Raw genomic sequence first — 54,800 nt, 5'->3', positions numbered from 1 at the left:
AGCACCACCCGCTGTTCCCGGAAGGCGTCAATGTCGGCTTCGCCCACATCGCCGCGCGTGATCATATCCAGCTGAAGGTCTGGGAGCGCGGGGCGGGCCTCACCGCCGCCTGCGGCACCGGCGCCTGCGCCGCCCAGGTCGCCGCCGTGCGGCGCGGCCTGACCGATCGCCGGGCCAAGGTCGAGTTCGAGCGCGGCGCCCTCACCATCGAATGGCGCGAAAGCGACGGCCACGTGATCATGACCGGTCCGGTCAGCATGGACTTCGTCGGCAAGCTGCCCGAGGCCTTGGCGGCCTAGCTCATGGCCTCCTACACCGTCATCAAGGCCACGCCGAAGCCCAGGCCCGAAGCCGGCGAGGAGGGCGGACCGGCGACCACGCTGTCCGGTCCGGACGGCGTCGACGTCGTCACTTTCGGCTGCCGGCTGAACGCCTATGAGAGCGAGGCCATGCGCGCCCGCGCCGCCGCCGACGGCCTGTCGGACGCGGTGGTGTTCAACACCTGCGCCGTGACCAACGAAGCCGTGCGCCAGGCGCGCCAAGCGATCCGCAAGGCCCGCCGCGAACGGCCGGGCGCGCGGATCATCGTCACCGGCTGCGCCGCCCAGGTCGATCCCGCCGCCTTCGCCGCCATGCCCGAGGTCGACCTGGTGCTGGGCAACGCCGAGAAGGCCGCGCCGGGCGCCCTGATCGAGACGACCGCCCGCGTGCGGGTCAATGACATCATGTCGGTCAAGGAAACCGCCGGCCATCTGATCGACGGCCTGAAGGACCGCGCCCGGGCCTATGTCGAGGTCCAGAACGGCTGCGACCACCGCTGCACCTTCTGCATCATTCCCTATGGCCGGGGAAACTCGCGTTCGGCCCCGGCCGGCGAGGTGGTCGAGCAGGTGCGCAAGCTGGCCGCCGAGGGCTATCGCGAGGTGGTGCTGACCGGCGTCGATGTCACCTCCTGGGGCGCGGACCTGCCGGGCCAGCCGACCCTGGGCCAGCTGGTCGGGCGGATCCTGCGCATGGTCCCCGACCTGCCGCGTCTGCGCCTGTCGTCGATCGACGCGGCCGAGATCGATCCCGATCTCTTCAGGCTGCTGGAGACCGAGTCGCGCCTGATGCCGTACCTGCACCTGTCCCTTCAGGCCGGCGACAATCTGATTCTGAAGCGGATGAAGCGTCGTCACAGCCGCGAGGACGCCCTGAAGCTGGTGGCCGAAGTCCGCCGCGTGCGCCCCGACACCGCCTTCGGCGCCGACCTGATCGCCGGCTTTCCGACCGAGAGCGACGAGGCCTTCGAGAACACCCTGCGGCTGGTCGAGGAGGCCGGCCTGGCCTTCCTGCATGTCTTTCCCTACAGCGCCCGTCCCGGCACGCCCGCCGCGCGGATGCCGCCGGTGAAGGGACCGCTGATCAAGGAGCGCGCCCGCCGCCTGCGCGAGGCCGGCCAGGCCGGTCTCGAGCGTCATCTCCAGCGCCAGATCGGCCGGGTCCTGTCGGGCCTGGTGGAGCGCGAGGGCGTCGCCCGGGCCGAGGACTTCACCGAGATCCGCTTCACGGGCGACGCGCCGTTGGGCGAGATCGTCGCCTTCACGGTCACCGGCCACGACGGCGCGCGCGTGCTGGCGGAACTGGCGCCGTGACTCTGTCCGGCGGCTGCCAGTGCGGCGCGGTGCGGTTCCGGGTCGAGGGCGAACCCCAGCGCGCGTCGATCTGTTGGTGCCGCATGTGTCAGAAGGCGTTCGGCGGCCCGTTCGGGGCGCTCGTGACGGTCGAGGTCGCCGCCCTGACCTGGACGCGCGGACAACGCGCGACTTTCCAGAGTTCCGACAAGATCCGGCGCGGATTCTGCGCCGCGTGCGGCACGCCCGTGACCTTCGAGTGGAGCGATGACCGGATCGACCTGGCGGTGTTCGCCTTCGACGATCCGTCCGCCGTCGAGCCCGTCGTCCAGCTGGTCGTCGAGCGTCGTCCAGCCTGGATGGAGCATCTGGCCGACCTTCCCGTCCGTCCGCCGCTGGGGCCGACGGAGACGGTGATCAGCCGACAGCACCCGGATCGAGACGTCTGATCCGAGGCGGATTGTTCCAGATTTGGGAACGTGCTAGGCTTTCGCCGTGAATGTCGTCACCAAGCGAGCCCTGCAAGCCTTCTGGACGGCGCATCCGAACGCCAGAAGCCCGCTCGTCGCTTGGTACGACCATGTCAGGGCCGCTGAATGGCTGACGCCGCAGGACATCAAGAACGATTTCCGTATCGCCGATTTCATGGGCGACAACCGGGTCATCTTCGATATCGGCGGCAACAACTATCGCTTGGTTGTGCGGGTCTCCTACACCTTCAAGCAGGTTTTGGTGAAGTTCGTCGGAACGCACGCCGACTATGACAAGATCGATCCGGAGACGGTGTAATGGCGATCGACATCAAGATCATTCGCGACGAGGCCGGCTATCAATCGGCCCTGGCGGAATTCGAAACCTTCTTCGACAAGGAACCTGAAGCGGGCAGCGACGAGGGTGATCGCTTCGAGCTTCTGGGCCTGCTGCTCGCCAAGTACGAGGAGGAGCGTTTTCCGATGCCGACCGCCGCGCCGGCGGAAGCGATTCGCTTCGCCATGGATCGTCTTGGCTTGGGTCAGTCGGATCTGGCCGAGCTCTTGGGATCGCGATCGCGGGCGTCGGAAATCCTGAGAGGGCGTCGTGGCCCAACGCTGCCGCAGATCCGGCTTTTGTCGAAGGCCTGGAACATTCCGGTGCGGGCTTTGATCGGCGAGGTCGCCGCGGCCTGACGCCCGCTATTCGGCCTCGTCCTCGCCCGCGAAGCCCGGCAGGCTCCAGCCGAATTTGAGCGCGGCGGCGCGCAGGCCGAACGCGGCGACGAAGCCGGCGAGGCCGGCGGGCCAGAAGGCGACGCCCAGAAGCTTCAGCACCGCGAACACCGACGCGCCCAGCAGCGCGGCGGTGATGTAGATTTCCCGGCGCAGCAGCAGGTTCGGCTCCTCGGCCAGGACGTCCCGGATCACGCCGCCGAAGGCGGTGGTCAGGACGCCCATGACCACGGCGCTGAACGGGTGGACGCCCAGCCCCAGGGCCTTGGCGGTGCCGACCACGGCGTAGGCGGCCATCCCCAGGGCGTCCAGCCAAAGCAACGCCCGGAAACGCCACCCGCGCTTGCCCAGCAACCAGACCAGGGCCGCCGCCGCCAGGCAGGCCAGGATGTAGCCGGGGCGCTGCACCCAGAAGACCGGCGCGCCGATCAGCAGGTCGCGAAGCGTCCCGCCGCCCACGCCGGTGATCGCGGCGAAGAATCCGAAGGTGATGATGTCGTGCTTGCGTCGCGCGGCCGCGAGGGCGCCCGTTGCCCCGAAAACGGCCACGGCGGCGTAGTCGAGCCAGAAAAGGGCCGTTCCCAAAGGGTCAAGCTGCACGTCCATGCCCCTTCATGACACGCCGGTCCGCCACGCGCTAACCATCCGCCGTTAAATCCCGATTTACACTTTCGCCCGTTCGACTAAAGGGGCGCGGATGAGCGACAAGCCCGAGCAGAAAAAAGGCTGGTTCCAGCGCCTGACGTCGGGCCTGGCCCGGTCGTCCCAGCAGATGACCGACCAGGTTACGGGGGTCTTCACCAAGAAGCCTCTCGACCAGGAACAGTTGGACGCCCTCGAGGAGATGCTGATCGAGGCCGATCTGGGCCCCGACATCGCCGGCCGCATCGCCGAGGCGTTCGGCAAGGCGCGCTTTGGCAAGTCGTCCACCGACGCCGAGGTCAAGGAGGCCCTGGCCGAGCTGATCGCCGCCGAGCTGGCCGACCGCCAGGGCAGCTTCGATCCACTGGGCGGCCCGCGCCCCTATGTCGTGCTGTTCATCGGCGTCAACGGCTCGGGCAAGACCACCACCCTGGGCAAGATCGCCGCCGACCTGACCGAGAAGGGCGCGCGCGTGCTGATCGCCGCCGGCGACACTTTCCGCGCGGCCGCCGTCGAGCAGTTGAAGGTCTGGGCCGACCGAGCCGGCGCCGACTTCATGTCCAAGCCGACCGGCTCGGACGCCGCCGCCCTGGCCTATGAGGCCGTCGAGCGCGCCAAGGCCGAGCATTACGACGTCGTGCTGATCGACACCGCCGGCCGCCTGCAGAACAAGCAGGGCCTGATGGACGAACTGCTCAAGGTCATCCGTGTGGTGAAGAAGGTCGATCCGGACTATCCGCACGAAACCCTGCTAGTCCTTGACGCCACCGTGGGCCGCAACGCCCTGGCCCAGGAGAAGATCTTCGGCAACCAGGTCGGCGTCTCCGGGATTGTCATGACCAAGCTGGACGGCACCGCGCGCGGCGGGGTGCTGGTGCCCGTGGCGCGCGCCTCCGACAGCCCGATCAAGCTGATCGGCGTCGGCGAGGGCGTGGAAGACCTGCAACCGTTCGACGCGCGCGCGTTCTCGCGCTCCCTCGTCGGCCTGAAGGACTGATCCGTGAGCGAAGCGGCTGAGACGGCTTCCAAGAACAACAACGGCTGGGTCCGGACGGTCGTCGACTATGGCGCGGCCCTGGCCTTCGGCGCGGCCTATTTCATCACCAAGGATTTCCAGAAGGCGACCTGGGTGCTGGTGGCCGCCTCCGCCGCCGCCCTGATCATCGGCTTCGCGGTCGAGCGCCGCCTGGCGCTGATGCCGCTGTTCTTCGGGGCGATGGCCCTGGTGTTCGGGACCCTGGGCCTGATCTTCCACTCCGACGTGTTCGTGAAAATCAAGGTGACGGTGATCAACCTGGCCCTGGCCGCCTTCCTGTTCGGCGGCGTGCTGACCGGTCGCCAGCCGCTGAAGCTGGTGATGGGCGAGGCCTTGCGCATGGACGAGGCGGCCTGGAAGACCCTGACCCTCCGCTACGGGATCTATTTCGCGGTGGTCGCGGCGTTGAACGAGATCGTCCGGAATACGCAGGACACCGACACCTGGGTGAAGTTCCGCCTGGGCCTGCTGCCGCTGGCCCTGGTGTTCGTCGCCACCCAGGTGCCCTTCATCATGAAGCACATGGCCAAGGCCGACGAGACGGCCGCGGTCGAGCCGCCGGATGCGGGTTTCTAGGCCGTCCACGGACCGTCTGTCGTCAAATCGACGTGTATCGGTGCTAGGATTCGTCCGTCGGCCGAGCACGGCCGTGCGAACAGGGGGCGCGAGGCATGGCCAAGACCAAGGGTGAAAAGGCGACCGGGGGCGCGCTGGAGCGCTCGCCCAGCCACCTGCTGCACCGGGTCCTGCAGCTCGCGCTCGACATCTACGCCGAAGAGTGCGGTGAGGCGGGGGTCACCCAGCGCCAGTTCGCCGTGCTGGCCGCGGTGGCCGAGAACGAAGGGGTCACACAGACGGCCCTGGTTCGCGCCACCGGCATCGACCGCTCGACCCTGGCCGACATGGTCGCCCGGATGATCACCAAGGGCCATCTGGAGCGTCAGCGCTCCAGCGAGGACGCTCGCGCCAACAGCGTGCGCCTGACCGAGGCCGGTCGTGAAGCGCTCGAAGCCATCCGTCCGATGGTGGCGATGGCTGACGCCCGCATCCTGGCCCTGCTGAAGCCGGGCAAGCGCGAGGGCTTCCTCGACCTTCTGTCCGACATGGCCGGCTCCGACCTGCACCCGGTCGAGCCGGAGCCCAAGCCCAAGAAGCTGAAGGCGCCGAAGGCCGAGAAGCCGAAGAAGGACAAGAAGCCCAAGAAGGACAAGGCCGCCAAGAAGGCCGCCTAGAGCCTCGCGCGTCAAAACGGTATCGTTTTGACACGATAACGAGGCTCTAAATCAAATACTTAGAGCATGACGCGCGCCGAAACCGGTTCCCACTTTCGGCGTCACGCTCTAGTCGTCTTCCGCTCGCGGGGGCGGGAAGGGCTTAAACCAGGATATTCAGCAAGGATCCCGGCCGCAGGATCTTCTGCGGCTGCGCGTCCGGCTGGACGAAGGGCTTCGGCGGCGCCTGTCGCTGCTGGGGCTGGGCCATGGTCTGCATCTGCACCGTCGAGGGCGCGGCGGCCGGCCGGGCCGAGGTCGCGTCGCCCAGCGCCGCCTGAAAGAAGGCCGCGCGCGTCTGAGCGCCGGCGCCGCTGGCGGGCGCGGTCGCGGGCTTGGACGGGACGGACGGCCAACCGGCGGGACGGACGTTGCTCATGACTTGACGTCTAACATGGTTAACGAAGGGTCGGCGAGTATGGTCAACGCCGCGTTAACGCGATAGCTCCGCGACCGGTGAGCGCACCCTTTGTTTGGAGTTCCCGTGAGCAGGCAAAAGATCGTCTTCCTGGCCGTGCTGGTTATCGTCGGCCTGTTCATCGCCTCGATCGTGGCCTCGATGTTCCCGGCCAAGCGGAGCCTGCCCAACGGCTACCAGATGCTGGTGGCGGACAAGGGCGAGACTTGGCTGCGGTCGCCGGACCGCCAGACGCTGCTGACGGACGTGACGTCGGTGTGGTCCTCGGCGGATCGGATGGTGGTCGAGAGCCGGACGCTTAACGGCGTGTCGCATCAGTATGGCCCATGCGACTATCAGGTTGTGGTGGGGCGAGGGTCCCCGCACGCCGCTTCGAAGGACGAGGCCTTGGCCATGATCCCCGGCATGAAGCGCGAAGCTGTGTCGCCCCACACCTGCGTTCGCTAGAGCGCGTTAGGTTTAGGTGTGAGCGGCTAAGCCGCTCAAGCGCGTTCTAAATACTTGAATTTAGAGCCTGTTTATCCGCTTCGAATGATTCCATTTGAAGCGGACTGGCTCAAGGTGGCGTCAGCGCGCCTTCCTCAGCAGGTCCTCGGCCGCGTCGGGCGTCAGCGGGCCTGTATGCTTGGCTATGATCACGCCGTCCGAGCCGACCAGATAGGTCTCGGGAACGCCGGTGACGCCGAACTCCAGCCCCGCGCGGCCGTCGCGGTCGACGAGGCGCGCCGCGAAGGGGTCGCCCAGGCGGCCGATGAAGGCCTGGGTGTTGGCCGGGGCGTCCTTGTAGGCGATGCCGACGATCTTCACGCCCTGGGCCTTCAGCGCCATCAGCTGAGGATGCTCGACCTCGCACGGGGCGCACCAGGAGGCGAAGAAATTGACCAGGATCGGCCCGTCCGAGGGCGCGCGGATCGGGGTCGCCGTCCCGGTCGCCAACTCGGGCAGCGACAGGGCCGGCATCGGCTTGCCGACCAGGGCGTGCGGCTGGACATGCGGATCGCGCCGCAGCGCATAGCCGGCGAACAGGATCGCGAGGGCGATCAGGATCAGCAGCGGAGCGAAGGCCAGCCAGCGCTTCATGGGACTTGCGCGTCCAGTTCGGCCTGGCGGCGCTCGGCTTCCTTCCGCCAACGCCGGGAGAAGGCCAGGCTGTCGAGGATCAGCCAGGCGAAGCCGACAGCCGAGATGGCGAAGGCCGGCCAGAGATAGATCGCGTACTTGCCGGCGTCGAAATCGAAGCTCATCGCGGGCGCTCCGCCAGTTTCAGGGCCAGACCCCGAGCCTTGCGCCGCCAGACGAGAGCCCGGATGCGCACCAGCCAAAGCGCGCCGAACGCGCCCAGATAGGCGAGGCCCATCAAGAGCGCTGGCCAGGCATAGACCGCCGGCAGGCCATTGCCCTGCTTGGCCATGAAGGTCGAGGAGCCCTGGTGCAGGGTGTTCCACCACTCGACCGAGAACTTGACGATCGGCAGGTTGATCAGACCAACCAGGGCCAGGATGGCGGAGGCGCGTCCGGCCTTCTGCTCGTCCTCGAGCGCGCCGCGCAGGGCCATGTAGCCAAGATAGAACAGCAGCAGCACCAGCACCGAGGTCAGGCGCGCGTCCCACACCCACCAGGTTCCCCACATCGGCTTGCCCCACAGCGAGCCGGTGATAAGAGCCAGGGCGGTATAGACCGCGCCGATGGGGGCGCAGGCCTGGGCGGCGAGATCGGCCAGGGCCTGGCGGAAGACCAGGGCGAGGAAGCTGGCCACGCCCAGGCAAAGATAGATGAACAGCGAGATGGAGGCGGCCGGAATGTGGATGAACATCATCCGCACGGTGTCGCCCTGCTGGTAATCCTCGGGCACGAGGAAGGTCAGGGCCAGGCCCACGACGCCGGCGATGCTGGCCAAGGCGCCCAGCAGCGGCGCGGCCCATCGCGAGAAGGCCATGAACCGCTCGGGATTGATCAGGAAATCGAACGTGTGACGCGCGTCCATGACCGCTGATTAGAGCGGTGAAACGGCGGCGGCAATGGCCGTATGGCTACGGAGGCGAAGAAGGAGCGGCGCGTGCAGGCGCGCCGCTCCATCCCGCTCGGTCGAGGTCAGCCGACCTTGCGTTGCGGAGGGGCCTTGTCGCCGCCGTGGAACAAGGGCGCGCCGCGGGTCTCGAAACGACGGATGATGACGTGGTCGCCCATCCCGCCTTCCAGATCGAGCGCGTCGAAAGCCTTTTGCTGGCTCGGCGAGAGGGCGTTGTAGAAGGCGCGCGTGGCGGCGATGCGCTTCTCCATGGCCTCGGCCATCTTGCTCATGCGGTCCAGGCGATCCAGCGTGGTCGGCGGCTTGCGATCGGCTGGCTCGATCTTGCCGCCGGCATCGGGGCCGTCCTCCTTGCGGACGTGCTCGAACTTCGGCGTGGTCGCGTCGACATAGGCCTTGAGCGCGCCGTCCTGGTCGGCGCGCAGCTGCAGAACATCGCGCAGGCGCTGAGCGCGCTTTTCGGGATCGGGGGCGTGATGGTGCATGAGGCCCATGCCGGGGCCCCCGGCCATCATGGCCTCCATCGGGGGCAGGGGCGGCGGCGGGACGGGCGGCGCCGGAGGGGCGGGAACCTGGGCCAGGGCGACGCCGCCGGCCAGGACAGTGACGGCGGCGCCCGCGAGCGCCAGACGGGAAAGCGTTTTACGCATGGTCGTGAGCTCCGTGTTGGTGCGGGGAAGAGCTTGGCCACGCCGATATGGCGCGAAAATGTCCGCGTTCATGAACAATGTTACAGGTTTGCTCTGGCGGCGAGACAGGCGCGGGGTTGCGTCGTCTGCGCCGGGCGTTATGTCAGCTTCCAGTTCCGGGACAGACCAAGGTCCAAACGCCGCGCGGTCCGCCGCGGGGTGACCCGGCCGAATGATTCAACGGCGCGGGGCCTGAATGAAATCGATCGCCTTTCTCGCCCTGGCCGTGGCGGGCGTCTGCTGGGGGCTGGGCTTTCCCACCGGCAAGCTGATCCTGACCGAGACCGACGCGGCCCACATGGTGCTGTTGCGGTTCATCGTCGCCGCGCTCGCCGCCGCGCCGTTCGCCCTGCGCTCGCCAGAGGTCCGCGCCCTGTTCAAGTCTCCGGTCGTGCTGCTGTCCGGGGTGCTCTACGGCGTCGCCTTCATGGTCCAGTTCGAGGGGCTGGCCCATGTCAGCGTCACGGTCGCTGCCCTGCTGGTCGGGGCGATGCCGGCCTTGATCGCCGTCAGCGCCAAGGTGTTGGGCGAGAAGGTCACGCCGGCTTCCTGGGCCGGGGTTGCCGCGGCCACCTTGGGCGCCGCCCTGATCGCCGGCAAGCCGGACGGCGCCAGCAGCCCGCTGGGCGTGGCCCTGTCGATCGGCGCCCTCTTCCTGTTCCTGGCTTGGCTGTTGGTTCTGCGAAAGGCGCCCAAGGCGCCGAACGCCATGGCCATTCCGGCGGTGTCGATCATCGTGGCCGCCGCCGCCGTCCTGCCGATCGCCTTCCTGATGCACGGCCCGCCGAAGTTGAACCTCAGCGCGCCGGTCTGGGCCGGAATCCTGGCCCAGGGCGTGCTGGCCACCTTGCTGGCCACGGCGGCCTGGCAGTTCGGCGCGGCGCGGGTCGGCGCGGCCAGCGCCGGAGTGTTCATCAACATCGAGCCGTTGATCGGCGCGGCCTGCGGCGTGCTGCTGTTCGGCGATCGTCTGACGCCGTTCTTGCTGGCCGGCGGCTGTCTGATCATCGGCGGCAGCCTGGCGGTCGTGCTGGGCGAGAAGCACGCCGCGCCGGGCGAGCTCCAGGCGACCGTCGCCCCGACGCCGTAGAGCTCGCCGGACCCTAATCCAACGCGTTGCGACAGGCCGCCGCCATGGCCAGCGGCGACAACGCCACCGCGCCGACGCAATAGGCCAGCAGCAGCAGCAGGCCGCCGGTCCACGGCAGGCCGGCGCCGTAGCCGTCCAGCGCCCCGGCGCCGAAGATCACTGGCGGGGCGAACAACGGCAGGACGATCACCGCCACCAGCAGGCCGCCGCGTTTGCTGCCCAGGGCCAGAGCCGCGCCCAGCCCGCCGAGGAAGGCGAAGGCGAGACCGCCGGCCAGGGCGCATAGCACCAGCAGCGGCATGACCTTCGGCTCGGCGCCCAGCATCATGGCCGCGATGGGCGCCGCCAGGGCCAAGGGCGCGCCGCTCGCCAGCCATTGCGCCAGGCACTTGGCCACCGCGACGGCCTCGAGCGGCGCTGGACCCAGGGCCAGCAGGTCCAAGGTTCCGTCCTCGTAATCGCGCTCGAACAGGCGCTCGAGCGACAGAAGAGCGGCCAAGGCCAGGGCCAGCCAGGCGATGCCCGGCGCGATGGCGGCCAGGCGCTCGGGCGCGCGGCCGGACGCCATCGGCAGCAGCACGACGACGCAGGCGTAGAAAGTCAGGGCCAGCAGCGGGCCGCCGCCCCGGCCCCAGGCCAGGGCCAGTTCGCGCCGGAGAAGAACGCCGAACGCCTTCATTGGCCGATCTCCACGGAACTTGCGGGGATCGGCAAGGGATCGTGCACCGAGGCCAGGATCATCCCGCCAGCGGCCAGATGCTCGGCCATCACCGCGCCGAACGCCTTGCGCTGAGCTGCGTCCAGCGGGGCCATGGGCTCGTCCAGCAACCACAGCGATCGGGGGCTGGCGGCCAGTCGCGCCAGGGCGAGGCGCCGCCGCTGCCCGGCCGACAGCCGGCGGACCTCCAGGTCCAGCAGGCGCGGCAGATCGAAGCGCTGGGCGGCCGCGCGGGCGGACTCCTCGGTCCCGCCGGTCCATAGGGTCTGGAAGCGCAGTTCCTCCCAGGCCGTGCGGCTGGACTTCAGACCGTCCTGGTGGCCCAGCATGTGCAACTGCTCGGCGCGCGCCGTGTCGGCCTCGATCGGCCCCTCGGCGGTCTCGAAGGCGATCGAGCCCTCGGCCGGGCGCAGCAGGCCGGCGACCGCGCGCAGCAGGCTGGTCTTGCCGGCGCCGTTGCGTCCGACCAGGACCGCCGCCTCGCCCGCCCGCAAGGTCAGATTCAGGCCCGAGAACAGCCGCCGCTCGCCGCGCGAAATGGCCAGTTCCTGAATGAGAACAGCTCTCAACACGCCAAGACCCCGCGCGCGACATGGACGTTGCTTTCCAGCGGCGCTAAGAAGCGCGCGGTCGTCCCCCTCCAGTCGTTTTGGGTGGTACGCGGCGCGGAGGCGGAACCTGTGTGTCCCCTTCGATCAGCGCGTGATCCCGGGAGTGGTTTTCGGGCGACCGTGGACAGAGAAGGAATCCCCATAATGGCGTCTGTGGACAGCCTCAAAGCCCGCCGCGAGCTTTCGGTCGGCGGCAAGTCGTACGTCTATTACAGCCTTCGCGCCGCCGAGGAAGCCGGTCTGGCCGGAACTTCGTCGTTGCCGGTCTCGATGAAGGTGCTTCTGGAGAACCTGCTGCGCAACGAGGACGGCGTCTCGGTTAACGAGGACGACCTCAAGGCCGTGGCGGCCTGGCTGCAGAACAAGGGCAGCGTCGAGCACGAAATCAGCTTCCGCCCGGCGCGGGTGCTGATGCAGGATTTCACCGGCGTTCCCGCCGTCGTCGACCTGGCCGCCATGCGCGACGCCATGGTCGCCCTGGGCGCCAACCCGGCCAAGATCAACCCGCTGAACCCGGTCGACCTCGTCATCGACCACTCGGTGATGGTCGACAACTTCGGTAATCCCAAGGCCTATGACGACAACGTCAAGCGCGAGTACGAGCGCAACATCGAGCGCTATCGCTTCCTGCGCTGGGGTTCGTCGGCGTTCAACAACTTCCGCGTCGTGCCGCCCGGCACCGGCATCTGCCACCAGGTGAACCTGGAGTATCTCGCTCAGACGGTCTGGACCAACGAGGTCGACGGCGCCGAAGTCGCCTATCCCGACACCGTCGTCGGCACCGACAGCCACACCACCATGGTCAATGGCCTGTCGGTCCTGGGCTGGGGCGTGGGCGGCATCGAGGCCGAGGCCGCGATGCTGGGCCAGCCGATCCCGATGCTGATCCCGGAGGTCATCGGCTTCAAGCTGACCGGCGCCCTGCCGGAAGGCGCGACGGCCACCGACCTGGTGCTGACCGTCACCCAGATGCTGCGCAAGAAGGGCGTGGTCGGCAAGTTCGTCGAATTCTACGGCGACGCCCTGGCCAACCTGACCCTGGAAGACCAGGCGACCATCGCCAACATGGCGCCGGAATACGGCGCCACCTGCGGCTTCTTCCCGATCTCGGCCGCCACCGTGGCCTTCCTGAAGGGCACCGGCCGCACGGCCGAGCGCGTCGCGCTGGTCGAGGCCTACGCCAAGGAACAGGGCCTGTGGTGGGAGCCCGGCGTCGCCGAGCCGACCTTCACGGACACCCTGGAGCTCGACCTGTCGACCGTTCAGCCGTCGCTGGCCGGTCCCAAGCGTCCTCAGGACCGCGTTCTGCTGGCCGAAGCCGCCGCCAAGTTCGCCGAATCGCTGACGGGTGAATTCGGCAAGGCCGAGCACCCCGAGCTGCGCGCCCCCGTCGAGGGTGAAAACTTCGACGTCGGTCACGGCGACGTGGTCATCGCGGCCATCACCTCGTGCACCAACACCTCGAACCCGTCGGTCTTGATCGCCGCCGGCCTGCTGGCCAAGAACGCGGTCGCCAAGGGCCTGAAGACCAAGCCGTGGGTGAAGACCTCGCTGGCCCCCGGCTCGCAGGTGGTTACCGACTACCTGGCCAAGGCCGGTCTGACCAAGCACCTCGACGCCCTGGGCTTCAATCTGGTCGGCTACGGCTGCACCACCTGCATCGGCAACTCCGGCCCGCTGCCGGAAGCCATCAGCAAGACGATCAACGACAACGATCTGGTCGCCTGCTCGGTGCTGTCGGGCAACCGCAACTTCGAAGGCCGCGTGAACCCGGACGTCCGCGCCAACTATCTGGCCTCGCCGCCGCTGGTGGTGGCCTACGCCCTGGCCGGCAGCCTGAAGATCGACCTGGCCACCCAGCCGATCGGCCAGGACAAGAAGGGCAACGACGTCTACCTGAAGGACATCTGGCCCTCGAACGAGGACATCGCCGCCCTGCAGCGCAAGGCGATCAACGAGAAGATGTTCGCCAGCCGCTACGGCGATGTCTTCAAGGGCGACAAGAACTGGCAGGGCATCAAGGTGACCGGCGGCCAGACCTACGCCTGGGAAGCCGATTCCACCTACGTTCAGAACCCGCCTTACTTCCCGAACATGTCGATGACGCCGGCCCCGGTGACCGACATCGTGGAGGCTCGGATCCTGGCCGTGTTCGGCGACTCGATCACCACCGACCACATCAGCCCGGCCGGCTCGATCAAGACCTCCAGCCCGGCCGGCAAGTTCCTGATCGACCACGGCGTCCAGCCGGTGGACTTCAACGGCTACGGCGCTCGTCGCGGCAACCACCAGGTGATGATGCGCGGCACGTTCGCCAACATCCGGATTCGCAACAAGATCACGCCGGACATCGAAGGCGGCGTGACCAAGCACTTCCCGACCGGCGAAGTGATGCCGATCTACGACGCGGCGATGAAGTACCAGGAAGAAGGCCGTCCGGCGGTCGTCTTCGGCGGCAAGGAATACGGCACCGGCAGCTCGCGTGACTGGGCCGCCAAGGGCACCAAGCTCTTGGGCGTCCGCGCGGTGATCTGCGAAAGCTTCGAGCGCATCCACCGTTCGAACTTGGTCGGCATGGGCGTGCTGCCGCTGCAATTCGTGCAGGACGGCTGGCAGAAGCTGGAGCTGACCGGCGAGGAGATCGTCTCGATCCGCGGCCTCACCGACCTGGCGCCGCGCAAGCAGCTGATCGTCGAGCTCTATCGCCCGACGGACGGCCGCATCGCCCGCTTCCCGGTGCGTTGCCGCATCGATACGCCGACCGAGCTGGAATACTTCAAGAACGGCGGCGTCCTGAACTACGTGCTGCGCAACTTGGCCAAGGCCGACTAAGCGCGGGCGTCAGACGCCAAACAAAGGCGGCCGGCTTCTTCGCGGAGCCGGCCGTTTTCATTCCGAAAGCGGCTGACAACGATGTCGCGCCGTTTTCTCCCGCGGACCATCGCCCTTCACGGCCTCGTGAACGGCTATCTGGAGCGTTCTTGGCTTAAGTGACCCGCAATGCGTAAGGCCGTCCTCTCCCTGCTTTGCCTGGCCCTGTCCGGCGTCACGGTTCCCGCCGCCTGGGCCCAACCCGCGAAGGGAACGGCGTCCAAGGGCGCGGCCGCGAAGGTCGTTCCGGCCCACGCCAGGGCGCCTGTGGTGGTCGAGCTGTTCACGGCCCAGGGCTGCTCGTCCTGCGGCAAGGCCAATCAGCTGGCGGCGGATTTGGCCCAGCGCGACGGCGTGCTGGCCCTGACCTATTCGGTGGACTACTGGGACTATCTCGGCTGGAAGGACACCTTCGCCAAGCCGATCTTCGCCGAACGCCAACGCGCCTACGCCAAGAAGTTCGCCCTGCGCGACGTGCCGACTCCCCAAATGGTGGTGGGCGGCCGCGTCCAGGCTTCGGGGACTAAGGCCGAGGCCGTCGAGGATCTGATCAAGTCCACCGCCAAGACGCCGCTCAAGGCGCCGGACATGCAGCGGCTGGGCGTCAACCGCGTCGCGGTGGGCGCGGGCGCGGTTCCGCGCGGCGGGGCCGAGGTCTGGCTGGTGCGATACGATCCGCGCGAGCAGGACATCGCCGTCAAGCGCGGCGACAATAAGGGTCAGACCCTGGTCCACCGCAACGTGGTGCGTGAACTGGTCAGGCTGGGGCCCTGGGCGGGCAAGCCCAAGCTCTATCGGCTGCCGGCGGCTTCGGACGCCGACCTCTCGACCGTCATCCTGTTGCAGGGCGCCAAGGGCGGCCGGATCCTGGGCGTCCTGGCGCCGCCCGTCGAGCATTAGGCTTTCAAGCCAGCGCCTCGCCAGAGCGAGCCGCGCGATGCTCCAGACATGCAAAAACCCGCACGGCGGGAGGGGGGAGGCCGTGCGGGTTCCTTTCGCATGTCGACGATGACGTCCGTGACCGGGCGGGCTGGGGGGGCTGGACAGGAGCCCGGTCCGTCTTCGTCGACACTGTTGTTATCGACCCTCAACCGGGCGAGGGATCGACCAAACCGAGGTCGTTTCGGGGCGGGTCGTGGCCAAGATACGGCGGCTTGGCCGTTGCTTCCCATTCTTCGCGCCAACGAAAAAGCCCGCGCGGTGGGGGGAAATCCGCGCGGGCCTCTTAGGGGAGGGGATATGGAGTTTGTCGGCTGACCGGCCCGCGATCTGGGGGGCTGGGGGGGCTGTTCAGGATCCTGGACCACAGGGTGTCCGATCAGCCGACATTGGTGTTATCGACCCCTAAACAGGCGGGCGAAGGACCGAAATAAGGTCGTTTCGGGGCGACCATTGCCGGCGCGTGTCATTTCTGGTCCCCGTGACCGCGGGGACACGGATCGGCGCATCCTGGCCCCAATCTCGGTGCGCGCTGTTCCAATCGTCCGATTTGGGACTAGATTCGACGCATGGCCCTGGACACCCAGCCCACGCCTCCGGTCGGGGGCGTCGTCTTTTTCGAGCGTCGCGAGCTGGACCAGCTGATGCGGCTCTACGGCCGAATGGTCGCGGCCGGGGAATGGCGCGACTACGGCATCGCCGGACTTTCGGACAGCGCTGTGTTTTCCATCTTCCGGCACGCGGCGGAGGCGCCGCTCTATCGTGTCGAGAAGCGTCCGGCCTTGGCGCGAAAGCAGGGCGCCTGGGCGGTGATCGGCCAGGGCGGCCAGATCCTAAAGCGCGGCCACGAGCTGACTCAGGTGCTGAGGGTGTTCGAGAAGGGCAAGTTCTCGGTCGTCGACTAAACGCTCAAGCTGAACTTGACGCGCTCTAGAACGAGAACCCCAGCTTGGCCCCGACGAAACGGCCCTCGGTGTTATAGCCCCGCGCCTTGCCCAGACCGCTGTCGTCGGCGCTGGGCTGAATGCCGCAAAGAACGCCGACGCCGCCCGAGACGCCGCCGGCGCTCCGTTCGATGGCCGTGCGGGCCACGCCGCGCGGCAGGGGCGCGGGGGCTTGGGCGTAGCGCAGCGGAACCGGTGAGATCGGCTTCGATAGCTCAGGGCGCAGGGACAGCATCGGAAGGGCGGGCGGCGCCTCGACGGCGGGCGCGGCGGCGGCGAGCAGGGCCAGGGTCTCGATCAGCATCATGTCCTCGTCAGTCCCCAGGGCTCCAATCTGGGCTCGCGCCTCCGCCGCGTCGAGACGTCGGCGAAGAAAAAGCCCCGGTGGTTTCCCACCGGAGCTCCATCGTCGGGAACCTCGACCGGCTCTAAACTTTTGATTTAGAGACCTTTTTATCCGATCTGATGGGATCAATCAGATCGGAACGGGCTCTAGCGGCGATTGCCCATGATGCTGAGCAGGAATTGGAAGAGGTTGATGAAGTTGATGTACAGCTGCAGCGCGCCGAAGTTGGTGGCCACGCCCTGGGCGACGGTGTCGCCGCCGATGGCGTAGTAAGTCATCTTCAGGCGCTGGGTGTCGTAGGCGATCAGGCCCGCGAAGATCAGCACGCCCAGGATGTTGACCATGAACATCAGCGTCCCGCTGTGCAGGAACATGTTGACGATCGAAGCGATCAGCAGGCCCCACACGCCCATGATCAGGAAGCTGCCGAAGCCGGTCAGGTCCTTCTTGGTCGTGTAGCCCACCAGGCTGAGGCCGCCGAACGCCGCCGCCGTCACGAAGAAGGTCGAAGCGACCGACTCGCCCGTGTAGCGCAGGAAGACCGTGCCCAGCGAAGCGCCGATCAGGGTGACGATCGTCCAATAGAGCGCGCCCGCCGTCTGAGGCGTCGGGTTCCGCAGCGCGAAACCGGCGATCAGCAGCAGCACGATGGGGGCGAAGGCCACGACCATGTACAGCGGGGTCAGGCCGACCAGAACGCCGCCCTGAGTGATAAACATCAGGTCGCGCACGGCCGGGACCGACGAGGTCACGTAGGCCAAGGCCCCGGACAGGACGAGACCCAGCGCCACCTTGTTGTAGACGCCGAGCATGAATTTGCGCAGGCCGGCGTCAACCGACATGTCGGCGCGATCCGCCGGGATCGAGCGCGCATAGCCGCGGTTGAAGTCGTTCATCGAATAAGCCCTTGAGCTAGGCGTCCACCATGGACGCGTCCTGAATATCGGTTGTCGCGAGCGTGCGCGCAATCCCTGGCGAAAAAGTGTTCATGGTATGCATTCGTCAAAACGAACGCCTGTTCGCCCCGGCTTGCGGGGAGCCATCCGCCGCCCTTACAAAGCTTGCCAAAGAGCACGAGGGGACGTCGATGGAATACGCCAAGCTGGGTCGCACGGACGTGTCCGTGTCGCGTTGCTGCCTGGGGACCATGACCTGGGGATCGCAGAACAGCGAGGCCGAGGCCCACGAGCAGATGGACTACGCGCTGTCGCGCGGGGTGACGTTCTGGGACACGGCGGAAATGTATTCCAGCCCGCCCAATCCGGAGACCCAGGGACGGACGGAGTCCTATATCGGCACGTGGCTGGAAAAGACCGGCAAGCGGCATGAGATCGTGTTGGCCTCCAAGGTCGCCGGGCGCGGCTCGGCTTTCGGCGGCCTGACCTGGATGCGCAAGGATGGGGCGACGACCCGCCAGACCCGCGCCCAGATCGACGAGGCCGTCGAGGGTTCGCTGAAGCGACTGAAGACCGACTATCTGGACCTCTATCAACTGCACTGGCCCGACCGGCCGGTGCGGGTGTTCGGCGGCCAAGTCTTCAAGGACTACGAGCAGGATTACGAGCGCTTCGGCGATATCCTCGAGGCGCTGGACGCCCACGTGAAGAAGGGCTCCATCCGCCATGTCGGCGTTTCGAACGAGTTCCCGTGGGGCGTGATGCGCTTCCTGTCCGAGAGCGAAACCCGGGGTCTGCCGCGGATCGCCTCGATCCAGAACGCCTATCACCTGGCCAATCGCACCTTCGAATACGGGCTGGCCGAGATCGCCATGCGCGAGCAGGTGGGTCTGCTGGCCTATTCGCCGCTGGCCCAGGGGCAGCTGACCGGAAAGTACCTGGACGGCGCCGCCCCCGAGGGCTCGCGCAAGGCGCTTTACAACCGGATGCAGCGCTACGAGGGGCCCGGCGCGCTGGAAGCCTTCCGCGCCTATGTCGATCTGGCCAAGGCGAACGGCCTCGACCCGGCCCAGCTGGCCCTGAAGTTCTGCGACGCGCGCCCGTTCGTGACGGCCACGATCATCGGCGCCACCTCGATGGCTCAGTTGAAGACCGACATCGACGCCTTCGACCTCAACTGGACCGACGAGCTGGAGACGGCCGTCAACGCGATCCACGCCCGCCACCCCAATCCCTGCCCGTAGGCGTTCAAGTCGGCATGATCCGCCTTTTCACCGCCATCGCCATTCCGCCGGAGATCGGCCAGGGCCTGCTGCCGCGTCAGCACGGGATCGAGGGCGCGCGCTGGCGGCCGTTGGAGGCGTTCCACATCACCCTGCGGTTCGTCGGTGATGTTCAGGAGCCCGCGGCCGACGACTTGGACGAGGCGTTGGCGCAGATTTCGGCCCCGGCCTTCGATCTGGAATTGGCGAGGGTCGGGCATTTCGGCGAGGGCGCCGACATTCACGCCGTCTGGGCGGGGGTGGAGGACAGCGCGCCGCTGCGCCGGCTACAGAAGGCCCACGAGAGCGCGGCGCGCGCGGCGGGTCTCAAGCCAGAAACTCGGGTCTACACGCCCCACGTGACCTTGGCCTATCTGAAGAAGCCGGCCGTCCCCGAGGTGGGGGCCTGGATCCAGACCCATAACCTGCTGCGGTCGCCCACCTTCCATGTCGACCGGTTCGGTCTCTATTCCAGCTGGCAGACGAGCGCGGGCTCCGTCTACCGGCTGGAAAGGGAGTATCCGCTGCTCTAAACCGGCCAGTGGTGGGTGTACATCAGGGCCAGGCCGGCGACGCCGACAGCGATCCGCCACCAGGCGAACGGACCGAAGCCGCGCTTGCTGACGAAGTCCAGCATGTACTTGACGACCACCAGACCCGACAGGAACGAGACGACGAAGCCGATCGCCACCAGGCTGATATGGCCCGCGTCGAAGGCGTGGCGGTTCTTGTAGACATCCAGGGCGAAGGCCCCGACCATGATCGGGATGGCCATGAAGAAGCTGAACTCGGCGGCGGCGCGGCGCTCGATGCCGAACAGCATCGAGCCGACGATGGTCGAGCCCGAACGCGAGACGCCGGGCACCAGCGACAGGCATTGGAACAGGCCGACGATCAGCACCTTGTGCAACGGCAGGGCCATGGCGTCGTGATCGACGGCCGGCGGGGCCGTCTTGTCGACGACCAGCAGGATGATCCCCCCGACCAGCAGCGACCAGCAGATGATCAGCGGGCTTTCGAACAGGAACGACTTGATGATGTCGTGCAGCAAAAGCCCCGCGATGAAGGCCGGAATCACCGCGATGAGCACGCTGAGCGCGAAGCGGCGCGCTTCGGGCCGGGTGGGCAAGCCGATCAGCACGTTCCAGAGGCGGTGAAAATACAGCGCCACGACCGCCAGGATCGCGCCCAGCTGGATCAGCACGATGAAGGTGTCCCAGGACGGATCCTTCAGGCCCATCAGTTCCTTGGTCAGCAGCAGGTGGCCGGTGGAGGAGACGGGAATGAACTCCGTCAGCCCTTCGACCAGACCCAGAATGATGGCGTTCAACCAATCCGGCATTTTCTCGGCTCCATACCCCGTGCTGGCGTGCGCCTGACACGGTAAACAGGTCGTAAATCCACAAAGTTGACCATTTTGACCTTGTCTTGCGACTCGCTCTCAATGAACAGGCCGGGCGACGCTATATATAAGTCTATAAATTTGACCAACGCATTCTTCTTGCCCCGAAGAGTCCGTATGAGCCCTGCCTGAGCAATTTTTCTCCTTTGGGAGCGCCGAGGAACGTCGCATGGCCGAGCGGATGCTGAAATTCACGACGGTGGCCCGCAAGACGCCCGAGAAGCGCGCGGCGGACCAGCGCGCGGGCGACTTCCACGAGATCTACGCCGACTTCATCGACGCCAAGGCGACCGAGCAGGCTTCGCGCTGCTCGCAGTGCGGCGTGCCGTTCTGCCAGACCCACTGCCCGCTGCACAACAACATCCCCGACTGGCTGCGGATGACGGCCGAGGGCCGCCTGGAAGAAGCCTACGCCCTGTCTCAGGCGACCAATTCGATGCCGGAGGTCTGCGGCAGGATCTGCCCCCAGGACCGCCTTTGCGAGGGCAACTGCGTCATAGAGCAGTCTGGTCACGGCACGGTGACGATCGGTTCGGTCGAACGCTACCTCACCGACAAGGCCTGGGAGAACGGCTGGGTGAAGCCGCTGGTCGCCGGCGCGGCGCGCGGCCAGTCGGTCGGCATCGTCGGCGCGGGACCCGCCGGCTTGGCCGCCGCCGAGAAGCTGCGCGAGGCCGGCTATGACGTCACCGTCTATGACCGCCACGACCGCGCCGGCGGCCTGCTGATCTACGGCATTCCCGGCTTCAAGCTGGAGAAGGACGTCGTCGAGCGCCGCACCCGGCGCCTGGCCGATGGGGGCGTCGTGTTCAAGCTGGGCTTCGAGGTCGGCAAGGACGCGACGCTGGAAGACCTGCGGGCCCGGCATGACGCGGTGCTGATCGCGGTCGGCGTCTACGCGGCGCGCGACCTGACCGTGCCGGGCGGCGGCAGCAAGGGCGTCGTGCCGGCGCTGGACTATCTGATCGCCTCCAACCGCCTGAACCTGGGCGACGCCGTGCCGGCCTTCGAATCGGGCGAACTGAACGCCGAGGGCAAGGACGTCGTCGTGGTCGGCGGCGGCGACACCGCCATGGACTGCGTGCGCACGGCCATCCGCCAGGGCGCCAAGTCGGTCACCTGCCTCTATCGCCGCGACAAGGCCAACATGCCCGGCTCGATGCGCGAGGTCGCCAACGCCGAGGAAGAGGGCGTCACCTTCGAATGGCTGGCCGCGCCGCGCGCTCTTTCGGGCGAGGCAGAGGCGGTCTCGGGCGTCCGCGCGATCCGGATGCGCCTGGGCGCGCCGGACGCCTCGGGCCGCCAGAGCCCCGAGGAGATTCCCGGCGGCGACTTCGATCGCCCGGCCCAGCTGGTCGTCAAGGCCTTGGGCTTCGAGCCCGAGAACCTGCCGGAGGCCTGGTCGGCGCCGGACCTGAAAGTCACCCGCTGGGGCACGGTCAAGGCCGATGTCCGCGACCAGATGACCAATCTCGACGGCGTGTTCGCCGCCGGCGACATCGTGCGCGGCGCGTCCCTGGTCGTCTGGGCGATCAAGGACGGCCGCGACGCCGCCGACGCCATCGACCGTTATTTGCGCGCCAAGATCGGCGCGCCCGCGCTGATCGCGGCGGAATAGGAAAGAGGACCGAAGACCCATGAGCGAGATGGACCTCTATCTGAAGAACCGCCAGGCCCTGATCGACGGCCACGCCTATGACCCGACCACCGAGCGCGACGCCTGCGGGGTCGGCCTGGTCTGCGCCATCGACGGCCAGCCGCGCCGCGAGGTCGTAGAGCTGGCGATCAAGGCCCTGAAGGCGCTCTGGCATCGGGGCGCGGTGGACGCCGACGGCAAGACCGGCGACGGCGCCGGCGTGCTGGTCAGCGTCCCGCAGGACTTTTTCGTCGACCAGGTGCGCCGCACCGGCCACGCGCTTCGTCCCGGCCCCATCGCCGTCGGCCAGGTCTTCCTGCCGCGCACGGACCTGGGCGCCCAGGAGGCGTGCCGCACGATCGTGGAAGCCGAGGCGTTGCGGTTCGGCTTCTACATCTATGGCTGGCGCCAGGTGCCGGTGGACACGTCGGTGATCGGCGAGAAGGCCAACGCCACCCGTCCGGAAATCGAACAGATCATGCTGGCTCCGCCGGCCGGTCTGGAGGGCGAGGCCCTGGAGCGCGCGCTCTTCCTGTGCCGCAAGCGCATCGAAAAGCGCGTTCACGGCCAGAACATCAGCGATTTCTACATCTGCTCGTTCTCGGCCAAGTCGCTGATCTACAAGGGCATGTTCCTCGCCGAGCATATCGACGAGTTCTATCCCGACCTGAAGGACGAGCGCTTCGCCGCCGCCGTGGCGATCTTCCACCAGCGCTACTCGACCAACACCTTCCCGCAGTGGCGACTGGCCCAGCCGTTCCGGATGCTGGCCCACAACGGCGAGATCAATACGATCAAGGGCAACATCAACTGGATGAAGTCCCACGAGATCAAGATGGCCGCCCAGGCCTTCGGCGAGTTCGGGGATGACGTGAAGCCGGTGATCCAGCCCGGCGGCTCGGACAGCGCCAACCTGGACAACACCTTCGAGGTTCTGGTCCGCGCCGGCCGCGACGCGCCGATGGCCAAGGCCCTGCTGGTCCCCGAGGCCGCCAATCCGAAGATGAAGGACGCCCACAAGGCGCTCTATTCCTACTGCAACGCCGTGATGGAGCCGTGGGACGGTCCGGCCGCCCTGTGCGCCACCGACGGCCGCTGGGTCGTGGCCGGCAAGGACCGCTCGGGGCTGCGGCCGCTGCGCGTGGCCTATACCGACGACGGCCTTGTGATCATGGGCTCGGAAGCGGGCATGTGCGGCGTCGAGGAAAGCCGCATCACCCGCAAGCTGGCCATTTCGCCGGGGCGGATGCTGGCCATCGACCTCGCCGAGGGCCGTCTCTACGACGAAGAGGCCATCATCGACGAGCTGGCCGGTCGCCACCCCTACACCGAGTGGCTGGGCAACATGGTCGATCTGGAAAAGCAGATCGGCCCCGGTCCCGAGCCGCGCAAGTACGGCCGCGAGGAGCTGACGCGCCGCCAGGCCGCCGCCGGCTACAGCCTCGAAGATCTGGAAATGATCCTCGCGCCGATGGTCGAGGAGGGCAAGGAAGCCGTCGGCTCTATGGGCGACGACACGCCGCTGGCGGTGCTATCGGAGAAGTACCGTCCGCTGAGCCACTATTTCCGCCAGAACTTCAGCCAGGTGACCAACCCGCCGATCGACCCGCTGCGGGAGACCGGCGTGATGAGCCTGAAGACTCGCTTCAAGAACCTCGGCAACATCCTGGCCCAGGACGCCGCTCAGGCGGATGTGTATGTGCTGGAAAGCCCGGTGCTGACCACCGGCATGTACGAGCGCATTCACGGTCTGCTGGGCGAGAAGAACGTCGCGGTCATCGACTGCACCATGCCCTTGCCCGCGCCCGAGGCTCGAGCCGGCGACGCCTTGCGCGCCAATCTCGACCGCATCCGCGCCGAGGCCGAGGACGCCGTGCTGCGCGGCTGCGGGGCCATCATCCTGACCGATGAGCATAGCGCCGAGGACCGCGTCGCCCTGCCGATGATCCTGGCCACCGGCGGCGTTCACGCCCACCTGGTCGCCAAGGGTCTGCGCAGCTACGTCTCGATCATCGTCCGTTCGGCCGAGTGCCTGGATACGCACTATTTCGCCGTGCTGGTCGGTGTCGGGGCCACGGCGGTCAACGCCTATCTGGCCCAGGAAAGCTTCCAGGATCGCCTGGAGCGCGGCCTGGTCGGCGACAAGACGCTGCGCGACGTCTGCATCAACTTCAAGACCGCGATCGAGGGCGGGCTGCTGAAGATCATCTCCAAGATGGGGATCAGCGTCATCAGCTCGTACCGGGGCGGCTACAACTTCGAGGCCGTCGGTCTTTCGCGCGCCCTGGCGGCGGAATTCTTCCCCGGCATGCCCTCGCGCATCTCGGGCATCGGTCTGGCCGGCATCGAGAGCAAGACCGTCGAGCTGCACCGCAAGGCCTGGGGGACGCCCGCCGTCACCCTGCCGGTCGGCGGTCTCTACAAGGCGCGTCGCTCGGGCGAGGCCCACGCTTTCGAGGCGCGGCTGATGCATACCCTGCAGACGGCCTGCGACACCGGCGATTACGAGCTCTATCGCCGCTGGTCCAACGGCCTGCGCACGCAAAAGCCGATCCAGCTGCGCGACCTCTTGGATTGGCGCTCGGACCGCAATCCAATCTCGACCGACGACGTCGAGAGCGTCAACGAGATCCGCAAGCGCTTCGTGACCCCAGGCATGAGCCTGGGCGCGCTGAGCCCCGAAGCGCACGGCGCCCTGAACATCGCCATGAACCGCATCGGCGCCCGTTCGGTCTCGGGCGAGGGCGGCGAGGACAGCGCGCGCTACAAGCCGCTGCCGAACGGCGACAACCCCAACAGCGCCATCAAGCAGGTCGCCTCGGGCCGCTTTGGCGTCACCGCCGAGTACCTGAACCAGTGCGTCGAGCTGGAGATCAAGGTCGCCCAGGGCGCCAAGCCCGGCGAGGGCGGCCAGCTGCCCGGCTTCAAGGTCACCGAGATGATCGCCCGCCTGCGGCACTCCACCCCTGGCGTCATGCTGATCAGCCCGCCGCCGCACCACGACATCTACTCGATCGAGGATTTGGCCCAGCTGATCTATGACCTGAAGCAGATCAATCCGATCGCCCGGGTCACGGTGAAGCTGGTCGCCGCCACCGGCATCGGCGCGATCGCGGCCGGCGTGGCCAAGGCCAAGGCCGACGTGATCCTGGTCGCCGGCGGCGTCGGCGGCACCGGCGCCTCGCCCCAGACCTCGGTCAAGTACGCCGGCGGTCCGTGGGAAATGGGCCTGTCGGAAGCCAATCAGGTTCTGACCCTGAACAATCTGCGACACTCCGTCGTGCTGCGCGCCGATGGCGGGATGCGGACCGGCCGCGATATCGTCATCGCCGCCATGATGGGCGCCGAGGAGTTCGGCATCGGCACCGCCTCGCTGGTGGCGATGGGCTGCATCATGGTGCGCCAGTGCCATTCCAACACCTGCCCGGTCGGCGTCTGCACTCAGGACGAGGCCCTGCGCGCCAAGTTCACCGGCACGCCGGACAAGGTCATCAACCTCTTCACCTTCGTCGCTGAAGAGGTGCGCGAGATCCTGGCGGGCCTGGGCTTCCGATCCCTGCAGGAAATCGTCGGCCGCACCGACCTGCTGGCCCAGGTCAGCCGCGGCGGCGAGCACCTGGACGACCTCGACCTGAACCCGCTGTTGGTGCGCGCCGATCCGGGCGCGAACAAGCCCTACTGCACGGTCGAGGGCCGCAACGCGGTGCCGGACACCCTGGACGCCCAGATCGTCCGCGACGCCGCCCCGCTGCTGGAGCGCGGCGAGAAGATGCAGCTGACCTACACGGTCCGCAGCACGGCCCGCACCATCGGCACCCGCACCTCCAGCCACATCGTCCGCAAGTTCGGCATGAAGGGCCTGCCCTCGGGCCACCTGACCGTCCAGCTCAAGGGCTCGGCCGGTCAGAGCCTGGGGGCCTTCGCGGTCCAGGGCCTGCGCATCGAGCTGACCGGCGAGGCCAACGACTATGTCGGCAAGGGCCTGTCGGGCGCGACGATCGTGATCAAACCCGCTCGCGGCCTGGCGGCGCCGGAAACCAACACCCTGATCGGCAACACCGTGCTGTTCGGCGCCACCTCGGGCCGGCTGTTCGCGGCGGGCCAGGCGGGCGAGCGCTTCGCGGTCCGTAACTCCGGCGCCACCACGGTGGTCGAGGGCTGCGGCGCCAATGGCTGCGAGTACATGACCGGCGGCCAGGTGGTGATCCTGGGCCCGACGGGCGGCAACTTCGGCGCGGGCATGACCGGCGGCATGGCCTTCGTGTTCGACCAGCACGACCGCTTCCAGGACAACATCAACCCGGACAGCATCGTCGTGCAGCGCCTGGCCTCGCCCTACTGGGAAGGCGTGCTGCGCTCGCTGATCGCCGAGCACGCCCGCGAGACGGACTCGGTCTTCGCCGAGACGCTGCTGCGCGACTGGGATCGGGCGCGGGGCCAGTTCTGGCAGGTCTGCCCGAAGGAGATGGTCAGCCGCCTGCCCCAGCCCCTGATCGCCCAGCAGCCGGTCAACGAACGCGCTTAGAGCCTGTCCGCTTCAAATGGAATCGTTTGAAGCGGATAAACAGGCTCTAAATTCAAATATTTAGAGCGCGTTCGAGCGATTTAACCGCTCACACTTAAACCTAACGCGCTCTAGGCGTAGGGTCGCCCTCCGGCCGCGTCTAGAAGCCTCGCCCCGAGCCAGTCGAGGGGCGAGGTTTTCGTTTCACGCCGCCGCTTTCGCCGCCTGGACCTTGAACGTCGCCCGAGCGCGGGCGATCGGCTGGCCATCGGCGCGCACCGTCGCTTCGGCAAAGCAGATCGAGCGGCCCAGCTTGATGAAATCGGTGTCGAACTCGAGCCATTGGCCCAGCTTGGCCGACCCCAGATAGTCCAGCGTCAGCGAGACGGTGACGAGCCCGGCGGTCTCCCGTTCAGCGGCGGCAAGGCCCACGCCTAGCGATAGGCCCATGGCGTTGTCGGCCATCGCGGCCAGAAAGCCGCCGTGCGGCATGTTCCGCGAATTGCAGTGCTCGGGGCGCACGTGGACGCCCAGAACCAGCCGGTCCGCGCCCGGCTTGGCGTACAACGGCTCCCAAGGATCCGTCAGGGGGCTCTTGCGGACGTGGGGCGAGAAACCTTCGGGCAGCGCCTGGTCCATGACCGCCTCGCGAATTCAAACATCTGTTTTAATCTAGCATCGACAAGCGACTTGCGCGAGAGGTCGGGTCCGCCCGTTATGAAGCGGCTGAACGAAAGGAGATCGCTCGACATTCCATGTCCATGCGCGCCTTCGCCCATCTGCTCGACCGGCTGTCCCTGACCACGTCTCGCAACGCCAAGCTGACCTTGATCGGGGACCACCTGCGCCAGACGCCGGATCCCGATCGCGGCTACGCCCTGGCGGCGCTGACCGGCGCGCTGTCGTTCAACGCCGCCAAGCCAGCCTTCATTCGCAAGGCGGTCGAGGCGCGGATGGACGCCCAGCTGTTCGCCTGGTCCTACGACTATGTCGGCGATCTGGCGGAGACCGTCGCCTTGGTTTGGCCGTCGAGGCCGGGGGCCAATCGGCCGCCGGAGCTGTCCGAGGTGGTCGAGGCTCTGCGTTCGGCGTCGCGCGCCGAGGTCCAGCATCTGATCGAGGGCTGGCTGGACGCCCTGGATCCGGACGGGCGCTGGGCGCTGCTGAAACTGATGACCGGCGGGCTTCGGGTTGGCGTTTCCTCCCGCCTGGCCAAGCAGGCCTGCGCTCAGTTCGGCGGTGTCGAGATCGGCGAGATCGAGGAGGTCTGGCACGTCGTCGAACCGCCCTATGGCGATCTCTTCGCCTGGCTTGAAGGTCGTTCCGAACGCCCTTCGCCCGACGCCCCCGGGCGGTTCCGGCCCGTGATGCTGGCCCAGCCGATCGACGAGGCCGTCGATTTCGCCAAGCTGGATCCGGCCGACTATGTCGCCGAATGGAAGTGGGACGGCATCCGCGTTCAAGCGGTGTCCGAGCGGGGCGAGCGGCGGCTCTACAGCCGCACCGGCGACGACATCTCGGCCGCCTTTCCGGACGTCGTCGAGGCGATGGACTTCGAGGGAGCGATCGACGGCGAACTCCTGGTGCTGCGCGACGGCGCCTTGGCCCCGTTCGGCGACCTGCAGCAACGGCTGAACCGCAAGACCGTCGACGCCAAGCAACTGGCCACTTTTCCCGCCGGCGTCCGGGCCTATGACCTGCTGCTGGACGGCGAGGTCGATCTTCGAGGTCTTCCCTTCGTCGAGCGTCGATCAAGGCTCGAGGCGTTCGTGGGCCGGCTGACGACGCCGCGCATCGATCTCTCGCCCCTGCAGCCCTTCGACAGTTGGGAGGAACTGGCCGCCCTGCGCCTGGAACCGCCCGAGGGCGACGCCCGCCTTTCGGAGGGCTTGATGCTGAAGCGCCGCGACAGCGTCTACGAGCCCGGCCGCCCGAAGGGTCCGTGGTTCAAATGGAAGCGCGACCCGCAGCTGATCGACGCGGTGCTGATGTACGCCCAGCGCGGTCACGGCAAACGATCCAGCTTCTATTCCGACTACACCTTCGGCGTCTGGCGCGAGGACGAGCAAGGGCGGCGGAGCCTGACTCCGGTCGGCAAGGCCTATTTCGGCTTCACCGACGAGGAGCTCAAACGGATCGACAAGTTCGTTCGCGACCATACGGCGGAGCGTTTCGGCCCAGTGCGCTCGGTTCGCGCCGACCAGGACTTCGGCCTAGTGTTCGAGGTGGCTTTCGAAGGCCTGCAGCGCTCGACTCGGCACAAGTCGGGCGTGGCCATGCGCTTTCCGCGCATCCACCGCATCCGTTGGGACAAGCCGGCGCGCGAGGCCGACGAGCTCAAGACGCTGGAAGCGATGCTGGACGCTTGAGCGATGTTCACGTCTCCTTTGCCTGTCCGGCCTAAGGAAGAGACGATGAACGCGTCCTTACCGTCCGTGTTGGCCGTCTTGCTTCCGCACCTGCGGATCAATGCGAAGGAGCGTTACCGCCAGGCCTATTCGCGCGTCGGGTTGACGGTTCTTCTGAGCTGGGCGCTGGGTCTGATCGGACGCCTGGACCTGATCCCGCTGTGGCTGACCGCGAGCCTGTCGGTCCAGGCGCTGGAGTTCGTGGCGGTTCGGCCTTTCGCCAGGGGCGGGTTGCCCAAGCATCATCTGGCGGCGCGGGTCGTCCTGATGTTGGCGTCGATGTTGTCGATGGCCGTCGTACATGCCGGCGCGGCGCTGATCTTTTGGCGAAGCGGTCAGCCGCCGCTGATGGCCCTGGCCGTGATGGTGCTGATCGGGGGCGCGCTGAACAACGTCGTCTCGGGAGTCGACAGCCGTCCGCTATTTTATCTGGGCTTCACCCCCTACGCGATCGGCCTGGCGGCGACGCCGTTTCTGATGCCGCAGGCCACGCGCGGCCAGGGGGCCATTGTCGCCGTATCGGTGGGCTTCATGATCCTGGCGCTGCACACGATCTGGATGCGTATGCACCACCAGCGTCGCGCCCTGTTCGCGGCCCGCGAGGAAGCCGACCGGCGGCGCGTGCAGACCGAAGAGGCGCTGTCGGAACGCACCGCCATGGCGGCCATCGTCAGCCACGAGCTGCGAACGCCGCTGTCCGCCATAGTCGCCGGCGCCCAGCTGATCCGCGGCGGCGCCAGTCCCGTCCAGACCCAGGCGACGGCCAACCTGATTTTCGACGCCGGACAGCTGATGACCGGTCTGCTGACCGACATGCTCGATCAGGCCAAGATCGAGGCCCGCGCCATGAGCCTGGAAGAGCGCGATTTCGACGTGTTGGGGGCCATCCGGGACGCGACGCGCTTCTGGACCGCTAACGTCAAGGCCAAGGGCCTGGCCCTGCGCGATCCCCCCGGTGAACAGCCATCAATCTGGGTGCGCGGCGATCCATTCCGCCTGCGTCAGATCCTGAACAACCTGCTGTCCAACGCCATCAAGTTCACCGAGCGCGGCGTGATTGAGATCCGACTGGCCGGCGAGGCCGTCGGCGACGCCAAGGTTCGCGTCGTCATCGAGGTCGAGGACAACGGTCCCGGAATCAGCCCCGAGGCCATGGACCGGCTCTTCACGCCCTATGCCCAGGCTTCCCAGGAAACAGCGCGGACCTATGGCGGCACCGGCCTTGGGCTGACGGTGAGCCGGCAGCTGGCGCGCCCGATGGGCGGTGATCTGGAGGCCTGTCCGGTCGCCGCCCGGGGCGCGGTGTTTCGCCTGACCCTGGTTTTGCCCATCGGGCGGGAAGAGGCCGCGCCGCGCTCGGCGGATGAGGGTCCGGCCCTGGCGCCGTCGGTCGGCGACCTGCGCGTTCTGGCCGTGGACGATCACGAGATCAATCGCCGGACGTTGGCGCTGGTGCTGGAGCCTCTCGGCGTGACGCTCACCACCGCGCCCGACGGAAACGAAGCCCTGGAGCGGCTCGAGGCGCAGGCCTTCGACGTGGTGCTGATGGACGTCAACATGCCGGGGTTGGACGGCCGCGAGGCCACCCGACGCCTGCGGGCTGGCAAGGGCCGCAACCACGACATTCCCGTCATCGGCTTCAGCGCCGGCGTGGCCGCCGATGAGGTCGAGGCTTGCCGGGCCGCAGGCATGACTGACTGGCTGGCCAAGCCGCTCGACATCGCGGCGCTCTACGCGGCCCTGGACCGCGCGCGAGCGGGTTAGAGCGCGTTAGGTTTAAGTGTGAGCGGCTAAACCGCTCGAACGCGCTCTAAATAACTGAATCTAGAGCCTGTCCGCGAAAGCGCGAATGGCGTCGATGATCCGCGCCTGGTCGCCTTCGGTCAGGTAGGGGTGCATCGGCAGGGCCAGCACCGTCTGGGCCTTGGCCTCGGTCACCGGCAGACCGCCCGCGCCGCGCGGATAGCCGGCATAGGGCGCCTGGGCGTGCATCGGCACGGGATAATAGACCGCCGTCGGAATGCCTTGGGCCTTGAGATGCGCGGCCAGGCCGTCGCGGTTCTGGTGCTCGATGACATACTGCGCCCACACCGAGACGCCGCCGTCGATCACCGTCGGAGTCGCGATCACCGCGCCCTTCAGGCCCTCGGCATAGCGCTGGGCGACGACTTGGCGCAGGTCGATTTCTTCGGCGAAAATCGCCAGCTTCTCGATCAGGATCGCCGCCTGCAGGGTGTCCAGGCGCGAGTTCATCCCGATGCGGGTGTTCAGGTATTTCGGGTCGTGGTCGAAGGTGCGGCCTTGCAGGTCCGGGCCGACCGCCTTGCCGTGAACGCGATAGCTGTCCATCAGGTCCCAAAGGGTCTGATCATTGGTCAGCACCGCCCCGCCGTCGCCATAGCCGCCCAAAGGCTTGGCCGGGAAGAAGCTGGTGGTGGCGACATCGGCCCAATGCAGCGGATGATGGCCGTTCAACGTGCAGCCGAAGCCTTGGGCGCTGTCGGCGATCAGCTTCAGGCCCTCGCGATCGCAGATGGCCTTGATCGCCGGATAGTCGGCGGGCTGGCCAAACAGGTCGACCGCGATCACGACCTTAGGGGTCAGCTTGCCCTCGGCCTTCACCCCGGCGATGGCGGCGTCCAGCTTGGCGGGGTCGAGGTTGAAGGTGTCGGGCAGGATGTCGACGAACACCGGCGTGGCGCCGACCCAGGGCGCGACCTCGGGCGTCGCGGCGAAGGTGAAGGACGGGCAGAACACCGCGTCGCCCGGACCGATGTCCCAAGCCATCAGCGGCAGGGCGATGGCGTCGGTGCCATTGGCGCAGGACAGGGCCAGCTTGGCTTGGCCGAACGCCGCCAGCTTGGCTTCGAACTCTCGAACCTGCGGGCCCATGACATAGGCGCCGCTGTCCAAAACCTTGGCGATGGCGGCGTCGATCTTGTCGCGGATTCGGCGCTGCTGCGCGGCGAGGTCGATGAAGGGCATGGTCATGGCGCCACGCTCTAGTGGGCGTTCATGACGAATTCGAGCCAATTGATGTAACCGACTGTTTCCCCCAGACGGGGCAAGCGGAACCATGGCCGCGTCGCCGCCGTTGACCGAACGGCGCGGGGGCGCCAATCGAGGCTTTCATGCAGACCAAACCCAGCGTCATCCCGCCGGACGCCGCCTTGCCGTCCATCGCCAAGATCAAGGCCGATGAAACCATGCTCGGGCACTTCCTCGACTGGTTGGGCAAGCTCGCGGTGAATCTGGTGGTGGCGGGACTGATCCTGGTCCTGACCTTCTGGCTCGCCGGCTGGGCCGCGCGGTTCATGCGCCGGACGCTGGCCCGCGTGCATCGCAACGCGCCCGATCCCACCCTGGAGAGCTTCAGCGCCTCTCTGGCGCGATACGCCGTCATCGCCATGGGCCTGGTGGCGGTGCTGCAGCAGCTCGGCGTGCAGGCCACCTCGATCATCGCGGTGCTGGGCGCGGCCTCGCTGGCCATCGGCCTGGCGCTGCAGGGCGCGCTTTCGAACGTCGCGGCCGGGATGATGATCCTGCTGTTCCGTCCCTATCGCGTCGGCGATGTCATCGAGACCTCGACTCGCCAGGGCACGGTCAAGTCGCTGGACCTGCTGTTCACCGAGATCGCCACGTTCGACAACGTCAAGGTGATGATCCCCAACAGCAAGGTGTTCGGCGACGTCATCCTGAACTATTCGACCCACCGGCATCGTCGGGCCGACGTGCTGTTCAAGGTTCCGCTGAAAACCGATCTGGTCGCCGTGCTCAAGCGGCTGCGCGAACGGGCCGAGAATGATCCGCGCATCCGCAAGGACCCGGCGGTGATGATCGAGGTGACCGACCTGTCGGAGGCCTACGCCCAGGCCGCGATCCGCGCCTGGACCGCGTCCGCCGACTTTGGCCCGGTCAAGACCGACCTGATGCTGGCCGCGCATCTTCTGACGGAGGACCCCTCGCGCGACGACCTGCCGCCGCCGCGCCCGACCAAGGCCAAGGATCCCTCGCCAGCCATGCCGGGCGAGGGCGAGCACCACCTGCTGAATCTGATCAAGACGCGTCGGGCTCGGAAATCGGCGCCGGCGTCGCCTCGAGCTCGGCCGAAGGCCTGACCGCTGAAGGCTCTAAATCAAATGTTTAGAGCGTGAGATAAGCTGAAATCGGTTCCCACTTTCAGCCTCACGTTCTAGGCGCTGCCGGCCGTGCCTCTTTGGTTCAGCCACTCGCTGGCGAACTTGTGGCTCAGGCCGGCGTCCTCGAACACCACCTTGCGAAGCTGGCCCAGAAGCTCGGGCGTGTCGTGCACGATCACGAACGGGAAGCCGTTGGCCGAGAGAAAGCCCTGCAGGAAACGCGAGAAGCGGTCGGCCTCTTCGGGACCGGCCAGGCGGACCTCGGTTTCTGCGGCGTTCGGAACCATCGGCTTGGCCCTCTGTGGACGGACCAAGCTGTAACGCATGAGCTCGCGTTTGCGAACCAGCTTCGCTTTAGCGAAATAAACTGTGATCACCTATTTGCGCTTCGGGCGAGCCTCGTTCGGCCCGCCCTCGCTCGCGCGGCCCTACAGGATCGACTGGCCGGTCGAGGCCCAGTCCTTCAGGAACTGTTCCAGGCCCTTGTCGGTCAGCGGGTGCTTGTAGAGATCGCCGAACACGGCCGGCGGGATGGTGACGACGTCGGCGCCGACGATCGCGGCTTCCTTCACGTGGCCGGCGTTGCGCACCGAGGCCGCGAGGATTTCGGTCTCATAGCCGTAGTTGTCGTAGATCGCGCGGATGTCGCGGATCAGGTCCATGCCGTCGAAGCCGTAGTCGTCCAGACGGCCGATGAACGGCGAGACGAAGGTCGCCCCGGCCTTGGCGGCCAGCAGGGCCTGGGTCGCGGAAAAACACAGGGTGACGTTGGTCTTGATCTCTTCGTCGGCGAAGGCGGCGCAGGCGATCAGGCCATCGCGGGTCAGCGGGATCTTCACCACCACGTTCGGGGCGATGGCGGCCAGCTTCTTGCCTTCGGCGATCATGGCCTCGGCGGTGGTGGCGGCCACCTCGGCGCTGATCGGACCCGGGACGAGGTCGCAGATCTCGGCGATCACCTCCAGCATCGGCCGGCCCGACTTGGCGATCAGGGTCGGATTGGTGGTCACGCCATCCACCAGACCGGTCGAGGCCAGGTCGGCGATGACCTTGGTGTCGGTGCTGTCGAGGAAGATCTGCATGGGTCTGTCACGTCGCGTCTATGGAGAAGTCGGGCGTGGGTGTACCGCGCGCCGCCCTTGGGCGCCAGCGCTTAGCCGGTCAAACCGGCGGCCACGAGGCGATCGGCGGTCCGTTCGACCGCGGGGCGCCACGGTTCCGGCGTGAAGCCGAACAGGGCGCGCAGCTTGCCCGTATCCAAGGGCGAGCGGGGCGGCCGGGGCGCGGGTTCGGCGAAGGCGGCCTGGGTGGTCGGCTCCAGTCGCGCGCGGGTCAGCGGATCGCGATCGATCGCGGCCTTGGCGAAGTCGAAGCGGCTGGTCTCGCCGGCGTTGGCGAAGTGGAACAGGCCGAACGCCGGGTCTTCGGCCGGCGCGGCGGCCCAGCGCGGCGCGGTCGCCAGCAGAAACGCGGCCAGGGCCTCGCCGTCGGTCGGCGTCCCGAACTGGTCGGCGACGACCTTCAGCACCTCGCGCTCGCGGGCCAGGCGCAGCATGAAGCCGACATAGTTGCGGCCGTGCCGGGAAAAGACCCACGAGACTCGCAGCGCCACGGTCCGGGCATGGGCGAGGACCGCTTGCTCGCCGGCCAGCTTCGAGCGGCCATAGACATTGATCGGCGAAGGCGCGTCGGTCTCGACATAGGGCCGGTCGGTCAGGCCGTCGAACACCGCGTCGGTCGACAGATGCACGAACGGCAAGTCGCGCTCGGCGCAGGCCTTGGCCATCTCGCCGGGAGCGCGAGCGTTGACCGCGAAGGCCTCTTCGGGAGACGTCTCGGCTCGGTCCACCTGGGTGAAGGCGGCCGCGTTGAGCACGAGATCGCAGTCGGCGCCCAGGATCGCGGCGCGGATAGCGTCGGTGTTCTCCAGGTCGAGATCGGCGCGGGAAAGCGCGATCACCTCGACGCCTTTCCGCGCGCGCGCGGCGGCCTGAAACGCCGTGGCGACCTGACCGGTCTTGCCCAGCAGCAGGATCTTCATCTCAGCGCCGCAACGCGCTCGCCCAGCACGTGGCTGACAAAGGCCCTCAGGTCGCCGCCCGGGAACAGATAGCCCGGGACGCCCGCCCGCGCGCCGGCTTCGACGTCGATATCGCGATCGCCGATGATCACGGTCTCCAGCGGCGTCAGGTTCCAGTCGGCCAGGCCCCGCAGGATCATGCCGGGATTGGGTTTACGGTCCGGATGGTCGGCGACGCGGTAGGCTTCGATGATCGCGGTCTCGTGAAACGGCGAGTGATAGAAGGCGTCGATACGGCCTCCCAGCGCGTCCAGCTGCGCCTGCATGGCGGCGTGGAAGCGGTTCATGGCCGGCTCGTCGAAATAGCCCCGGCCGATGCCCGACTGGTTGGTGACCACCAGCACCTTCAGGCCCGCCCTGGTCATGGCCGCCACCGCCTCGCGGGCGCCGTCGATCCAGTCCAGTTTGGCCGGATCGGAGACATAGCCGTGGTCGATGTTCAGGACGCCGTCGCGGTCCAGGAACACGGCCTTCAGCGGCGGAAGATCGAGGGCGCTGATCATGGTCGGACCACTACCCCGGCCGTCGCCGAAACGCCATGCCGCTGTCTTGGCCTTGGGCCACGACCTCGCCTAGAAAGGCGTGCACCCCGCTGGAGCTTCCGATGAACGCCTTCGCCGACGCCGCCCGCCTGCGCGACCGTCTCAAGACCTGGGCGACCGAGGCGGCCTATCCGCTGTGGTGGCGCGTGGGGGCGGACCACGCGAAGGGCGGGTTCTTCGAGAAGCTCGACCAGGAGGGCGCGCCGGTCGATGGTCCGCGCCGAGGCCGGGTTCTGCCGCGCCAAATCTACTCCTTCGCCATCGCTGGCGATCTAGGCTGGAACGGGCCCTGGCGCGAAGCGGTGGAGCACGGGTTGTCGTTTTACCTCGCGCGATATCGTCGCCCGGATGGGCTCTTCCGCGCCCTCGTCGGGCCGAACGGCGAGAGCCTGGACGAGACCGCCGACCTCTATGACCAAGCCTTCGCCCTGTTCGCCCTGGCGGCGGCGGCCAAGGCGGCGCCGGCCCGCGCCGACGAGGCCCGCGCCATCGCCGTGGCGGTGCGCGACAAGCTGGTCGCCGAGCGCAAGCACTCGATGGCGGGCTTTCACCAGACCAACCCGCCGACCGCGCCGCTGCAGTCGAACCCGCACATGCACCTGTTCGAGGCCATGCTGGCCTGGAACGAGATCGACGCGGACCCGGCCTGGCGCGCCCTGGCCGACGAGATCGCCCAACTCGCGCTTTCCAGATTCATCCATGGCCAGAGCGGCCAGATTCGCGAGTTCTTCGATCTTGACTGGAACCCCGCGCCGGGCGTCGAGGGACGGATCTGCGAACCGGGCCATCAGTTCGAGTGGGGGTGGCTGCTGCTGCGCTGGAGCAAGCTGGCGGGACGGGCGGACGCCGAGGCCGCCGCGCTGAAGATGATCGACGCCGCCGAGACCCACGGAACCGATTTGGCGCGCGGCGTGGCGATCAACGCCTTGCTGGACGACTTCTCGATCCACGACGCCAGCGCGCGCCTGTGGCCGCAGACCGAGCGCATCAAGGCCGCGGTGCTGGCCGCCGAACTGACCGGCGAGCCCCGCTATTGGGACATGGCCGCCGCCGCGGCCGAGGGCCTGCTGGCCTATCTGCGCACCCCGGTCCCCGGCCTGTGGCGCGACAAGTACTTGCCCGACGAGACCTTCGTGGAGGAGCCGGCGCCCGCCAGCTCCTTCTATCACATCGTCCTCGGTATCCTGGAAATGGACCGCGCCATCGAGGCGGGCCGGACCTAACGCGGCTTGGTGACCAGGAGGGTCGCCGCGCCCTTCGCGCGGGCTTGGGCCTCGCCTTCGAGCGCGATGATCGCGCCGGCGGCATGGACGTCGCCGGCCATCTCCAGAACGCCTTCCAGAACCTGCACGGTGGAGGCGGGGAGGTTGATCGTCGCGCCGGCCGGCGCGCGGCGCAGTTCGACGTCGAAGGCCTCGGTCGAGACCAGGGTTTCCGCGCCGCTAGGCGAGATGCTCTTGCGCGAGGCGATCGAACGGCCCTTGGCCTTCAGTCCATCGACCAGGGTCTTCACGGCTTGGCTGTCCTTGCGGTGGCAGACCAGCACCGCGTCGGGCTCGGCCACGACGACGATGTCGCTGACGCCGATCACGCCGACATAGGGGCCCGTCGTCCGAACCAGCACGCCGGAAGCCTTGTGCAGGTCGACGTCGCCGTCCTGGGCGTTGCCATGGTGGTCGCGGACCGAAGCCTCCCAAATGGCGTCCCAGGCCCCCAGGTCCGACCAGGCGAAGGCGGCGGGCGCGACGGCGGCTCTCGTGGTGCGCTCCATCACCGCATAGTCGAGCGAGATCTTCTTGGCCTGGCCGAAGGCCTCGCGGCTCAGGCGCCCGACGCCGGCCTCCAGCGAGAGCCCGGCGACACAGGCCTTGGCGGCCGCGGCCACCGTAGGCTCGAACGCCTCGAACTCGCCCAGCAGCGTGGCGGCCTTGAAGGCGAAGTTGCCGCTGTTCCAGAGGTAGCCTTCCAGCAGGTACCGCTCGGCGGTCTCCTGGTCCGGCTTTTCGACGAAGGCGGCGACCGCGCGCACCGAACCGTCGAGCAGCGCCTCGCCGGGGCGGATATAGCCAAAGCCGGTGGCCGGCACGGTGGGCTGCACGCCGAAGGTGACGATGAGGTCGTGTTCGGCGGCCCGGGCGGCGGTCAGAGCCGCTTCGCCGAAGATCTCGGGCTGGGCGATGTGGTGGTCGGCGGCCAGCATCAGCACGACGCCGTCGGGGTCCTGTCGCTCGACATAGGCCGCCGCCGCCGCCACGGCCGGGGCGCTGTCGCGGGCCTCGGGTTCGACCAGGATGGTCACCGGCGCGCCGATCTCGGCGGTCTGCTGGGCGACGAAATCGACCATGGCCTCGCCGGTGACGATGACGATCTCGGCAACGCCGGGAATGTCCTTCACCCTCAGCACGGTCTCTTGGAACGAGGAGCGCTCGCCGACAAGTTTCAGGAACTGCTTGGGCTGGTCGCTGCGCGACGCCGGCCAAAGACGCGTGCCCGAGCCGCCGCACAGGATCACCGGATAGATCGAAGCCAAGTGATGTCCCCACACACTTCAAGACTTGCCCTCCTGATAGAGGGTCATTGCAAAGGGTGCTTAAAGCCAAAGCGCGCGGGAACGAAGAGTTTTCATCCCGCTGGCGTGTTGGCGCGCAGTTCGGCGAGCCAGGCGTCGGCCGTGGCGTCGGACGGCATCCGCCAGTCGCCGCGCGGAGACAGGGCCCCGCCCGACGAAATCTTGGGTCCGTTCGGCAGGGCCGACCGCTTGAACTGATTGGCGAAGAACCGCTTCAGGAAAAGCTCGAGCCACCCTCGGATCTCCGCCAGGTCGTAGGCTCGGCGGGCGTTTTCGGGCAGGCCGACGGGCCAGCCGCCCGTCTCCGCGTCATGCCAAGCGCTCCAGGCCAGGAAGGCGATCTTGGACGGCGCCATGCCGTAGCGGGTCAAATAATAGAGGTTGAAGTCCTGCAGGGCGTAGGGGCCAACGAAGCTTTCCGTCGCCTGCACCTCTTCGCCCGGCACCAGCTCCGGCGAGATCTCGGTGGCCAGGATATCCTCCAGCAGGCCGGTGGTGGCCGCGTCCACGTCGCCGGAATGGGCCACGAAGCGGATCAGGTGCTGGATCAGCGTCTTGGGCGCCCCGCAGTTGGGGTTGTAGTGGCTCATGTGGTCGCCGACGCCGTAGGTGCACCAGCCCAGCGCCAACTCCGACAGGTCCCCGGTTCCCACCACCAGAGCGCCGTTGTGGTTGGCCAGGCGGAACAGGTAGTCGGTTCGCAAGCCCGCCTGCACGTTCTCGAACGTGACGTCATAGACCGGCTCGCCGCGCCCGAACGGGTGATCCATGTCTTTCAGCATCTGAGTCGCGGCCGGCCGGATGTCGAGTTCCGCGGCGGTTACGCCCATCGCGTCCATAAGCGCCCAGGCGTTGGCCTTGGTGCGGTCCGAGGTGGCGAAGCCCGGCAGGGTGTAGGCCAGGATGTTCGCGCGGGGCAGGCTGAGTTGGTCGACCGCCTTGGTCGCCACCAGCAGCGCCTGGGTGGAGTCGAGGCCGCCCGATATGCCGATCACGAGCTTTTTGAGGCCCGAAGCCTCCAGCCGGCGGGCCAATCCCTGCACCTGGATATTGTAGGCCTCGTAGCAGTTCTCGCGCAGCTTGGCGGGGTCCGAGGGCGTGAAGGGGAAGCGTTCGATCGCGCGCGCCAGGGGCAGGTCGCCAGCCGGCGGCTCGAACGTGAACGCCGCGAGGCGGAACGGGACCTTGGGCGGGGCCAGGGCCATGGCGTCGCCGAAGCTGCCGACCCGCATCCGTTCCTGGCGGATCCGCTCGACATCGACATCGGCGAAGGTCCAGGCCGGACCGGTCGAGAAACGCGGGGTCTCGGCCAGCAGGGCGCCCATCTCGTGGATGTCGACATGGCCGTCCCAGGCCAGATCGGTCGAGCTCTCGCCCGCCCCGGCGGCGGAATAGACATAGGCCGCGATCATCCGGGAGGATTGGCTGGCGCACAGCAGGCGGCGGGTCTCGGACTTGCCGATGGTGATGTTGCTGGCCGACAGGTTCAGCAGGATCTCCGCGCCGGCCAGGGCCTGGGCGGTGCTGGGCGGGGTCGGGGTCCAGACGTCCTCGCAGATCTCGACGCCGACCGTGAATGGCGTCGGGGCGTGGGCGCGGAGCAGCAGGTCGGTCCCGAACGGGACGGCCTGTCCGGCCAGGGTCAGGGTCTTGCCGACCACGCCCGCGCCGGGTGTGAACCAACGGCGCTCATAGAACTCGCGGTAGTTGGGCAGGAAGCTCTTGGGAACGACCCCGAGCACGCGCCCGCCTTGGATCGCCACGGCGGTGTTGTAGAGCCGGCCCGCGTCGCGAAGCGGGGCGCCGACCACCATCATCGGCGCCAGGGTCTTGCTCGCCTCGGCCAGCGTCGCGATCGCCGTCTCCGTCGCGTCCAGCAGCACGTCCTGCTGCAGAAGGTCGTCGATCGTGTAGCCCGTCAGGCCGAGCTCGGGGAACACGATCACCGCCACGCCGGCCTCGTGCGCCTGGCCGACCAGATCGAGCACGGCGCGCGCGTTCTCGGCCGGATCGGCCAGCTTGACCTTGGGGACGGCCGTGGCCACCCGGACGAAGCCGTGGCGATAGGGCGAGAAGAATGACGGACCGATCAAGCGTGGCGCCTTCCAGTTATGCTTAAAGTGAGCATAAGTCTTTGCCTAGCTATAACGCCAGCGGACGATGTTGCATAGCGTCCACGACCGCCCCCTGGCGCCTGGTTTCTAGCCGTGTCGCGGGTTGACCCCTCCGGGTTCCCATGCGACTGCGCCCCTCGCGCAGCCCTGCAAAACAAAGACAAGACGGAACTTCCATGCCCGTTTCGCCCATCAAGATGGCCGACGCGATCCGCGTCCTTTCGATGGACGCGGTCCACAAGGCCAAGTCCGGTCACCAAGGCATGCCGATGGGCATGGCCGACGTCGCGACCGTGCTGTGGAGCAAGTTCCTGAAGTTCGACGCGTCTCAGCCCAACTGGCCCGATCGCGACCGTTTCGTGCTGTCGGCCGGCCACGGCTCGATGCTGCTCTATTCGCTGCTTCACCTGACCGGCTTCAAGGCCGTGACGATGAAGGAGATCGAGAACTTCCGTCAGTGGGGTTCGCTGACCCCTGGCCACCCGGAAGTCCATCACACGCCCGGCGTCGAGACCACGACCGGTCCGCTCGGCCAGGGCCTGGCCACGGCCGTCGGCATGGCGATGGCCGAGGCCCATCTGGCCGCCCGTTTCGGCCATGAGCTGGTCGACCACCGCACCTGGGTGATCGCCGGCGACGGCTGCCTGATGGAAGGCGTCAGCCACGAGGCCATCAGCCTCGCCGGCCGCCTGAAGCTCTCGAAGCTGACGGTGCTGTTCGACGACAACAACACCACGATCGACGGCGAGGCCACGATCGCCGAGACCGGCGACCAGGTCGCCCGCTTCAAGGCCGCCGGCTGGGCGGTCAAGGTCGTCGACGGCCACGACCACGGCAAGATCGCCGCCGCCCTGCGTTGGGCGACACGCCAAGACCGTCCGACCATGATCGCGTGCAAGACGCTGATCTCGAAGGGCGCCGGTCCCAAGGAAGGCGATCCCCACAGCCACGGCTACACCCTGTTCGACGACCAGATCAAAGCCGCGCGCGAAGCCATGGGCTGGGACGCCGCGCCGTTCACCGTGCCGGACGACATCGCCAAGGCATGGAAGAGCGTCGGCCGTCGCGGCGCCAAGGTTCGCAAGGCCTGGGAAGCCAAGCTCGCCGCCTCGACCCACGCCAGCGACTTCAAGCGCGCCGTGGCGGGCGAGCTGCCGGGCAACGCCTTCGAGGCGCTGGACGCCCACATCGCCAAGGCCGTGGAGACCAAGCCGGTCAACGCCACGCGCGTCCACTCGGGCTCGGCCCTCGATCACCTGATTCCGGCGATCCCCGAGATGATCGGCGGCTCGGCCGACCTGACCGGCTCGAACAACACCCTGGTCAAGGGCATGGGCGCTTTCGACGCGCCGGGCTACGAGGGCCGCTACGTCCATTATGGCGTGCGCGAGTTCGGCATGGCGGCGGCCATGAACGGTATGGCGCTGCATGGCGGCGTGATTCCCTATTCGGGCACCTTCCTCGCCTTCGCCGACTATAGCCGCGCGGCGATTCGCCTAGGCGCCCTGATGGAGGCCCGCGTCATCCACGTGATGACCCACGACTCCATCGGCCTGGGCGAGGACGGCCCGACCCACCAGCCGGTCGAGCACGTCGCCTCCCTGCGCGCCATCCCGAACCTCCTGGTCTTCCGTCCCGCCGACGCGGTCGAAGCCGCCGAGTGCTGGAAGGTCGCTCTGCGGCAACAGCGGACGCCGTCGGTCATGACCCTGTCGCGCCAGAAGACGCCGCACGTGCGCACCGCCGGCGGCGACCTGTCGGCCAAGGGCGCCTACGAGCTGCTGGCGGCCGAGGGCGGCGAGGCTCAGGTGACGATCTTCGCCTCGGGCACGGAAGTCGGCGTCGCCGTCGCCGCGCGTGACATCCTGCAGGCCAAGGGCAAGCCGACCCGCGTCGTCTCGACCCCCTGCTGGGAGCTGTTCACCCAGCAGGACGCGACCTACCAGGCCTCGGTCATTGGCAAGGCGCCGGTGCGGGTGGCCGTCGAGGCCGGCATCAAGATGGGCTGGGAGCGCTTCATCGGCGAGGACGGCAAGTTCGTCGGCATGACGGGCTTTGGCGCCTCGGCGCCGTTCGAGCGTCTCTACAAGGAATTCGGCATCACCGCCGAAGCCGTCGCCGAAGCGGCGCTGGCCTGATCCATCGTCGGGGTGGTCTAGAAGGCCACCCCGAACCGGACGGCGGCCACCAGCGCGTGGCCGAGCGCCCGGTCGCCGCCGGGATCCTTCACATATTGCAGGTCGGGCTGGATCGTGACCGGGCCGATCTTGTCGGCATAGGTCACCTCGATCGCCCGTTCCGAGCCGCTCAGGCGTCGACCGTCGTCGAGGGCGTTGTCGCGGTATTTGCGCGACAGCAGGGCTTGGTCGAGCCCGATCGAGAGGGCGCTGTCGGGGCGGCTGGCGAATACCCGCTTGACCAGGACGCCGGCCTGCCAGCCGCCATGGAAGGCGGTGGTGTCGCCGTCCGACAGGCCCAGGCGGGCGAAGGCGGTCGCATGGCGCGGCGCGTTCCCGTCGCCCCGGGTCAGCGCGCGTTCCAGCAGCAGATAGGCGCCTTGGGCGGTGGCCGGGGCGGGATCGCCGTCGGGCGTCGTCAGTCTCAGGTCGTCCTGCTTTCGGGTGTAGCGCCAGACGCCGGCGGCGATCTTGCCGTTTCCGGTCCAGCCGGCCTCGGCGACCAGCAGCAAGCCGTTGTCGAACGAGGTCTCGACGCCGCCGGGATCGCCGAGGACCCCGGCATGGGCGTTCAGCGCGACGGCCTGGGCATAGACGTGCGGGTTCGGCGTCACCCGCAGGCGCGCGGCCAGCGCCGTCGAGGGAAAGATCGAGGGACCGTTGGGACCCGTCGCCGCCAGCTCCGAGCCGATGCCAAAGGCCGGCGCCAGCAGCAGGCCGGCGCTTTCGTTGGCGTAGAATTCGCTGTTCAGGTCATAGAGCCCGGCGCGCATCGAGGCCTTCTCGCCGAAGCTCTGTTCGATCCAGGCCTCGAACAGGCGGGCGCGCTGGCGGGCGACCTCGATGTTGTCGACGCCTTGCAAGCTGCCGGTGTCTTCGTTCGGCCGACCGCCACTGTTGTCCAGCAGCTGGAAGTGGGCGGTGGCGTTCTTCCAGCCGACGGCCCTTTCCAGGTCCAGGTCGCCGAAGATCTGCAGGTCGTCCAGCACGCGTCCGCGCTTGGCCAGGCCGCCGCTCAGGGTTCCGGCGATATCGGCCCTGTAGGCGCCCGACAGCTTGAGCGCCGACCCGCCCTCGGCCCAGGCTGGGTTCGAGGCGGTCAACAGCCCGGCGGCCAGGCCAAGACCAACCGCCGCCTTGTTAATCGCCCGGCCGAGATTCGATTGGCCCATTCCAGCCCCCATCAGCCCGACATGCGATCGGGCCGGATCAATCTCCCCGCGACGGGAGTCGATTTGGTAAACCTAGGCTGTGGCGCATGGTCGCGGGTTCAACCCAAGGGTGGCGATAGACCGCGCGAAGCCGCGCTGGACGGGGGCGTCACGGCTACAGTCGCATTTTGTCGAAGGTCCTTGGTGGAGCCGAGGATGATCTAGGGATCTAACCAGGACGTCTCATTCTGTCCTAAAATCTGTTTATATTCATATGGTTGATCGAAATTCCTGTTTCAGGTAATCTCACTTTGTTCCCTGAAATCCGCATCAAAAGTGTGGGGAAAACGAGGGGATAATCGGAGGCTCCAGAACAGGGACTTCTAACTTGTCGCTTACAGCCCTGAAGGTGAAGAACGCGAAGGCCGGTCGCCATTGCGACGGGCGCGGCCTGTATCTCGATGTTCAGCCCAGTGGATCGCGGTCATGGCTTTTCCGTATCCAGTTCCAGGGGGTGCGTCGCGATTTCGGCTTGGGCTCCTTGCGGGACGTTTGCCTCGCCGACGCGCGGATCGCGGCGGCCGAGATGCGCCGGAAAGTCAGGAGCGGGGTTGACCCAACCGCCGAACGTCGAAGCGCTCGTCGGCCCGCTCCGTCGTTTGAGTCCGCTGCCCGCGCCTGTTACGAGACCTTGAAGGCCGGCTGGAAGGATAGCCGGCAGGGTATTTGGATCGCCAGCTTCGAGCGGCATGTTTTTCCAATGATCGGGTCTAAGCCCGTGGACACGGTCGATGCGCTAGTTGTTCGAGATGTTCTGGAGCCGATTTGGCTGACAGTGCCTGATACCGCCAATAAGGTACTTCAGCGGATCAGTGTGGTTCTCGACTTCGCGCACATCAAGGGCTGGATTAGCAAGGAAGTTTCCCTGCGATCGGTCCGCAAGGGACTTCCACGCCAGAACAACACTGGCTCGCACTATGCGGCGATGCCCTATCAGGACGTGCCGGCCTTCCTCCAAGCAGTTGCGGCGATGCCGCCAACCCTTGGTCGGGATGCTCTGCAGCTGACCATCTACACGGCTGTCCGCTCCAACGAGACGCGGTTTGCGATCTGGAGTGAATTTGACCTCGAAAAGGGCGTCTGGTCGATTCCGGCCGAGCGCATGAAGATGAAGGTGGCCCATGCCATCCCGCTATCGAAGCCCGCTCTCGCTCTCCTACGGCGAATGCGCGACGACCGGGTGGACGACGATGAACTCCTGTTCTCTCCAAATGGGGTCAAGCCCATCAGCGACATGACGATGTCCAAGGTGCTCCGCGACATGAAGGTCGAGAACGTGACCGTTCACGGATTCCGCAGCGCCTTTACCGACTGGTCGTCCGAGATGACTGATTTCCCCAAGGAGGTCGCCGACAAGGCGTTGGCGCACAAGATTCCAGACCGGGTCGAAGCCGCCTATCGCCGGACGGACTTTTTCGAAAAGCGACGCAAGCTGATGCAGGCCTGGGCTGACTATCTAGCCACGTCTGCAGAGCCAAAGACCAAGTCAGCTTAGCTATCGACGCTTGCGGCGACAGTGCAGCCACCCTGATTTCCGTGGCGCCTATTTTCCCCTTTCGTCCACGCGAAAATTGGCAGGGTCGTTGATCCAGCGGTTGATCGCGGACTCATGCCATCCCGCACCGTGGACGCTGATCGGGACCTGGCGAGGAAAGGTGCCCTCGCCGATCTTCCGGTATAGGGTCGATCGGCTGAGGCCCGTGCGCGCCAGCACGGTCTTGAGGCGGACGATGCGGTCGAGATCGGCCATCGTTTAGAGCTCCACAGACTGGGATCTGAAGCCATTCGATGGGCCAGAATTGGATTGCTCGCCGCTGGCGGCAAGGCCTCGCGGGGCCAGATCGTACTCTGGGAAACAAAGACAGGCCCTAGGCGCCTCTAGCGAAGTTGAGACTGTACCTCCATGACACCGGCTGCGTATTCCAATGAGGCTGGGCAGAGTTCGATGTGGCGCTACCGTCCTACTTTTTAAGGCGAACACCGGGGCCTGCAGTTTCATCGGCCATCTGGAATATGACGCCCGCAGCCTCGAGTGCGCGGCGCACAGCCTCGACGTTGTCGACAGAACTGCGACCCGGCCCGACTGCACTTTCCATCCGCCGGATTGTCGGCAGCGATAGGCCCGCGGCCTCCGCAAGCTTTGGTCCACTCCAATCCACGAGGGCTCGCGCGGCCCGAATTTGAGCGGCCGTCAGCATGTCGTTTTATTTTTAGTAAAGCACACGATATTTTTCGCTTGTCGAATAGCGTCGTCAGTGATACTAAAGGAGTAATGCACATTCAGGACTAGATGTCATGGACTCGCGCCACAAGGCGGAGAGTGCGGACGTGCGCGCGCGCCAGCTATCAAGGCGCAGCGTCCTCTCCGGTGGCTCCGCAGCACCCTTCATCAATCAGGGCCCTGTTCCTGGCAACGCCGACCCGGCAGTGACGGTCTGTACTCGCTGGCTTGCCGTCGACGCCGAACAGCGTCGCCTCCAGCTTGAATGGGGCACGCTGGAAGGCTGGCTGATGACCAAGCGCAATTGGTACAAGCTCTCGCCGGAACAAAGAGCAGAAATCCCCGAAGGCGCCAGGCTCTCTGAGATCGACGCGCAGCTCGATGTGCTGGAGGTCGAGGGACACGCCCTTCTCAAGGCCATGCGGCCGAAGCCAGCGAAGAGCGTTGAAGCCGTTATCGCCAACCTCTCGGTGGCGGCGCGCCTTATCTTCGTGGAGGACCACCCCGAAGCGCACGGCTTGATCACCCGCGCCGTCCGTGACCTCGCCGCCTTCTCCGGTGGAAAGTGACCCTCCGCGTCGCCCGGCGGCGCGATGGCGCCGACCGCCCGCTGGCGGCGGCGTTCCGTCGTAACGCCACCGGCTTCCTTGAAGGCGCCGAGGCGGCGCTGCCGCGATACCCGGAGGCGACGCGCTACTTCCTAGCCATCGCCATCGAACTGGCACTGAAGGCTTACCTGCTCGACCGAGGGATCAGCGACGACTGGAACCGCGTCTATCTCCGGCACGATCTGACCAAGACGCTGAGGTTCGCGCGACGCGCCGGCTTCAACGGCGCCCCTGCCGGGGTTGCCGAATTGGCCGCGCTCTTAGGCCCTTACTACCAAGTCCATGGCATCTCGCGGATGCCGCCGGACGAGATTGCGTCCGTATGCTGGCGTCAGGCTTGCACGACGGTTCGAGAGCTCATCGTCGCCGTGGTTGAGGCCTCAGGGCTCGATCCTTCTGATCAGGAGGGCGTCGCGTGACGATGCGTCTCCGTATGCCTTGGCTGCTCGTCACGAGACAGTGGTGGCGCTGGCGACATCCCTACCTCTGGCGCGGCCGGATCTTCAATCCACACAACACCCAGCAGGTTATGTCCTACGCGGTGCTGCGCCTTCGCCAGGCGACGCGGGATGTCTTCCTGCTCAATCACATTCAGGCGCTCGACTACGCTCTGATCGCTCGCCACCTGGGCATCTCCGCCGCCGAGGTCGAGGCACGCCTAGCCGATGCGCTTTGCGAGATTTCCCGGACGATCGATCTGATCGAGCGCGCCCGTCCTCATCCCAACAATCCAGCCAATGCGGAGCATCCCAATGTCTGACGACAAGGGGCCATTCGCGGTCTCCCGCCGCGTCGTGATCGGCGCTGCGGGCGCCGCGCCCGTCGTTGCCAACACCGGCGCTGGAGCGGCAATGCAGGACCAAGCCATCGCCCGCTGCGACGAATGGCTGGCCCTCGACGCTGAGATCGACCGCCTGGGTAATCGCTGGTCGGATCTAGAGACCATTCTCGTGCGGCAGAAGCGGTGGGAGCGCATGACGCCCGAGGAGCGTGGGGAGTTGCTGCCTTCCGAGGAGATGGACGCCATCGACAAGCAGATGGAACCGCTGTTCGCGCAACGCGAGGCGTGGCTGGAGGCTCTTCCCGCTGTGCGCGCCAACGACATGCACGGCGTCGTCGCCAAGCTGGAAGTGGCGCTGAGAGTCATGGTTCACCAGCAGGGCGAGGGCTACGACCTCTTCAAGGCGACGATGGAGGAGCTACGCACCGCGCGCTGTCCGAACTGCGGGGCGCCCGTTTGCAAGCGCTAGCCGCGCCCTTTCCGGTGACGGCCTTGCAACCCCAATCTGCGGGAGCCAGGTCCGGAACGGTCGGTGCTCGCCCTGGAGCGCTTGGAGAGCCTCTGCCGGGCGGGCTGGTGCGGGTCAAGGGCGGCTTCGCCGTCGCTTCGCGATGCGCCCGTAGGGCGCACCCTTGATGGGGTGGATGGCCCCTGACAGCGGAAAAGCATCAAGATGGGCCAGCTCTAACCTTCGAGGAGGCCGTCATGGAACAGATCCGCATGGTCGCAATCGACCTGGCGAAAAACTTCTTTCAAATTCACGGCGTCGACGCCGCTGGCCAGACCTGCCTGCAACAGCGATTGCGCAGGAGCGCGGTCCTCTCCTTCTTCGCTGGGCTCTCGCCGCTGACCGTCGGCATGGAAGCCTGCCCTGGCGCCCACTATTGGGGGCGTCTTCTTGCTGATCTGGGTCATGACGTTCGGTTGGTCCCGCCACACTACGTCAAACCCTTCGTGCAAAGGCAGAAGAACGACGCCGTTGACGCCGCGGCGATCTACGAGGCGATGATCCGTCCAACCATGCGCTTCGTCCCCGTGAAGACCCATGATCAGCAGGCTAATCAGGTCGCGCTCCGGACCCGCGAAGTTCTGGTTCGCCAACGCACGATGAGCATCAACGCGTTGCGCGGCCACCTGGCTGAGTTCGGCGTGATCGCCGGTGTTGGCGTAAGGAGCTTGCGGAGCCTGATTGAGCGTCTGGATGACTTCGCGGAATCGATCCCAGAATTCGTGCGGAGCGTCGTTCAAATGCTGATCGACCAGATCGCCGACTGTACGCGCCGGATCGACGAGCTGACGGCTATGATTGGCAAGCGCAGCGCCGCCGACGCCGTGGGCCGACGGCTAATGACGATCCCCGGCATAGGCCCACTGACCGCCGCCGCGATCTTGGCCGCCGCGCCGGATGCAACGCGGTTCAACGGTGGACGCCATTTCGCGGCCTGGACAGGACTGGTCCCCAAGCAGCATTCCACGGGAGGGCGATCGCAGTTAGGGCGGATCACCAAGATGGGCGACCGAACAATACGGCGATTGCTGATCTCCGGCGCCCTCACGGTGATCGCGCAAGCCAGGAAGCGGCCCGGCTTTGCCCAGACCTGGCTTGGGCGGCTGGTGCTGCAACGGCCAACGCTCGTCGCGGCGGTCGCGCTTGCGAACAAGAACGCTCGGATTGTTTGGGCGCTGATGGCCAAGGGCGGCGTCTATCGCCCAGCTGCCGCAGCATAGCGCTTGCCGGTCGTAGCAGTACGGCCGGCGGCGTGCGTCGATGACGACGGAGGTGATGGCGAATTAGGTCGACACCTAGACTTCGGAAATACCGTGCGCGTCAAAGCCCCTCGAGGGCGTCCCCTTGATCCGGATCCGAAGTCCGCGCATTCCATCAGGGCTCGCGAGGCTCCCAGCCCGCAGAACCAAGCCGGACACATGACCGCGCGCTGACCTACTTCTTCCCCATCATTCCGCCGCCGAAAGAGAGAGCGCCTCGGGCTGAAGCTCGGTGGTGAAGGGTGCCTCATGGGTAAGGCCCGTCAAGGACGAAGCCGGCTCGCCGGGCGCGCTTCGCGCGCTCCTTGACGGGCCTTACCCATGAGGCAGGAAGGGCCACCAAGGCTTCAGGCCGGGGAGGCCTTCACTGCCGTTCCGGCAATTCCCAAGAACAAAACGGTTGACGTTTGGGGCCATCCACACATGACGCGCGCCAGCCCGTCCGGCCCTTGTTCCACCAAGCGATCCAGGGCGTCTTGTCTCCGAGCGAAGGTCTTGGAAGGCCGCGCGCTCGGCGGCCGGCCGGATAGGCTCTGCCAAGCAGCTCTGTCAGCGCACGCGCTTGAAGCGGACACGGTCCTTGCCGGCGACGAGGAACGCATCATAGCCGGCATCACCCCAGGCCTTACGCTGCACTTGGCTTGTGTGGGGATCGGTGGTGTTGGCCCACCATGGCTGACGGGCCGCGCTCTTGGGAAGCATGGCGCCGAGGATACGCTCGATCTCGGTGAAGGTCAGTTCGAGTTCGTCTTCACGCTGGCGACGTAGATAACCCGACAGGGGATCGTACTTGGACATCCCCCAGCATCGCCGATTGGTCCAGCCACGTCGAATCCGAACGCGACTAGCGCGAACAGGGAATGACCTTGAAAAACCATTCTTGCGAGTATCCTTGCGTCGGCAAGCACTTTGCCAGGATCGGCGGCGTTGCCGGTGATCCGACCATGGAGACTTTCGTGACCGATATGCCTGAAGCTCGCACGCCCACCGTCGTCGATCTCCATGTCGGGGGCCGCGTGCGCATGCGCCGCAAGATGCTGGGCGTCAACCAGGAGTCGCTCGCCGCTGCTTTGGGGCTCACCTTCCAACAGGTCCAGAAGTACGAGCGGGGCGCCAACCGCGTCAGCGCCAGCAAGCTCTACGACATCGCCAAGACGCTCCAGGTCCCGGTGTCGTACTTCTTCGAGGGCCTGGCCGACCCCATGACCAGCGAGGTCGACGAGGTTCGCGCCGCTGCCGAGCGTGTCGTCACCGAGTTCCTCAACACGCCCGAAGGCCTGGAACTGGCAGAGATGTTCCCCAAGATTGGCCGGGGGCGCGTCCGTCGTCAGGTTCTTGATCTCGTCCGCGCCGTGGCCGACGACGAAGGCCGCGACAAGACCTGACGATTTCTCAGCGAGCGTCCGACGCGGAGCGAGCCTCCGCCTCGAACGCCCGCTTTCCGCCGCGCCGCCAGAGCGCCAGGGTGTGTTCAGCGTCGTCGGCCTTGAGCATGGTCGCCAGGAACGTGAAGGCGCCGTAAAGCGCGGTGCGATCATCGCGGGTCAGTTCGACGAGGCCGGCCTTTTGTACCAGGCCGCCCAGCTCGATCAGGTGGCGGGTGCGCTCGCGCCGCTTCACCACCCAAGCCCGCGTGTCCATGCGGGCTCGGCGTGCTTCCAGGCGATGGCGCGCGGCTCTTGCCCGGCGCTCGGCGTCATTGGTCGCCGCCAGCGCTCGCCTCAGGGGCGCTCGATCCGCCGCGAAAGAACCCCGCGCCGCGCTTCCTCCAGCCCTCCTTGCGAGCGGCGTTTCCCGCGTTGGTCAGATCCAGCAACCCGCCGGTCAGAGTGTCGATGTCGAGGGCGTCGGCGCCGGTGGCGATCACCAGTTCGCCAAGCTGCCGAACCTTGCGATCCTTCAGGGTCTTGGCCTTGTCTTCGAGGTTCTTCAGCTCGGCGTCGAAGTCACGTGGTTTGCGCATCCTAAGTCTCCGGATTTCGATGATGCGCTGATCGTAAAGCAGACGGTTCGGGAATGCTGTAAGGTCGCCGGAACACACTGGGACGGGCCGATCCCTCCCGAGAATCTTATCTGGGAGGGCGCGCTTATACGTCGTGCCGACGTGCGCTTGAGGGCGTAGGTGGTCTATCGCCATGGCGATCTACCACCTCAGCGTCAAAGTCATCAGCCGCGCCACCGGGGCCAGCGCCGTGGCTTCGGCCGCCTATCGCTCCGCCAGCCGGCTGCACGATGAGCGGCTGGATCGCGACCACGACTTCACCAACAAGAGCGGTGTCGTCCACTCCGAGGTCATGCTACCGGAAGGCGCGCCAGAGCACCTGTCGGATCGCGCGGCGCTGTGGAACGCGGTTGAGGCCGGCGAAAAGCGCAAGGACGCCCAGCTGTCTCGCGAGGTCGAGTTCGCCATCCCGCGCGAGATGGACCAGGCGCAAGGCATCGACCTGGCCCGCGACTTCGTCCAGCGCGAGATGGTCGATCGCGGCATGGTCGCCGATCTCAATGTGCATTGGGACATCGGCCCGGACGGCCTGGCCAAACCCCACGCCCACGTCATGCTCACCATGCGCGAAGTTGGCGAGGATGGTTTCGGCGCCAAGGTCCGCGACTGGAACCGCACCGAACTGGTCGAGCATTGGCGGCAGGCCTGGGCCGATCACGTCAACGCGCGGCTGGCCCAGCTCGACATCGACGCGCGAGTTGATCATCGCAGCCTTGAAGAGCAGGGCATCGACCTTGAGCCGCAGCACAAGATTGGCCCGGCCGCTGGACGCATGGCCGGCGAAGGCGTCGAGACCGAGCGGCTGGAAGACCATCACCGCATCGCCCGTGAGAATGGCGAACGGATCATCGCCGATCCGCGCATCGCGCTGGACGCCATCACCCATCAGCAGGCGACGTTCACGCAGCAGGATCTGGCGAAGTTCATTCACCGCCACTCGGACGGCAAGGACCAGTTCGACCGGGCCATGAGCGCGGTGCGGACCTCGCCCGAGTTGGTGGTGCTGGGTCAGGACGGACGCGGCCAGGACCGTTTCACCAGCCGCGACATGATCGCTGTCGAGGATCGGCTGCATCGCGCCAGCGAGGAGATGGCGCAGCGTCAGTCTCACGGCGTCAGCCAGTTCGAGCAGCGCCGCGCTCTGGCCCGCGCCGAGCAGCGCGGTCTCGTCCTCTCCGGCGAGCAGAAGGCGGCCTTCGAGCACGTCACCGAGGGTCGGGATCTTGGGGTCGTCGTTGGTTACGCCGGCACGGGCAAGTCGGCGCTTCTGGGCGTCGCGCGCGAGGTCTGGGAGGACGCCGGCTATCGCGTCCAGGGCCTGGCGCTGTCGGGGATCGCCGCCGAGAACCTGGAAGGCGGATCGGGCATCGCTTCGCGCACGATCGCCAGCCTGGAGCACCAGTGGGCGAAAGACCGCGAGCTGCTGGACGCCAGCGACGTGCTGGTGATCGACGAGGCCGGCATGATCGGCTCGCGGCAGATGGAACGGCTGTTGTCGGCGGCCGAGAAAGCCGGCGCGAAAGTGGTGCTGGTCGGTGATCCCGAGCAGCTTCAGGCCATCGAGGCCGGCGCGGCCTTCCGGTCGATCGCCGAGCGTCATGCCCACGTCGAGATCACGGAGGTTCGCCGCCAGCACGAGGATTGGCAGCGCGACGCCACCCGGCATCTGGCCACCGGCCGCACGGGCGAGGCGCTGGGCGCCTACGAGGCGCGCGGCATGGTCCATGCCGCCGAGACCCGTGACCAGGCGCGCGAGGATTTGGTCGAGCGCTGGGACCGCGAGCGCGTGGCAGAGCCGCAGCTGAGCCGGATCATCCTCACCCATACCAATGACGAGGTGCGCGAGCTCAACCTGACGGCTCGCGAGCGGCTGCGCCAGGCCGGCGCCTTGGGCGAGGACGTGACGGTGAAGGCCGAGCGTGGCGAGCGGTCGTTCGCGACCGGCGACCGGCTGATGTTCCTGAAGAACGATCGCGGGCTTGGTGTGAAGAACGGCATGCTTGGCGAGATCGAGCAGGTCTCGCCCACGCAGATGACGGTGCGGCTCGACGCGGGGCGTCCCGACGCGGAGCGCTCGGTCGTCTTCGACCTGAAGGACTACGCGGAGGTCGATCACGGCTACGCAGCCACCATCCACAAGAGCCAAGGCGTCACGGTTGATCGCGCTCATGTGCTGGCGACCCCAGGCATGGATCGTCACGGCGCCTATGTCGCCCTCTCGCGCCATCGTGACAGCGTGCGGATCCACTACGGTCGCGACGAGTTCGAGGATCTCGGCAAGCTAACCCGCGTCCTCTCGCGCGAACGGGCCAAGGACATGGCCAGCGACTTCGCCGAGCGGCGCGACATCCATGTGCCCGCGCCGATGCAGGCGAAGGAACCACCGCGGGGCCAGCGCGGGATGTTCGATGGGTTCAGGCCGATCAGCCCGCGGCAGCCAGCGGCGCCGGCGGCGCCGGCGCGTGAGGTCGGCCAGTTCGACCAGCACCGCGCGATCGAGCGCCACGCCCGCGCCGCGGCCGACGTCCTCCGGATGAACGACCGCGCCCTGCCGGTGCTGGCTCACCAGCGGCGGGCGCTGGTGGAAGCGCGTGAGGCGATGGCTGAGGTCGGACCGCACGCGGCCAAGGATCTGGAGCGGGCCTATCTGCGCGAGCCCGGTCTTGCCGGTGAGGTCGCGTCGGGACGGACGCAGCGGGCGATCCGGGTCCTTCAGCTTGAGGCGGAGGTTCGGGCCGATCCGCGTCTGCGCGCCGATCGGTTCGTCGAGCGCTGGCGAGGCCTGGAGCGGCGGCGATCGGAGCTGCATCGCGAGGGCGACATGACCGGCGCCCGGCAGGTCAAGGAAAGCATGGGCGCCATGGCCAAAGGCCTGGAGCGCGACCCGCAGGTGGAGTCGCTGCTGCGCGGGCGGCGGGCCGAGCTGGGCCTGCCTTCCAACATCGGGCGCAGCATCGGGCAGGGGCTGACGGAATACCTCGGCCTGGGTCGAGGGCGCGGGCTTGGCATCTAGGAGGAAGACGATGGAGCAGGATATTGGGGCGGACGAACCGGTCGATGCGGCGGCGGCGTTCGAGGCGCTACGGCGGGAGGTGGCGTTGCTGAATGTCGCCGTCGCTGGATTGGCGGCCGAGCGGACGCCGACGCCGGACTACAGCGAGACGCTGGGCGAGATCGCCAAGGGCGTGTCGGTAGCGGTCGGGCGGCTCGGCAAGATTATGGCCAGTCCCGCCTTTGCCCAGAGTCCGGCGGACCTGGCGGGACAGATCGCGGCGGGTGGCGAGGAGATCCGGCGGTAGGATCGCGTGACGTTGTATCAGGCTCAGGAGGCTCTTTTGCGCTCGGCTCGCGATCTTGAGGGGTGGATTGACCGGGCGCGGCTGGCCAGTGCGCAGAACTGGCGGCTGGTTCAGGCAGCGGCGGTCGGCGTCGTCGCGGGCGCAATCCTATGCGCGAGCCTGCCGACCGTGGTCATCAACGCCGCATCGGCTCGCTGGGCCTGGCCGGAGAAAAGGGCCGCCGGCGTTCTCGACCGCGACATGTGGTCGGCTGGCGAGCGACTGCTTTTCGTGGCGGATCCTGTGCGGTGGCGGGGGCTAATCTCGCGAAGGGCCCCTTCCGCAGGAAGCACTATCTGCAGCCGTTGAGGTGTGATCGCCGCGATACGAATACCGCGCCGCCGTCACCGGGCCGACTCGGAGATGGCCGGCTCTGCGCCAGCTGGATGTTGAGGGAGGTCGGCGGGCATGGCTACGCTCTCGATAGCTTCAATAAGTTCTCGCGACGACATCCCATCGATCGGTTCTGGCCTCACGCTCTCCTACCCGCAATCGACGGTCCCTGGGTTTTGGCCGGCGATGAGGGCTTTAGCGGCGGCGTTGAACATGGGGTTTTTGCCGTTGCGCCAGCCCTGATTGTAGGTGATGCGCGAGGCGTCAAGCCATTCGGGGCGGCGGGCGCTGGCGGGACAGGACTTGCCGACGTCGAGCATTGGCGCGTTGGGCAAGCCCTGAGCGTACTGGACGTGGATCTCGCGGCGGATGCCGGAGGGCCTGGAGG

The 54,800-nt window shown here is 67.2% G+C and carries 57 protein-coding genes (1 of these 57 running past the window's edge); 32 read left to right on the top strand and 25 right to left on the bottom strand.

From position 1 onward, the window contains the following. The 5 genes in view from dapF to FCU40_RS05355 are tightly spaced (at most 46 nt apart) and all read left to right on the top strand, a layout consistent with a single transcriptional unit that may run on beyond the window. Window positions 1–299: the 3' end of a diaminopimelate epimerase gene (gene dapF, locus FCU40_RS05375; RefSeq protein ID WP_168073425.1), read on the top strand. Its footprint begins 556 nt before the window's first position; only the last 299 of its 855 coding nucleotides appear in the window; its start codon lies beyond the left edge, outside the window; the stop codon is at window positions 297–299. 3 nt (window positions 300–302) lie between these two features. Continuing rightward, the gene (gene mtaB / locus FCU40_RS05370) at window positions 303–1,634 is read left to right on the top strand and encodes a tRNA (N(6)-L-threonylcarbamoyladenosine(37)-C(2))-methylthiotransferase MtaB (protein ID WP_168073423.1); all 1,332 of its coding nucleotides are present in this window, start codon (window positions 303–305) and stop codon (window positions 1,632–1,634) included. Next, window positions 1,631–2,062, top strand: coding sequence for a GFA family protein (locus FCU40_RS05365; protein WP_168073421.1), 432 nt, complete (start codon window positions 1,631–1,633; stop codon window positions 2,060–2,062). The genes mtaB and FCU40_RS05365 overlap by 4 nt, the downstream gene beginning before the upstream one ends. Before the next feature lie 46 nt (window positions 2,063–2,108). After that, window positions 2,109–2,402 (top strand): type II toxin-antitoxin system HigB family toxin, encoded by a 294-nt coding sequence (locus tag FCU40_RS05360; RefSeq protein ID WP_168073420.1) that lies wholly within the window; start codon window positions 2,109–2,111, stop codon window positions 2,400–2,402. Then, on the top strand, window positions 2,402–2,779 hold the full coding sequence (locus FCU40_RS05355) for a helix-turn-helix domain-containing protein (RefSeq protein WP_168073418.1): 378 nt from the start codon (window positions 2,402–2,404) through the stop codon (window positions 2,777–2,779). Before FCU40_RS05360 ends, FCU40_RS05355 begins: the two co-directional genes overlap by 1 nt. A 6-nt stretch (window positions 2,780–2,785) precedes the next feature. On the opposite strand, the gene FCU40_RS05350 is transcribed toward FCU40_RS05355, so the two are convergent. Further along, complete coding sequence (locus FCU40_RS05350) at window positions 2,786–3,424, bottom strand: trimeric intracellular cation channel family protein (RefSeq protein ID WP_168073416.1); 639 nt, start codon at window positions 3,422–3,424, stop codon at window positions 2,786–2,788. 91 nt (window positions 3,425–3,515) lie between these two features. On the opposite strand from FCU40_RS05350, the gene ftsY reads away from it, so the two are divergent. From ftsY to FCU40_RS05335, 3 genes are all read left to right on the top strand, one after another. Beyond that, window positions 3,516–4,457, top strand: a complete 942-nt coding sequence (gene ftsY, locus FCU40_RS05345) for a signal recognition particle-docking protein FtsY (protein WP_168073415.1) — start codon at window positions 3,516–3,518, stop codon at window positions 4,455–4,457. A 3-nt stretch (window positions 4,458–4,460) separates the two neighbouring features. Next, on the top strand, window positions 4,461–5,072 hold the full coding sequence (locus tag FCU40_RS05340) for an inner membrane-spanning protein YciB (protein WP_168073413.1): 612 nt from the start codon (window positions 4,461–4,463) through the stop codon (window positions 5,070–5,072). Between the two features lie 95 nt (window positions 5,073–5,167). Further along, the gene (locus FCU40_RS05335; RefSeq protein WP_168073412.1) at window positions 5,168–5,728 is read left to right on the top strand and encodes a MarR family winged helix-turn-helix transcriptional regulator; all 561 of its coding nucleotides are present in this window, start codon (window positions 5,168–5,170) and stop codon (window positions 5,726–5,728) included. Between the two features lie 142 nt (window positions 5,729–5,870). Here FCU40_RS05335 and FCU40_RS05330 read toward each other — a convergent pair whose 3' ends face one another. Continuing rightward, on the bottom strand, window positions 5,871–6,146 hold the full coding sequence (locus FCU40_RS05330) for a hypothetical protein (protein ID WP_168073411.1): 276 nt from the start codon (window positions 6,144–6,146) through the stop codon (window positions 5,871–5,873). A gap of 105 nt (window positions 6,147–6,251) precedes the next feature. On the opposite strand from FCU40_RS05330, the gene FCU40_RS05325 reads away from it, so the two are divergent. Beyond that, complete coding sequence (locus FCU40_RS05325) at window positions 6,252–6,632, top strand: hypothetical protein (RefSeq protein WP_168073409.1); 381 nt, start codon at window positions 6,252–6,254, stop codon at window positions 6,630–6,632. A gap of 120 nt (window positions 6,633–6,752) precedes the next feature. Here the strand turns inward: FCU40_RS05325 and FCU40_RS05320 are convergent, their stop codons facing one another. From FCU40_RS05320 to FCU40_RS05305, 4 genes are all read right to left on the bottom strand, one after another. Further along, the gene (locus FCU40_RS05320) at window positions 6,753–7,265 is read right to left on the bottom strand and encodes a DsbE family thiol:disulfide interchange protein (RefSeq protein ID WP_004617320.1); all 513 of its coding nucleotides are present in this window, start codon (window positions 7,263–7,265) and stop codon (window positions 6,753–6,755) included. Continuing rightward, on the bottom strand, window positions 7,262–7,429 hold the full coding sequence (gene ccmD, locus FCU40_RS05315; protein ID WP_004617317.1) for a heme exporter protein CcmD: 168 nt from the start codon (window positions 7,427–7,429) through the stop codon (window positions 7,262–7,264). The genes FCU40_RS05320 and ccmD overlap by 4 nt, the downstream gene beginning before the upstream one ends. After that, window positions 7,426–8,169 carry a heme ABC transporter permease CcmC gene (ccmC, locus tag FCU40_RS05310; RefSeq protein WP_168073407.1) on the bottom strand — a complete coding sequence of 248 codons (744 nt, stop codon included), beginning with the start codon at window positions 8,167–8,169 and terminating at the stop codon, window positions 7,426–7,428. The genes ccmD and ccmC overlap by 4 nt, the downstream gene beginning before the upstream one ends. 107 nt (window positions 8,170–8,276) lie before the next feature. After that, on the bottom strand, window positions 8,277–8,864 hold the full coding sequence (locus tag FCU40_RS05305) for a Spy/CpxP family protein refolding chaperone (RefSeq protein ID WP_168073397.1): 588 nt from the start codon (window positions 8,862–8,864) through the stop codon (window positions 8,277–8,279). A gap of 235 nt (window positions 8,865–9,099) precedes the next feature. Here FCU40_RS05305 and FCU40_RS05300 point away from each other — a divergent pair, with 235 nt between their 5' ends. Further along, entirely contained in the window at window positions 9,100–9,993 is an 894-nt protein-coding gene (locus FCU40_RS05300; RefSeq protein ID WP_168073395.1) for a DMT family transporter, read from the top strand. Between the two features lie 13 nt (window positions 9,994–10,006). Here the strand turns inward: FCU40_RS05300 and ccmB are convergent, their stop codons facing one another. Continuing rightward, window positions 10,007–10,672 carry a heme exporter protein CcmB gene (gene ccmB, locus FCU40_RS05295; protein WP_168073393.1) on the bottom strand — a complete coding sequence of 222 codons (666 nt, stop codon included), beginning with the start codon at window positions 10,670–10,672 and terminating at the stop codon, window positions 10,007–10,009. Beyond that, window positions 10,669–11,283, bottom strand: a complete 615-nt coding sequence (gene ccmA / locus FCU40_RS05290; protein ID WP_168073391.1) for a heme ABC exporter ATP-binding protein CcmA — start codon at window positions 11,281–11,283, stop codon at window positions 10,669–10,671. The genes ccmB and ccmA overlap by 4 nt, the downstream gene beginning before the upstream one ends. Window positions 11,284–11,466: 183 nt before the next feature. Between ccmA and acnA the strand changes: the two genes are divergently transcribed. The 3 genes from acnA (at window position 11,467) to FCU40_RS05275 (ending at window position 16,037) form a co-directional block, all read left to right on the top strand. After that, window positions 11,467–14,154: an aconitate hydratase AcnA gene (acnA, locus tag FCU40_RS05285; protein ID WP_004617306.1), complete on the top strand. Its 2,688-nt coding sequence runs from the start codon at window positions 11,467–11,469 to the stop codon at window positions 14,152–14,154. Window positions 14,155–14,322: 168 nt separating this feature from the next. Beyond that, complete coding sequence (locus tag FCU40_RS05280; RefSeq protein ID WP_168073389.1) at window positions 14,323–15,093, top strand: DUF1223 domain-containing protein; 771 nt, start codon at window positions 14,323–14,325, stop codon at window positions 15,091–15,093. Window positions 15,094–15,701: 608 nt separating this feature from the next. After that, a complete protein-coding gene (locus FCU40_RS05275) occupies window positions 15,702–16,037 on the top strand; it encodes a DUF2794 domain-containing protein (protein ID WP_004617302.1) in 336 nt (111 codons plus the stop codon). 25 nt (window positions 16,038–16,062) lie between these two features. Here FCU40_RS05275 and FCU40_RS05270 read toward each other — a convergent pair whose 3' ends face one another. Next, window positions 16,063–16,380 (bottom strand): hypothetical protein, encoded by a 318-nt coding sequence (locus tag FCU40_RS05270; RefSeq protein WP_168073387.1) that lies wholly within the window; start codon window positions 16,378–16,380, stop codon window positions 16,063–16,065. 188 nt (window positions 16,381–16,568) lie between these two features. Next, complete coding sequence (locus FCU40_RS05265) at window positions 16,569–17,318, bottom strand: Bax inhibitor-1/YccA family protein (RefSeq protein ID WP_004617298.1); 750 nt, start codon at window positions 17,316–17,318, stop codon at window positions 16,569–16,571. A gap of 191 nt (window positions 17,319–17,509) precedes the next feature. Between FCU40_RS05265 and FCU40_RS05260 the strand changes: the two genes are divergently transcribed. Continuing rightward, entirely contained in the window at window positions 17,510–18,562 is a 1,053-nt protein-coding gene (locus FCU40_RS05260; RefSeq protein ID WP_004617296.1) for an aldo/keto reductase, read from the top strand. A gap of 14 nt (window positions 18,563–18,576) precedes the next feature. Next, window positions 18,577–19,113, top strand: coding sequence for an RNA 2',3'-cyclic phosphodiesterase (thpR, locus tag FCU40_RS05255; protein WP_168073385.1), 537 nt, complete (start codon window positions 18,577–18,579; stop codon window positions 19,111–19,113). Here the strand turns inward: thpR and FCU40_RS05250 are convergent. After that, window positions 19,110–19,922, bottom strand: coding sequence for an undecaprenyl-diphosphate phosphatase (locus FCU40_RS05250; RefSeq protein ID WP_004617292.1), 813 nt, complete (start codon window positions 19,920–19,922; stop codon window positions 19,110–19,112). The two genes, thpR and FCU40_RS05250, sit on opposite strands and share 4 nt — an antisense overlap. A 229-nt stretch (window positions 19,923–20,151) precedes the next feature. On the opposite strand from FCU40_RS05250, the gene FCU40_RS05245 reads away from it, so the two are divergent. Further along, entirely contained in the window at window positions 20,152–21,600 is a 1,449-nt protein-coding gene (locus FCU40_RS05245; RefSeq protein WP_168073383.1) for an NAD(P)-dependent oxidoreductase, read from the top strand. A 19-nt stretch (window positions 21,601–21,619) separates the two neighbouring features. Continuing rightward, the gene (gene gltB, locus FCU40_RS05240; protein WP_168073381.1) at window positions 21,620–26,143 is read left to right on the top strand and encodes a glutamate synthase large subunit; all 4,524 of its coding nucleotides are present in this window, start codon (window positions 21,620–21,622) and stop codon (window positions 26,141–26,143) included. Between the two features lie 183 nt (window positions 26,144–26,326). Here gltB and FCU40_RS05235 read toward each other — a convergent pair whose 3' ends face one another. Continuing rightward, the gene (locus FCU40_RS05235) at window positions 26,327–26,761 is read right to left on the bottom strand and encodes a PaaI family thioesterase (RefSeq protein ID WP_168073379.1); all 435 of its coding nucleotides are present in this window, start codon (window positions 26,759–26,761) and stop codon (window positions 26,327–26,329) included. A gap of 116 nt (window positions 26,762–26,877) precedes the next feature. Here FCU40_RS05235 and FCU40_RS05230 point away from each other — a divergent pair, with 116 nt between their 5' ends. Together FCU40_RS05230 and FCU40_RS05225 are read left to right on the top strand one after the other, a co-directional pair. Beyond that, entirely contained in the window at window positions 26,878–28,491 is a 1,614-nt protein-coding gene (locus FCU40_RS05230; RefSeq protein ID WP_168073377.1) for a cisplatin damage response ATP-dependent DNA ligase, read from the top strand. A 45-nt stretch (window positions 28,492–28,536) separates the two neighbouring features. Beyond that, window positions 28,537–30,294, top strand: coding sequence for an ATP-binding protein (locus tag FCU40_RS05225; protein WP_168073375.1), 1,758 nt, complete (start codon window positions 28,537–28,539; stop codon window positions 30,292–30,294). Between the two features lie 60 nt (window positions 30,295–30,354). Here FCU40_RS05225 and FCU40_RS05220 read toward each other — a convergent pair whose 3' ends face one another. Further along, window positions 30,355–31,521 carry a DegT/DnrJ/EryC1/StrS aminotransferase family protein gene (locus tag FCU40_RS05220; protein WP_168073373.1) on the bottom strand — a complete coding sequence of 389 codons (1,167 nt, stop codon included), beginning with the start codon at window positions 31,519–31,521 and terminating at the stop codon, window positions 30,355–30,357. A gap of 140 nt (window positions 31,522–31,661) precedes the next feature. Between FCU40_RS05220 and FCU40_RS05215 the strand changes: the two genes are divergently transcribed. Next, window positions 31,662–32,648 (top strand): mechanosensitive ion channel family protein, encoded by a 987-nt coding sequence (locus tag FCU40_RS05215; protein ID WP_168073371.1) that lies wholly within the window; start codon window positions 31,662–31,664, stop codon window positions 32,646–32,648. A gap of 74 nt (window positions 32,649–32,722) precedes the next feature. Here FCU40_RS05215 and FCU40_RS05210 read toward each other — a convergent pair whose 3' ends face one another. The 4 genes from FCU40_RS05210 to FCU40_RS05195 form a co-directional block, all read right to left on the bottom strand. After that, window positions 32,723–32,956, bottom strand: a complete 234-nt coding sequence (locus FCU40_RS05210) for a hypothetical protein (RefSeq protein ID WP_004617270.1) — start codon at window positions 32,954–32,956, stop codon at window positions 32,723–32,725. 141 nt (window positions 32,957–33,097) lie between these two features. After that, window positions 33,098–33,751: a fructose-6-phosphate aldolase gene (fsa, locus tag FCU40_RS05205; RefSeq protein ID WP_004617268.1), complete on the bottom strand. Its 654-nt coding sequence runs from the start codon at window positions 33,749–33,751 to the stop codon at window positions 33,098–33,100. A 71-nt stretch (window positions 33,752–33,822) separates the two neighbouring features. Next, a complete protein-coding gene (gene rfbD / locus FCU40_RS05200) occupies window positions 33,823–34,710 on the bottom strand; it encodes a dTDP-4-dehydrorhamnose reductase (protein WP_168073369.1) in 888 nt (295 codons plus the stop codon). Beyond that, entirely contained in the window at window positions 34,707–35,252 is a 546-nt protein-coding gene (locus FCU40_RS05195) for an HAD family hydrolase (protein WP_168073367.1), read from the bottom strand. The genes rfbD and FCU40_RS05195 overlap by 4 nt, the downstream gene beginning before the upstream one ends. Window positions 35,253–35,353: 101 nt before the next feature. Here FCU40_RS05195 and FCU40_RS05190 point away from each other — a divergent pair, with 101 nt between their 5' ends. Further along, window positions 35,354–36,514, top strand: coding sequence for an AGE family epimerase/isomerase (locus tag FCU40_RS05190; RefSeq protein WP_168073365.1), 1,161 nt, complete (start codon window positions 35,354–35,356; stop codon window positions 36,512–36,514). Here FCU40_RS05190 and FCU40_RS05185 read toward each other — a convergent pair. Further along, window positions 36,511–37,821: a mannose-1-phosphate guanylyltransferase gene (locus FCU40_RS05185; RefSeq protein ID WP_168073363.1), complete on the bottom strand. Its 1,311-nt coding sequence runs from the start codon at window positions 37,819–37,821 to the stop codon at window positions 36,511–36,513. The two genes, FCU40_RS05190 and FCU40_RS05185, sit on opposite strands and share 4 nt — an antisense overlap. Before the next feature lie 92 nt (window positions 37,822–37,913). Continuing rightward, window positions 37,914–39,953, bottom strand: a complete 2,040-nt coding sequence (locus FCU40_RS05180) for an NAD(+) synthase (protein ID WP_168073361.1) — start codon at window positions 39,951–39,953, stop codon at window positions 37,914–37,916. Between the two features lie 197 nt (window positions 39,954–40,150). Here FCU40_RS05180 and tkt point away from each other — a divergent pair, with 197 nt between their 5' ends. After that, the gene (gene tkt / locus FCU40_RS05175; RefSeq protein WP_168073359.1) at window positions 40,151–42,112 is read left to right on the top strand and encodes a transketolase; all 1,962 of its coding nucleotides are present in this window, start codon (window positions 40,151–40,153) and stop codon (window positions 42,110–42,112) included. A 17-nt stretch (window positions 42,113–42,129) separates the two neighbouring features. Here tkt and FCU40_RS05170 read toward each other — a convergent pair whose 3' ends face one another. Further along, window positions 42,130–43,323 (bottom strand): carbohydrate porin, encoded by a 1,194-nt coding sequence (locus FCU40_RS05170; RefSeq protein ID WP_168073357.1) that lies wholly within the window; start codon window positions 43,321–43,323, stop codon window positions 42,130–42,132. A gap of 367 nt (window positions 43,324–43,690) precedes the next feature. Between FCU40_RS05170 and FCU40_RS05165 the strand changes: the two genes are divergently transcribed. After that, window positions 43,691–44,857: a site-specific integrase gene (locus tag FCU40_RS05165; RefSeq protein WP_168073355.1), complete on the top strand. Its 1,167-nt coding sequence runs from the start codon at window positions 43,691–43,693 to the stop codon at window positions 44,855–44,857. Window positions 44,858–44,905: 48 nt separating this feature from the next. On the opposite strand, the gene FCU40_RS05160 is transcribed toward FCU40_RS05165, so the two are convergent. Then, complete coding sequence (locus FCU40_RS05160) at window positions 44,906–45,112, bottom strand: AlpA family phage regulatory protein (protein ID WP_168073353.1); 207 nt, start codon at window positions 45,110–45,112, stop codon at window positions 44,906–44,908. A 545-nt stretch (window positions 45,113–45,657) separates the two neighbouring features. Here FCU40_RS05160 and FCU40_RS05150 point away from each other — a divergent pair. From FCU40_RS05150 to FCU40_RS05130, 5 genes are all read left to right on the top strand, one after another. Beyond that, entirely contained in the window at window positions 45,658–46,152 is a 495-nt protein-coding gene (locus FCU40_RS05150) for a hypothetical protein (protein ID WP_168073349.1), read from the top strand. After that, window positions 46,149–46,610 carry a hypothetical protein gene (locus tag FCU40_RS05145; RefSeq protein ID WP_168073347.1) on the top strand — a complete coding sequence of 154 codons (462 nt, stop codon included), beginning with the start codon at window positions 46,149–46,151 and terminating at the stop codon, window positions 46,608–46,610. Before FCU40_RS05150 ends, FCU40_RS05145 begins: the two co-directional genes overlap by 4 nt. A gap of 2 nt (window positions 46,611–46,612) precedes the next feature. Then, complete coding sequence (locus FCU40_RS05140) at window positions 46,613–46,951, top strand: sigma factor-like helix-turn-helix DNA-binding protein (RefSeq protein WP_168073459.1); 339 nt, start codon at window positions 46,613–46,615, stop codon at window positions 46,949–46,951. Then, entirely contained in the window at window positions 46,944–47,441 is a 498-nt protein-coding gene (locus tag FCU40_RS05135) for a hypothetical protein (protein WP_168073346.1), read from the top strand. Before FCU40_RS05140 ends, FCU40_RS05135 begins: the two co-directional genes overlap by 8 nt. Window positions 47,442–47,677: 236 nt before the next feature. Next, a complete protein-coding gene (locus FCU40_RS05130; protein WP_168073345.1) occupies window positions 47,678–48,700 on the top strand; it encodes an IS110 family transposase in 1,023 nt (340 codons plus the stop codon). A gap of 588 nt (window positions 48,701–49,288) precedes the next feature. Here FCU40_RS05130 and FCU40_RS05125 read toward each other — a convergent pair. Then, a complete protein-coding gene (locus FCU40_RS05125) occupies window positions 49,289–49,537 on the bottom strand; it encodes a hypothetical protein (protein WP_168073344.1) in 249 nt (82 codons plus the stop codon). Window positions 49,538–49,695: 158 nt separating this feature from the next. Between FCU40_RS05125 and FCU40_RS05120 the strand changes: the two genes are divergently transcribed. Then, a complete protein-coding gene (locus tag FCU40_RS05120) occupies window positions 49,696–50,124 on the top strand; it encodes a helix-turn-helix domain-containing protein (protein ID WP_168073343.1) in 429 nt (142 codons plus the stop codon). Between the two features lie 7 nt (window positions 50,125–50,131). Here FCU40_RS05120 and FCU40_RS05115 read toward each other — a convergent pair whose 3' ends face one another. After that, the gene (locus FCU40_RS05115; RefSeq protein WP_168073342.1) at window positions 50,132–50,380 is read right to left on the bottom strand and encodes a conjugal transfer protein TraD; all 249 of its coding nucleotides are present in this window, start codon (window positions 50,378–50,380) and stop codon (window positions 50,132–50,134) included. 55 nt (window positions 50,381–50,435) lie between these two features. Further along, window positions 50,436–50,702, bottom strand: a complete 267-nt coding sequence (locus FCU40_RS05110; RefSeq protein WP_168073341.1) for a conjugal transfer protein TraD — start codon at window positions 50,700–50,702, stop codon at window positions 50,436–50,438. Between the two features lie 172 nt (window positions 50,703–50,874). On the opposite strand from FCU40_RS05110, the gene traA reads away from it, so the two are divergent. The 3 genes from traA to FCU40_RS23225 are packed head-to-tail and all read left to right on the top strand — an operon-like array spanning window position 50,875 to window position 54,388. Continuing rightward, window positions 50,875–53,754, top strand: coding sequence for a Ti-type conjugative transfer relaxase TraA (gene traA / locus FCU40_RS05105; RefSeq protein ID WP_168073340.1), 2,880 nt, complete (start codon window positions 50,875–50,877; stop codon window positions 53,752–53,754). A gap of 10 nt (window positions 53,755–53,764) precedes the next feature. Continuing rightward, entirely contained in the window at window positions 53,765–54,040 is a 276-nt protein-coding gene (locus FCU40_RS05100) for a hypothetical protein (protein ID WP_168073338.1), read from the top strand. A 6-nt stretch (window positions 54,041–54,046) separates the two neighbouring features. Next, entirely contained in the window at window positions 54,047–54,388 is a 342-nt protein-coding gene (locus tag FCU40_RS23225) for a DUF6118 family protein (RefSeq protein WP_241693548.1), read from the top strand. Window positions 54,389–54,561: 173 nt separating this feature from the next. On the opposite strand, the gene FCU40_RS05095 is transcribed toward FCU40_RS23225, so the two are convergent. Further along, the coding region (locus FCU40_RS05095) for a hypothetical protein (RefSeq protein WP_206677298.1) at window positions 54,562–54,800 on the bottom strand (239 nt) is incomplete at its 5' end.

This window comes from Caulobacter sp. SSI4214 (assembly GCF_012184455.1).
In the GTDB taxonomy this organism is placed as follows: Bacteria; Pseudomonadota; Alphaproteobacteria; order Caulobacterales; family Caulobacteraceae; genus Caulobacter; species Caulobacter vibrioides_E.
Note: the sequence above shows the minus strand (reverse complement) of the source record. Positions and strands in the feature narration are given on the sequence as shown.

Coding starts and splice junctions, on each gene's coding strand:
- mtaB (WP_168073423.1), top strand. CDS start 303: ATGGCCTCCTACACCGTCATCAAGGCCACGCCGAAGCCCAGGCCCGAA.
- FCU40_RS05355 (WP_168073418.1), top strand. CDS start 2,402: ATGGCGATCGACATCAAGATCATTCGCGACGAGGCCGGCTATCAATCG.
- FCU40_RS05350 (WP_168073416.1), bottom strand. CDS start 3,424: ATGGACGTGCAGCTTGACCCTTTGGGAACGGCCCTTTTCTGGCTCGAC.
- ftsY (WP_168073415.1), top strand. CDS start 3,516: ATGAGCGACAAGCCCGAGCAGAAAAAAGGCTGGTTCCAGCGCCTGACG.
- FCU40_RS05335 (WP_168073412.1), top strand. CDS start 5,168: ATGGCCAAGACCAAGGGTGAAAAGGCGACCGGGGGCGCGCTGGAGCGC.
- FCU40_RS05330 (WP_168073411.1), bottom strand. CDS start 6,146: ATGAGCAACGTCCGTCCCGCCGGTTGGCCGTCCGTCCCGTCCAAGCCC.
- FCU40_RS05320 (WP_004617320.1), bottom strand. CDS start 7,265: ATGAAGCGCTGGCTGGCCTTCGCTCCGCTGCTGATCCTGATCGCCCTC.
- ccmD (WP_004617317.1), bottom strand. CDS start 7,429: ATGAGCTTCGATTTCGACGCCGGCAAGTACGCGATCTATCTCTGGCCG.
- ccmC (WP_168073407.1), bottom strand. CDS start 8,169: ATGGACGCGCGTCACACGTTCGATTTCCTGATCAATCCCGAGCGGTTC.
- FCU40_RS05305 (WP_168073397.1), bottom strand. CDS start 8,864: ATGCGTAAAACGCTTTCCCGTCTGGCGCTCGCGGGCGCCGCCGTCACT.
- FCU40_RS05300 (WP_168073395.1), top strand. CDS start 9,100: ATGAAATCGATCGCCTTTCTCGCCCTGGCCGTGGCGGGCGTCTGCTGG.
- ccmB (WP_168073393.1), bottom strand. CDS start 10,672: ATGAAGGCGTTCGGCGTTCTTCTCCGGCGCGAACTGGCCCTGGCCTGG.
- acnA (WP_004617306.1), top strand. CDS start 11,467: ATGGCGTCTGTGGACAGCCTCAAAGCCCGCCGCGAGCTTTCGGTCGGC.
- FCU40_RS05280 (WP_168073389.1), top strand. CDS start 14,323: ATGCGTAAGGCCGTCCTCTCCCTGCTTTGCCTGGCCCTGTCCGGCGTC.
- FCU40_RS05275 (WP_004617302.1), top strand. CDS start 15,702: ATGGCCCTGGACACCCAGCCCACGCCTCCGGTCGGGGGCGTCGTCTTT.
- FCU40_RS05270 (WP_168073387.1), bottom strand. CDS start 16,380: ATGCTGATCGAGACCCTGGCCCTGCTCGCCGCCGCCGCGCCCGCCGTC.
- FCU40_RS05265 (WP_004617298.1), bottom strand. CDS start 17,318: ATGAACGACTTCAACCGCGGCTATGCGCGCTCGATCCCGGCGGATCGC.
- FCU40_RS05260 (WP_004617296.1), top strand. CDS start 17,510: ATGGAATACGCCAAGCTGGGTCGCACGGACGTGTCCGTGTCGCGTTGC.
- thpR (WP_168073385.1), top strand. CDS start 18,577: ATGATCCGCCTTTTCACCGCCATCGCCATTCCGCCGGAGATCGGCCAG.
- FCU40_RS05250 (WP_004617292.1), bottom strand. CDS start 19,922: ATGCCGGATTGGTTGAACGCCATCATTCTGGGTCTGGTCGAAGGGCTG.
- FCU40_RS05245 (WP_168073383.1), top strand. CDS start 20,152: ATGGCCGAGCGGATGCTGAAATTCACGACGGTGGCCCGCAAGACGCCC.
- gltB (WP_168073381.1), top strand. CDS start 21,620: ATGAGCGAGATGGACCTCTATCTGAAGAACCGCCAGGCCCTGATCGAC.
- FCU40_RS05235 (WP_168073379.1), bottom strand. CDS start 26,761: ATGGACCAGGCGCTGCCCGAAGGTTTCTCGCCCCACGTCCGCAAGAGC.
- FCU40_RS05230 (WP_168073377.1), top strand. CDS start 26,878: ATGTCCATGCGCGCCTTCGCCCATCTGCTCGACCGGCTGTCCCTGACC.
- FCU40_RS05225 (WP_168073375.1), top strand. CDS start 28,537: ATGAACGCGTCCTTACCGTCCGTGTTGGCCGTCTTGCTTCCGCACCTG.
- FCU40_RS05220 (WP_168073373.1), bottom strand. CDS start 31,521: ATGACCATGCCCTTCATCGACCTCGCCGCGCAGCAGCGCCGAATCCGC.
- FCU40_RS05215 (WP_168073371.1), top strand. CDS start 31,662: ATGCAGACCAAACCCAGCGTCATCCCGCCGGACGCCGCCTTGCCGTCC.
- FCU40_RS05210 (WP_004617270.1), bottom strand. CDS start 32,956: ATGGTTCCGAACGCCGCAGAAACCGAGGTCCGCCTGGCCGGTCCCGAA.
- fsa (WP_004617268.1), bottom strand. CDS start 33,751: ATGCAGATCTTCCTCGACAGCACCGACACCAAGGTCATCGCCGACCTG.
- rfbD (WP_168073369.1), bottom strand. CDS start 34,710: ATGAAGATCCTGCTGCTGGGCAAGACCGGTCAGGTCGCCACGGCGTTT.
- FCU40_RS05195 (WP_168073367.1), bottom strand. CDS start 35,252: ATGATCAGCGCCCTCGATCTTCCGCCGCTGAAGGCCGTGTTCCTGGAC.
- FCU40_RS05190 (WP_168073365.1), top strand. CDS start 35,354: ATGAACGCCTTCGCCGACGCCGCCCGCCTGCGCGACCGTCTCAAGACC.
- tkt (WP_168073359.1), top strand. CDS start 40,151: ATGCCCGTTTCGCCCATCAAGATGGCCGACGCGATCCGCGTCCTTTCG.
- FCU40_RS05170 (WP_168073357.1), bottom strand. CDS start 43,323: ATGGGCCAATCGAATCTCGGCCGGGCGATTAACAAGGCGGCGGTTGGT.
- FCU40_RS05160 (WP_168073353.1), bottom strand. CDS start 45,112: ATGGCCGATCTCGACCGCATCGTCCGCCTCAAGACCGTGCTGGCGCGC.
- FCU40_RS05150 (WP_168073349.1), top strand. CDS start 45,658: ATGGACTCGCGCCACAAGGCGGAGAGTGCGGACGTGCGCGCGCGCCAG.
- FCU40_RS05140 (WP_168073459.1), top strand. CDS start 46,613: ATGCGTCTCCGTATGCCTTGGCTGCTCGTCACGAGACAGTGGTGGCGC.
- FCU40_RS05135 (WP_168073346.1), top strand. CDS start 46,944: ATGTCTGACGACAAGGGGCCATTCGCGGTCTCCCGCCGCGTCGTGATC.
- FCU40_RS05130 (WP_168073345.1), top strand. CDS start 47,678: ATGGAACAGATCCGCATGGTCGCAATCGACCTGGCGAAAAACTTCTTT.
- FCU40_RS05125 (WP_168073344.1), bottom strand. CDS start 49,537: ATGTCCAAGTACGATCCCCTGTCGGGTTATCTACGTCGCCAGCGTGAA.
- FCU40_RS05115 (WP_168073342.1), bottom strand. CDS start 50,380: ATGGACACGCGGGCTTGGGTGGTGAAGCGGCGCGAGCGCACCCGCCAC.
- FCU40_RS05110 (WP_168073341.1), bottom strand. CDS start 50,702: ATGCGCAAACCACGTGACTTCGACGCCGAGCTGAAGAACCTCGAAGAC.
- traA (WP_168073340.1), top strand. CDS start 50,875: ATGGCGATCTACCACCTCAGCGTCAAAGTCATCAGCCGCGCCACCGGG.
- FCU40_RS05100 (WP_168073338.1), top strand. CDS start 53,765: ATGGAGCAGGATATTGGGGCGGACGAACCGGTCGATGCGGCGGCGGCG.